The organism is Rhizobium sp. RU35A (assembly GCF_900156005.1).
GTDB classification, from domain to species: domain Bacteria; phylum Pseudomonadota; class Alphaproteobacteria; order Rhizobiales; family Rhizobiaceae; genus Neorhizobium; species Neorhizobium straminoryzae.
In genome coordinates this window covers 288,358-346,028 of sequence record NZ_FTMR01000002.1, presented here as the reverse complement: position 1 = coordinate 346,028, position 57,671 = coordinate 288,358, and the positions used below count along the sequence as shown (strand labels likewise).

At 63.4% G+C, this 57,671-nt stretch carries 45 protein-coding genes and 1 tRNA gene (2 of these 46 only partly in view); 29 read left to right on the top strand and 17 right to left on the bottom strand.

The genetic code is table 11. The features are described 5' to 3' along the window. The 4 genes from F3H95_RS06190 to hemH form a co-directional block, all read left to right on the top strand. Positions 1-1,133 carry the 3' portion of a homospermidine synthase gene (locus tag F3H95_RS06190; protein ID WP_143127724.1) on the top strand. It extends 313 nt beyond the left edge of the window, so 1,133 of the gene's 1,446 nt are visible here — the last part of the coding sequence; its start codon lies beyond the left edge, outside the window; its stop codon occupies positions 1,131-1,133. Positions 1,134-1,271: 138 nt separating this feature from the next. Further along, on the top strand, positions 1,272-1,634 hold the full coding sequence (gene omp10 / locus F3H95_RS06185) for an outer membrane lipoprotein Omp10 (RefSeq protein WP_143127723.1): 363 nt from the start codon (positions 1,272-1,274) through the stop codon (positions 1,632-1,634). 213 nt (positions 1,635-1,847) lie between these two features. Continuing rightward, positions 1,848-3,482: a bifunctional metallophosphatase/5'-nucleotidase gene (locus F3H95_RS06180; protein ID WP_149745297.1), complete on the top strand. Its 1,635-nt coding sequence runs from the start codon at positions 1,848-1,850 to the stop codon at positions 3,480-3,482. 128 nt (positions 3,483-3,610) lie between these two features. Beyond that, entirely contained in the window at positions 3,611-4,648 is a 1,038-nt protein-coding gene (hemH, locus tag F3H95_RS06175; RefSeq protein WP_149745296.1) for a ferrochelatase, read from the top strand. Positions 4,649-4,697: 49 nt separating this feature from the next. Here the strand turns inward: hemH and F3H95_RS06170 are convergent, their stop codons facing one another. The 5 genes from F3H95_RS06170 to queC all read right to left on the bottom strand — a co-directional run bounded on the left by F3H95_RS06170 (position 4,698) and on the right by queC (position 8,149). Then, the gene (locus tag F3H95_RS06170; protein WP_149745295.1) at positions 4,698-5,456 is read right to left on the bottom strand and encodes an MBL fold metallo-hydrolase; all 759 of its coding nucleotides are present in this window, start codon (positions 5,454-5,456) and stop codon (positions 4,698-4,700) included. After that, positions 5,453-6,262 carry a GNAT family N-acetyltransferase gene (locus F3H95_RS06165; protein ID WP_188134306.1) on the bottom strand — a complete coding sequence of 270 codons (810 nt, stop codon included), beginning with the start codon at positions 6,260-6,262 and terminating at the stop codon, positions 5,453-5,455. Before F3H95_RS06165 ends, F3H95_RS06170 begins: the two co-directional genes overlap by 4 nt. An 82-nt stretch (positions 6,263-6,344) precedes the next feature. After that, positions 6,345-7,100 (bottom strand): 7-carboxy-7-deazaguanine synthase QueE, encoded by a 756-nt coding sequence (gene queE / locus F3H95_RS06160; protein ID WP_244617933.1) that lies wholly within the window; start codon positions 7,098-7,100, stop codon positions 6,345-6,347. Beyond that, the gene (queD, locus tag F3H95_RS06155) at positions 7,079-7,435 is read right to left on the bottom strand and encodes a 6-carboxytetrahydropterin synthase QueD (RefSeq protein ID WP_143127718.1); all 357 of its coding nucleotides are present in this window, start codon (positions 7,433-7,435) and stop codon (positions 7,079-7,081) included. The genes queE and queD overlap by 22 nt, the downstream gene beginning before the upstream one ends. 6 nt (positions 7,436-7,441) lie before the next feature. Further along, complete coding sequence (gene queC / locus F3H95_RS06150) at positions 7,442-8,149, bottom strand: 7-cyano-7-deazaguanine synthase QueC (RefSeq protein WP_149745293.1); 708 nt, start codon at positions 8,147-8,149, stop codon at positions 7,442-7,444. 171 nt (positions 8,150-8,320) lie between these two features. Between queC and F3H95_RS06145 the strand changes: the two genes are divergently transcribed. Both F3H95_RS06145 and F3H95_RS06140 read left to right on the top strand, forming a co-directional pair. Further along, positions 8,321-9,337 carry an SPFH domain-containing protein gene (locus F3H95_RS06145; protein ID WP_149745292.1) on the top strand — a complete coding sequence of 339 codons (1,017 nt, stop codon included), beginning with the start codon at positions 8,321-8,323 and terminating at the stop codon, positions 9,335-9,337. A 3-nt stretch (positions 9,338-9,340) separates the two neighbouring features. After that, positions 9,341-9,805, top strand: a complete 465-nt coding sequence (locus F3H95_RS06140) for an NfeD family protein (protein ID WP_149745291.1) — start codon at positions 9,341-9,343, stop codon at positions 9,803-9,805. A gap of 24 nt (positions 9,806-9,829) precedes the next feature. Here the strand turns inward: F3H95_RS06140 and F3H95_RS06135 are convergent, their stop codons facing one another. After that, the gene (locus F3H95_RS06135; protein WP_149745607.1) at positions 9,830-10,825 is read right to left on the bottom strand and encodes a KpsF/GutQ family sugar-phosphate isomerase; all 996 of its coding nucleotides are present in this window, start codon (positions 10,823-10,825) and stop codon (positions 9,830-9,832) included. Between the two features lie 158 nt (positions 10,826-10,983). On the opposite strand from F3H95_RS06135, the gene F3H95_RS06130 reads away from it, so the two are divergent. Then, positions 10,984-12,432, top strand: a complete 1,449-nt coding sequence (locus F3H95_RS06130; RefSeq protein WP_188134305.1) for an outer membrane beta-barrel protein — start codon at positions 10,984-10,986, stop codon at positions 12,430-12,432. Positions 12,433-12,522: 90 nt separating this feature from the next. Here F3H95_RS06130 and galU read toward each other — a convergent pair whose 3' ends face one another. Then, complete coding sequence (gene galU / locus F3H95_RS06125) at positions 12,523-13,407, bottom strand: UTP--glucose-1-phosphate uridylyltransferase GalU (protein WP_143127713.1); 885 nt, start codon at positions 13,405-13,407, stop codon at positions 12,523-12,525. A 263-nt stretch (positions 13,408-13,670) separates the two neighbouring features. Between galU and F3H95_RS06120 the strand changes: the two genes are divergently transcribed. Together F3H95_RS06120 and F3H95_RS06115 are read left to right on the top strand one after the other, a co-directional pair. Then, entirely contained in the window at positions 13,671-14,837 is a 1,167-nt protein-coding gene (locus F3H95_RS06120) for a lytic murein transglycosylase (protein ID WP_244617932.1), read from the top strand. Between the two features lie 163 nt (positions 14,838-15,000). Then, a complete protein-coding gene (locus F3H95_RS06115; RefSeq protein WP_149745288.1) occupies positions 15,001-16,182 on the top strand; it encodes a DUF459 domain-containing protein in 1,182 nt (393 codons plus the stop codon). 46 nt (positions 16,183-16,228) lie between these two features. Here the strand turns inward: F3H95_RS06115 and F3H95_RS06110 are convergent, their stop codons facing one another. From F3H95_RS06110 to gltB, 3 genes are all read right to left on the bottom strand, one after another. Beyond that, on the bottom strand, positions 16,229-16,810 hold the full coding sequence (locus F3H95_RS06110; protein ID WP_143127710.1) for a nucleoside 2-deoxyribosyltransferase: 582 nt from the start codon (positions 16,808-16,810) through the stop codon (positions 16,229-16,231). 101 nt (positions 16,811-16,911) lie between these two features. Beyond that, positions 16,912-18,369 (bottom strand): glutamate synthase subunit beta, encoded by a 1,458-nt coding sequence (locus F3H95_RS06105; protein WP_143127709.1) that lies wholly within the window; start codon positions 18,367-18,369, stop codon positions 16,912-16,914. Between the two features lie 163 nt (positions 18,370-18,532). Further along, on the bottom strand, positions 18,533-23,248 hold the full coding sequence (gene gltB / locus F3H95_RS06100; protein WP_244617902.1) for a glutamate synthase large subunit: 4,716 nt from the start codon (positions 23,246-23,248) through the stop codon (positions 18,533-18,535). Between the two features lie 426 nt (positions 23,249-23,674). Between gltB and F3H95_RS06095 the strand changes: the two genes are divergently transcribed. Continuing rightward, positions 23,675-24,727, top strand: coding sequence for a low specificity L-threonine aldolase (locus tag F3H95_RS06095; protein WP_149745287.1), 1,053 nt, complete (start codon positions 23,675-23,677; stop codon positions 24,725-24,727). Positions 24,728-24,809: 82 nt separating this feature from the next. Here the strand turns inward: F3H95_RS06095 and F3H95_RS06090 are convergent, their stop codons facing one another. Further along, the gene (locus F3H95_RS06090; RefSeq protein WP_143127707.1) at positions 24,810-25,670 is read right to left on the bottom strand and encodes a LysR family transcriptional regulator; all 861 of its coding nucleotides are present in this window, start codon (positions 25,668-25,670) and stop codon (positions 24,810-24,812) included. A gap of 89 nt (positions 25,671-25,759) precedes the next feature. Between F3H95_RS06090 and F3H95_RS06085 the strand changes: the two genes are divergently transcribed. Further along, positions 25,760-26,752, top strand: coding sequence for a bile acid:sodium symporter family protein (locus F3H95_RS06085; RefSeq protein ID WP_143127706.1), 993 nt, complete (start codon positions 25,760-25,762; stop codon positions 26,750-26,752). A gap of 107 nt (positions 26,753-26,859) precedes the next feature. Here F3H95_RS06085 and F3H95_RS06080 read toward each other — a convergent pair whose 3' ends face one another. Next, entirely contained in the window at positions 26,860-27,342 is a 483-nt protein-coding gene (locus F3H95_RS06080; RefSeq protein ID WP_149745286.1) for an Hsp20 family protein, read from the bottom strand. Between the two features lie 404 nt (positions 27,343-27,746). On the opposite strand from F3H95_RS06080, the gene F3H95_RS06075 reads away from it, so the two are divergent. Beyond that, on the top strand, positions 27,747-28,715 hold the full coding sequence (locus tag F3H95_RS06075) for an alpha/beta hydrolase (protein WP_149745285.1): 969 nt from the start codon (positions 27,747-27,749) through the stop codon (positions 28,713-28,715). Between the two features lie 9 nt (positions 28,716-28,724). Here the strand turns inward: F3H95_RS06075 and hisN are convergent, their stop codons facing one another. Further along, positions 28,725-29,495 carry a histidinol-phosphatase gene (hisN, locus tag F3H95_RS06070; protein WP_149745284.1) on the bottom strand — a complete coding sequence of 257 codons (771 nt, stop codon included), beginning with the start codon at positions 29,493-29,495 and terminating at the stop codon, positions 28,725-28,727. Positions 29,496-29,867: 372 nt separating this feature from the next. Continuing rightward, complete coding sequence (locus tag F3H95_RS06065) at positions 29,868-30,752, bottom strand: N-formylglutamate amidohydrolase (RefSeq protein ID WP_149745283.1); 885 nt, start codon at positions 30,750-30,752, stop codon at positions 29,868-29,870. Positions 30,753-30,934: 182 nt separating this feature from the next. Between F3H95_RS06065 and cpdR1 the strand changes: the two genes are divergently transcribed. From cpdR1 to F3H95_RS06045, 4 genes are all read left to right on the top strand, one after another. After that, positions 30,935-31,294, top strand: coding sequence for a response regulator CpdR1 (gene cpdR1, locus F3H95_RS06060; protein ID WP_149745282.1), 360 nt, complete (start codon positions 30,935-30,937; stop codon positions 31,292-31,294). 106 nt (positions 31,295-31,400) lie between these two features. Beyond that, positions 31,401-31,475: transfer RNA gene (locus F3H95_RS06055), tRNA-Val, on the top strand. A gap of 244 nt (positions 31,476-31,719) precedes the next feature. Continuing rightward, on the top strand, positions 31,720-32,097 hold the full coding sequence (locus tag F3H95_RS06050; RefSeq protein ID WP_149745281.1) for a PH domain-containing protein: 378 nt from the start codon (positions 31,720-31,722) through the stop codon (positions 32,095-32,097). Between the two features lie 159 nt (positions 32,098-32,256). Next, the gene (locus F3H95_RS06045; RefSeq protein ID WP_149745280.1) at positions 32,257-32,895 is read left to right on the top strand and encodes a hypothetical protein; all 639 of its coding nucleotides are present in this window, start codon (positions 32,257-32,259) and stop codon (positions 32,893-32,895) included. Between the two features lie 105 nt (positions 32,896-33,000). On the opposite strand, the gene F3H95_RS06040 is transcribed toward F3H95_RS06045, so the two are convergent. Beyond that, positions 33,001-33,333 (bottom strand): hypothetical protein, encoded by a 333-nt coding sequence (locus F3H95_RS06040; protein ID WP_149745279.1) that lies wholly within the window; start codon positions 33,331-33,333, stop codon positions 33,001-33,003. Positions 33,334-33,683: 350 nt separating this feature from the next. Between F3H95_RS06040 and F3H95_RS06035 the strand changes: the two genes are divergently transcribed. After that, the gene (locus tag F3H95_RS06035) at positions 33,684-35,474 is read left to right on the top strand and encodes a chloride channel protein (protein WP_149745278.1); all 1,791 of its coding nucleotides are present in this window, start codon (positions 33,684-33,686) and stop codon (positions 35,472-35,474) included. Between the two features lie 112 nt (positions 35,475-35,586). On the opposite strand, the gene F3H95_RS06030 is transcribed toward F3H95_RS06035, so the two are convergent. Next, positions 35,587-36,621 carry a glutamine synthetase beta-grasp domain-containing protein gene (locus F3H95_RS06030; RefSeq protein WP_143127873.1) on the bottom strand — a complete coding sequence of 345 codons (1,035 nt, stop codon included), beginning with the start codon at positions 36,619-36,621 and terminating at the stop codon, positions 35,587-35,589. Positions 36,622-37,029: 408 nt separating this feature from the next. Here F3H95_RS06030 and F3H95_RS06025 point away from each other — a divergent pair, with 408 nt between their 5' ends. The 11 genes from F3H95_RS06025 to F3H95_RS05975 all read left to right on the top strand — a co-directional run bounded on the left by F3H95_RS06025 (position 37,030) and on the right by F3H95_RS05975 (position 55,065). After that, positions 37,030-37,233: a DUF2735 domain-containing protein gene (locus F3H95_RS06025; protein ID WP_149745277.1), complete on the top strand. Its 204-nt coding sequence runs from the start codon at positions 37,030-37,032 to the stop codon at positions 37,231-37,233. A 65-nt stretch (positions 37,234-37,298) separates the two neighbouring features. Beyond that, entirely contained in the window at positions 37,299-37,502 is a 204-nt protein-coding gene (locus F3H95_RS06020) for a hypothetical protein (protein WP_149745276.1), read from the top strand. Between the two features lie 94 nt (positions 37,503-37,596). After that, entirely contained in the window at positions 37,597-40,920 is a 3,324-nt protein-coding gene (locus F3H95_RS06015) for a transglutaminase family protein (RefSeq protein ID WP_149745275.1), read from the top strand. A 25-nt stretch (positions 40,921-40,945) separates the two neighbouring features. Beyond that, complete coding sequence (locus tag F3H95_RS06010; RefSeq protein WP_244617931.1) at positions 40,946-43,333, top strand: circularly permuted type 2 ATP-grasp protein; 2,388 nt, start codon at positions 40,946-40,948, stop codon at positions 43,331-43,333. Between the two features lie 3 nt (positions 43,334-43,336). Then, on the top strand, positions 43,337-44,218 hold the full coding sequence (locus F3H95_RS06005; protein ID WP_149745274.1) for a transglutaminase family protein: 882 nt from the start codon (positions 43,337-43,339) through the stop codon (positions 44,216-44,218). Between the two features lie 143 nt (positions 44,219-44,361). Next, positions 44,362-45,654 carry a pilus assembly protein gene (locus tag F3H95_RS06000; RefSeq protein WP_149745273.1) on the top strand — a complete coding sequence of 431 codons (1,293 nt, stop codon included), beginning with the start codon at positions 44,362-44,364 and terminating at the stop codon, positions 45,652-45,654. Between the two features lie 255 nt (positions 45,655-45,909). Continuing rightward, complete coding sequence (locus tag F3H95_RS05995) at positions 45,910-48,372, top strand: glycogen/starch/alpha-glucan phosphorylase (RefSeq protein WP_149745272.1); 2,463 nt, start codon at positions 45,910-45,912, stop codon at positions 48,370-48,372. Beyond that, positions 48,372-50,585, top strand: coding sequence for a 1,4-alpha-glucan branching protein GlgB (gene glgB, locus F3H95_RS05990; protein WP_149745271.1), 2,214 nt, complete (start codon positions 48,372-48,374; stop codon positions 50,583-50,585). The genes F3H95_RS05995 and glgB overlap by 1 nt, the downstream gene beginning before the upstream one ends. A 22-nt stretch (positions 50,586-50,607) precedes the next feature. Continuing rightward, entirely contained in the window at positions 50,608-51,870 is a 1,263-nt protein-coding gene (glgC, locus tag F3H95_RS05985) for a glucose-1-phosphate adenylyltransferase (RefSeq protein ID WP_149745270.1), read from the top strand. Between the two features lie 121 nt (positions 51,871-51,991). Further along, the gene (glgA, locus tag F3H95_RS05980) at positions 51,992-53,437 is read left to right on the top strand and encodes a glycogen synthase GlgA (RefSeq protein ID WP_149745269.1); all 1,446 of its coding nucleotides are present in this window, start codon (positions 51,992-51,994) and stop codon (positions 53,435-53,437) included. Between the two features lie 2 nt (positions 53,438-53,439). Next, complete coding sequence (locus F3H95_RS05975) at positions 53,440-55,065, top strand: alpha-D-glucose phosphate-specific phosphoglucomutase (protein WP_149745268.1); 1,626 nt, start codon at positions 53,440-53,442, stop codon at positions 55,063-55,065. A gap of 45 nt (positions 55,066-55,110) precedes the next feature. Here the strand turns inward: F3H95_RS05975 and F3H95_RS05970 are convergent, their stop codons facing one another. Continuing rightward, positions 55,111-55,551 carry an SRPBCC family protein gene (locus F3H95_RS05970; RefSeq protein ID WP_149745267.1) on the bottom strand — a complete coding sequence of 147 codons (441 nt, stop codon included), beginning with the start codon at positions 55,549-55,551 and terminating at the stop codon, positions 55,111-55,113. A 127-nt stretch (positions 55,552-55,678) separates the two neighbouring features. Between F3H95_RS05970 and glgX the strand changes: the two genes are divergently transcribed. Further along, positions 55,679-57,671 carry the 5' portion of a glycogen debranching protein GlgX gene (glgX, locus tag F3H95_RS05965; RefSeq protein ID WP_149745266.1) on the top strand. It continues 14 nt past the right edge of the window, so 1,993 of the gene's 2,007 nt are visible here — the first part of the coding sequence; its start codon is at positions 55,679-55,681; its stop codon lies off the right edge, out of view.

Below are 57,671 nucleotides of genomic sequence, written 5' to 3'. Positions count from 1 at the left end.
TCTGCCGCAAGCTGGACGTGCTCTATATCGACACCGTCGTGGAGCCCTGGCTCGGCTTCTACTTCGACAAGAGCATGAAGAATGCCGACCGCACCAATTATGCGCTGCGCGAAACCGTGCGCCAGGAAAAGAAGAAGAACCCGGGCGGCACGACGGCCGTTTCCTGCTGCGGCGCCAATCCGGGCATGGTCTCCTGGTTCGTCAAGCAGGCCCTGCTGAACGTCGCCAAGGATGTCGGCCTCGAGATCGAGGAGCCGGCCTTCGATGATCGCGAAGGCTGGGCCAAGCTGATGAAGAAGGTCGGCGTCAAGGGCATTCACATTGCCGAGCGCGACACCCAGCGCACCAAGAACCCGAAGCCGCTCAACGTGTTCTGGAACACGTGGTCGGTCGAAGGCTTCATCTCGGAAGGCCTGCAGCCCTCGGAACTCGGCTGGGGCACGCACGAAAAGTGGATGCCGAAGAACGCCAAAAAGCACAAGAAGGGCTGCAAGGCCGCCATCTATCTGGAGCAGCCCGGCGCCAATACCCGCGTACGCACCTGGTGCCCGACGCCCGGCCCGCAATACGGCTTCCTCGTGACCCATAACGAGTCGATCTCGATCGCCGACTTCTTCACCGTCGAGAAGGATGGCGAAGCCGTCTACCGCCCGACCTGCCATTATGCCTATCACCCGGCCAATGACGCGGTTCTGTCGCTGCACGAAATGTTCGGCAATGGCGGCAATGCACAGCCGGTGCTGCATGTTCTCGACGAGAACGAACTGGTCGATGGCGTCGACGAACTTGGCGTGCTGCTCTACGGCCACGACAAGAATGCCTACTGGTACGGCTCGCGCCTTTCTCTCGAAGAAACGCGCCGGATCGCCCCCTACCAGAACGCCACCGGTCTGCAGGTCACCTCTGCCGTGCTCGCCGGCATGGTCTGGGCGCTGGAAAACCCGCAGGCCGGCATCGTGGAAGCCGACGAGATGGATTACAAGCGCTGCCTCGAAGTGCAGTCGCCCTATCTTGGCCCGGTTGAGGGTCACTATACCGACTGGACACCGCTCGATGGCCGCCCGGGCCTCTTCCCCGAGGATCTGGACGAGAAGGATCCGTGGCAGTTCCGGAACATCCTGGTGCGGACGTAAGTCCTGCCTCCGGGATCGGGATACGGCCCTGAATGTCCGCGGGGCGGCCCCTGTCAAAGCGGCCGCCTTGCATTAGATTAGCGTTCGCGCCATCGTCGGGCCTGACGATACTGCGCTCGAATCGCGGGAGACGAAAGAATGAAGATCAAAGGGAGCCTCGCGCTCGTTGCTGCCGCCATGATGCTGTCGGCCTGTGTATCATCCCCGGAGCCGCGTCCGATGCCACCCGCGCAGCCGCAGGGTGTCGAGGGTGCCTGGGTCGATCCGAACGGCATCGTGTCCACGTTCCAGGGCGGCACGTTCAACACGCGCTCCACAGACAACAACGCCCTTCTCGCCTCGGGCACCTATATCAATACCTCGCCGACGCTGGTGGAAATCAACATGACGTCCATCGTGCGGCGTACCCAGTCGCGCGTCAATTGCGCTCTGGTCACCCCGACGCAGCTGAACTGCACCTCCGACACCGGCTCGCAGTTCTCGCTGACCCGCCGCGGCTGATCATCCACAATTCCCGCATGCCCGAAACCCCGCTCCGGCGGGGTTTCTGCTTTTGGTTGCACACCCACAAACACCTCACCACTGTCATATTTCGCTTGAAGTCGCGTGACCGCGATGAAAACATGCGTCATGGCATGCGTGTCACAAATCACAACTAAGAAGCAGGCGGAACGGGCGCATGGGACGTCGCCCAGGCAAAAGGAGAATATCGGGATGATCAAAAGAGTAGGTTTCAGTATCGTGGCCGCGGCGACCTTCGCCCTGTCCACCGGCGTGGCCTTTGCGGACTACCAGCTTGACATCCTCCACATCAACGACCTGCATTCACGCATCGAAGCGATCAACAAGTACGATTCAACCTGCACTGCAAAGGAGCAGGAGGCGAAGGAGTGCTTCGGCGGCATCGCCCGCGTGAAGAGCGCCATCGACGGCTTCCGCAAGGCCAAACCCGGCGCCAACGTGCTGGTTCTCGACGCCGGCGACCAGTTTCAGGGCTCGCTGTTCTACAGCACGTTCAAGAGCGCACCCGTTGCCGACTTCATGAACGGCATCGGTTTCGACGTGATGGCCATCGGCAACCACGAATTCGATGACGGTCCGCAGGAACTCAACAAGTTCATCGGTGCGCTGAAGTTCCCGATCATCTCCGGCAACACCGTGCCGGCCAAGGGCTCGCTTCTCGACGGCAAGTACAAGGGCTACGTGATCAAGGAGATCGGCGGCCAGAAGGTGGCTGTTGTCTCTGTTCTGGCAACCGACACCGCCGAGACCTCCTCGCCCGGTCCGGACATCAAGTTCGAGGACGAGGTCACCTATCTGAAGGCGGCGGTGAAGGAGATCCAGGCGCAGGGGGTCAACAAGATCATTGCGCTGACCCATGTCGGTTACAACAAGGATCAGGAGATCGCCGCAGCCGTGGACGGTATCGACGTCATCGTCGGCGGCCATAGCCACACCTATCTCTCCTCCACCGATTCCAAGTCTTCCGGCCCCTACCCGACCATGGTGAAGAACCCGTCGGGCGTCGAGGTTCCGGTCGTTACCGCCTATGCCTATTCCAAGTATCTCGGCGAGCTGACGGTGACCTTCGACGACAAGGGTGTGGTGAAGTCCGCGACCGGCGCACCGAAGCTGCTCGATGCCTCCGTGACACCTGACGAAGCCTACACCGCCAAGGTGAAGGAACTCGGCGCACCGCTCGAAGAGCTGAAGAAGAAGGTGGTCGGCGTTTCCGAGGCCACGATCGATGGCGACCGCAAGACCTGCCGCGCCGTGGAATGCACCATGGGCAATCTGGTTGCCGACGCCTCGCTTGACCGCGTCAAGAACCAGGGCATCACGATTGCCATCGTCAATGGCGGCGGTCTGCGTGCCTCCATCGACCAGGGCGACGTGACCATGGGCGAAGTGCTGACGGTACTTCCGTTCCAGAACACCATCGCCACCTTCCAGATCAAGGGCGCCGATATCCAGGCGGCGCTCGAGAACGGCGTCAGCCAGATCGAGGATGGCGCCGGTCGCTTTGCACAGGTCGGCGGGCTGAAATATACCTTCGACCGCTCCAAGCCGGTCGGCAGCCGCGTCAGCAACGTCCTGGTCAAGGAAGGCGATGCCTTTGTCGCGCTCGATCCGGCCAAGACCTATGGCGTCGTCACCAACAACTATGTCCGCAGCGGCGGCGATGGCTTCAAGATGTTCGCCACCAATGCCGTCAACCCCTACGACTTCGGACCGAATCTGGAGCAGACGGTGGCCGACTACCTGACGGCACACAACCCCTACAAGCCCTATACCGATGGCCGTATCACCGATGCGACGCCGGCCGGCTACGTGGCGCCGAAGAAGTAAGACCTTTTGTCACGAGGTTGCCGACGGCCCGGGGCTTCCCCGGGCCGTTTTTTATTCCTAGATAAAACCGTTCGCATCCGGATTGCGTATTCAGACCGGATACTCCCCTTGCGCCCAGGAAAACCGAAATGATCAATGCCTCCGCCGTCCACCTGCCCGCCGATCATCCTGAGGTCCGCTTCGGCAAGGTGGGCGTCCTGCTCGTCAATCTCGGCACGCCGGATGGCACGGACTACAAGTCCATGCGCCGCTATCTGGAGGAGTTCCTTACGGACCGCCGCGTGATCGAATGGTCGCGCCTGTTCTGGTATCCGATCCTCTACGGCATCGTCCTGAACAAGCGGCCGCAGAAGGTCGGCAAGGCCTATGAGTCGATCTGGAACAAGGAACTCGACGAGAGTTTTCTGCGCACCTACACCCGCAACCAGGCGGAAAAGCTCGCCGAACGCTTCAAGGACATGCCGCATGTGCATGTGGACTGGGCGATGCGCTACGGCCAGCCGGCGATCCAGGCCAAGATGAACGAGATGCAGAAGGCGGGCTGCGAGAAGATCCTGCTCTTCCCGCTCTATCCGCAATATGCCGCTGCCACGACCGCCACCGTCAATGACGAGGCCTTCAAGGCGCTTCTGAAGATGCGCTGGCAGCCGGCGCTGCGCACCGTGCCCCGCTATCACGACGACCCGGTCTATATCGATGCGCTGGCGACCTCGATCGAGAAGCATCTCGCCACGCTCGACTGGGAGCCCGAGATCGTGATCACCTCCTATCACGGCATCCCGATGTCCTATTTCAAGAAGGGCGATCCCTATCACTGCCAGTGCTACAAGACGACGCGCCTGCTGCGCGACCGGCTGGGCTGGTCGAAGGAGAAGCTGATGGTCACGTTCCAGTCCCGCTTCGGGCCGGAGGAATGGCTGCAGCCCTATACCGACAAGACCGTGGAAAAGCTGGCCAAGGACGGCGTCAAGCGTATCGCCATCCTCAATCCCGGCTTCGTCTCCGACTGCCTGGAAACGCTGGAGGAAATCGCCGAGGAAGCCGGCGAGGATTTCCTCCACAATGGCGGCGAAAAGTTTGCCCACATTCCCTGCCTCAACGACAGCCAGGAGGGCATGGCGGTGATCGAGCATGTGGTGCGCCGCGAACTGATGGGCTGGGTATAAGACCGGCATCCTGACCACCGCGCCGATTGACGAGGCGGCAGAGGATCCGTCACCGTGGTGCCGGAAACATGATCTCCTCTGCGTCCGCAGGAATGCGCAGGCGATGGTCTCCAAGGCCGTACGCCTTAGCGGCGGCGCGAAGATCGGCACGGCTCACCGTCGCATGATCGAGTGAATCCATGTGCGTGGCGACCACGGTGGCAAGCGGCGCCGCCTCGCACAGGGCGACGGTTTGCGCGGCGTCCATCACGATCAGGTCCTCGCCCCAGTATGCCCCGCAGGCATGGCTGACGATGACCTCTGGCGCGGTTTGCCGGATCGTGTCGAGTACCGGAGGATAGAGCACGGTGTCTCCCAGCCAGTAGAGGTGCGGCTCCCCTGCCGCCGTCAGGCTGAAGCCCATCACTGAGCCCATCTCTGCCAGCACAGCTCCAAGGCCATGGCTGCCATCCCGTCGGGTGATCGTGATGCCGTTCCAGTGAAGTGCCGTCGCAAGCGGAGTGACATCGACGAAGCCCGCCGATCGCAGCGTCTCCTCGTCCCCCGGCTGACACAGGATTGGCATGTCTTTCGGCAGACGTGCTCTGGCAACCGAATCGAAATGATCGGAATGCAGATGCGAGACGATGACCAGGTTGACATCCTGCAGGATCGCCTCGACCGGCATCGGCAGATCGACCAGTGGATTGTTCGATCTGCCCGCATAGGAGGGCAGGCTGTGTTTCGGCGCAAAATAGGGATCGATCAGGATGACACGACCGGCATAGGCAAGCCGGAGCGTTGCATTGCGGATCAGTTGCAGCTTCATGAAAGCATTCCGATGGCAGGATCGCCTGCGCAAGGCGCAGAGGCGAGAAAATGCGTGAGCGTCAGCACATGCTGCAGGCCGATCGCCTGGGCAAGCTGCACAGAGGGCCGGTTCGTTTCTTCCACCACATAACGCCCCTGGACACCGCGCCTTGCAAGTTCGGCGATCGCGGAGCCGACGACGCGTGCGGCATGGCCCTGACGCCGACGATCCGGCCGCGTCGAAAGCCCGCCGACTTCCCAGATATGACCGTGGTTCTGGAAGGCAAAGCAGACCGATGCGACATCATCGCCATGGCTATCTTCCACCACGAAGGCATGGCCCGATGCCAGCAGCGGCATAAGCCAGTCGCGCTGATAGCCCCGCGCCTCCAGCAGGGACCAGGCCTGCGGCAGCGGATCGTCCGTCATCGGCAGCCGTGGATCTGTCTGGAGAGATGGTGCGCCAAAGCTGCCGGTGAAGGACAGGAAGCTTGTCGTGCGTCTGAGATCAAACCCCTCTGCCACGACAGCGCGATCTGCCTCTGCTGCCAGCTTGAAGACGACGCTCACGCCGCATGGCACATGGTCGAGCAGCCGGCGCGTCAGATTGGGGCCGTCGCTCGCGATGAAACAGACGAATGCTGCGCCCGGATAGGTCTCGCGGTCATAGGGGCTGGCCGCAACCTGCAAAAGCACCAGCACGGCCTCCCCCTCCTCTCCGCGCACGTGAAAGCTCTCGGTATCCTGCGGATAGGACTGCAGATACTTCAGGAGCGAAATCGACGTGAACGGATCGCGGCTCAGATAGGTGTAAACGTCACACATCATGGGTTCCAGCACGGCTTTGGGGCAGACTGCGCCGGACGGCATTGATGGTCCAATCAAGAGATGGAATGCAAACGCCCGTTCAGACGCCGCGCCGGTTGCCCCACAGCACCACATGCAGTTGCGGCAGCACGGTCGCGGCAAACCAGCCCTCGGCCATCACCCGGTCCACCAGCCAGTGCATGCGCCCCATGATGCCATCGAGGTCGATCACCGCATCCTCGGCTTCCGGCGGCGGGGGCGTGTGGTTGCCGGGCTGCAGATAGACGGGCAGCGAGCGACAGAGCGCGGCGACCTCCCACGCAAAGGCGAAATCCGCCTCATCGAAGATGACGAATTTCAGCACCGTGCGCGGGCCGCCGGATGCCGCCTCGACAGAGGCCAGCAGAGCTTCCGGATCGAACGCCATGCCGCTGGAAGGCGGCTTTGGTGAGAGCACCAGCACGTCAAGATCGGCAAACCAGTCCCGAGCGATAGACCCCTGCGTTTCCAGCGCGAAGCGATAGCCGCGGGCATGACCATGGGCGATCAGGCCGCCGAGTGGCTGGATCGCCGGATTGCCACCGGACAGCGACACCATCAGCGGACGTCCCCCGGACAGCCTCTCGACCTCGCTCCAGATCGCCGCGACGCTCATCGACTGCCAGTCGGCGCGAAAGCGGCTTTCCACCGCATGCAGGCTGTCGCACCAGACACAGCGGAAATCGCAGCCGCCGGTGCGCACGAACACCGTCGGCTGGCCGATCAGCACGCCCTCGCCCTGGATGGTCGGCCCGAAAATCTCGCTGACGCGGATCAGCGATCCCTCGGCTTCCGTCACGGACGATACTCCGCCCAGGTCTTCGGCGTCTCGCTGACCTTGACCGCCGCCGTTTCCGGAAAGCGTGCCTTGCACCAGTCGTAGAAATGTCGGGCCAGGTTTTCCGCCGTGCTCATCGAGGAGCCCAGCACCTCGTTCAGATGCCGGTGATCGAAATGCTCGTCGATATAGGTCTTGAGCACCTTCAGCTCGTGATAGTCGCGCACGAAGCCGTCGGCATTCAGCGTCTCGCCGGCCAGCTCCACCACCACGATGTAATTGTGGCCGTGCAGGCGGGCGCACTGGTGATCGGCCGGAAGATGCGCCAGCTGGTGCGAGGCGGAAAAGTGAAATTCCTTGGTGATGCGGTACATGGGCGATCAGACCTCATCCGCGCGGAAGCCGGCGGTGGCCGCCTTCCAGAAATCCGGATCGTCATAGACGGTCGGGTCCTCGACGCCGGCCAGATGGAAGGCCTCGCGCCGCTCCACGCAGGTGCCGCAGCGGCCGCAATGCCGCTCGCCGCCCTTGTAACAGGACCAGGTTTCGGCAAAGGGCGTGCCGACGTGCGCGCCTTCGGTGACGATGTCCGCCTTGGAGCGCATCACGAAGGGCGCATGCAGCACCACATCGGCATAGCCTTCCAGCGCATGGTCCTGCATCACCTGGAAACTGTCGATGAAGCCTGGGCGGCAGTCGGGATAGATGAAGTGATCTCCGCCATGCACGGCAATCGCCACCGCCTCCGCCTGGCGCGCGGCGGCAAGGCCGAAGGCAATCGCCAGCATGATGGCATTGCGGTTCGGCACCACGGTGACCTTCATGGTTTCTTCGGCATAGTGCCCGTCCGGCACCGCCACATCATCGGTCAGCGCCGAGCCGGAGAGATGCCGGCCGATATTGGAAATGTCGATGATCTCATGCGGCACGCCGAGCCGTTTTGCCGCGAGAGCTGCGAATTCCAGTTCCTTGCGATGGCGCTGGCCGTAATCGAAGGAGATCAGGCCGATCAGGGTATGTTCAGCCGCCACCTTGTAGGCAAGCGACACGGAATCCAGTCCGCCGGAGCAGACGACGAGGGTTTTCATGGCAGGTATCCTTGTTTTGACCGGGTAGGCTGCGACCGGAGAGTAACCTTCGGGGCCTTAGCCGAATTCCGGTCCCCTTGCAAATCACGAGCGGAATTCGGGCCCGGTACTAGTCTCGCGCCACCGGAAACCATACATCCTGGTTAACCGCAGGAACGCTTGGAGGGATTTATGCCGCTGTCCGGCTTCGACATCGTCGTCATTGCGCTCGTGGTCTTCGTCATTCTCGTGCTGTTTGCGGGGATCAAGACGGTGCCGCAGGGCTATCGCTACACGGTGGAGCGTTTCGGCCGTTATACCCGCACGCTCGATCCGGGCCTCAACCTGATCCTGCCCTTCATCGACAAGCTCGGCGCCAAGATGAATGTGATGGAACAGGTGCTGACCGTGCCGACGCAGGAGGTGATCACCAAGGACAATGCCAGCGTCTCGGCCGATGCGGTGGCCTTCTATCAGGTGCTCAATCCGGCCCAGGCCGCCTACCAGATCGCCAATCTGGAAAACGCCATCCAGAACCTCACCATGACCAATATCCGCTCGGTGATGGGCTCGATGGATCTCGACGAACTCCTCTCCAACCGCGACCTCATCAACGAGCGCCTGCTGCGCGTGGTGGACGAGGCGGTCGGCCCCTGGGGCATCAAGGTGACCCGCGTCGAGATCAAGGATATCCAGCCGCCGCGCGATCTGGTGGAAGCCATGGCCCGCCAGATGAAGGCGGAGCGCGAGAAGCGCGCCCAGGTGCTGGAAGCGGAGGGCTCGCGCAATGCGCAGATCCTGCGCGCCGAGGGCGCCAAGCAGGCGGCCGTACTGAAAGCCGAAGGCGAGCGCGAGGCCGCCTTCCGAGAGGCCGAAGCCCGCGAACGTCTGGCCGAGGCAGAAGCCAAGGCAACGCTCGTGGTGTCTCAGGCGATTGCCGGCGGCGAGGTCAACGCCATCAACTACTTCGTCGCGCAGAAATATACCGAGGCGCTTGCCGCGATCGGCACCGCCTCGAATGCCAAGATCGTGCTGATGCCGATGGAGGCCTCCTCGCTGATCGGCTCGCTCGGCGGCATCGGCGCGATTGCCCGCGAGGTGTTTGGCGAGACCGCGCAGAACGGCCAGCCGGTGCCGCCGCGCACCGTGGCCGCCCCGCGCAGCACGCCGGCGGTCAATCCTTTCAACCGGCCGGGCAGCGAGGGTTAAGGCATGATCCCGCAAATGGTCGTGGCACTCGGCCCCTGGAGCTGGATTATCATCGGGCTGGTTCTGCTCGCGGCGGAACTTGCCGCGCCCGGCGTCTTCCTGATCTGGATCGGGCTTGCCGCCATGCTGGTGGGCGCGCTCTCCCTGCTTTTCTGGGAGCAGAGCCTGTGGAGCTGGCAGCTGCAGCTGGTGATCTTTGCCGCCCTTGCGGTCGCCATCACGCTCATCGGCCGCCGCCTGTTCGCCCATGCGCATGGCGAAAGCGACGAGCCGATGCTGAACCGGCGCGGCGATAGCCTCGTTGGCCGCACCGCAACGCTCGCCGAGCCGATCCGCGAGGGCCGCGGTCGCATCAAGCTGGATGACAGCTCGTGGTCGGTCTCCGGGCCGGACCTGCCGGCCGGCATGCGGGTGCGCGTCGCCGCCTGGACCGGCACGGAACTGATCGTGGAACCGGTCGTCGGCTGAGCGACGGGCGGCCAAAAGCCGTCGTCAGGCGACGCCGATGCGCAGAAGATCATGAAAATGCACGAGGCCGATCGGCTTGCGCGCCTCGTCTATGACAATCAACGCGCCGATATTGTGCTTGTTGATCAATCCAAGCGCTGCCGTCGCAAGCGTCGAGGCGACAATCGTCTTCGGCGTTACCGTCATCACGTCATCGACGCAGAGTTCGCCGAGATTGCGGTGCAGGTTGCGCGCCATATCGCCTTCCGTGACGATACCCGCCAGCGTGCCATCCTCATTGAGGACGATGACGCAGCCGAAATGCTTGTGGGACAGTGTGCGCACCGCGTCGGGCATCGGCGTTCCACGTGCCACCAGCGGCAGGCGCTCGCCGGTATGCATGATGTCGCCCACATGGGTGAGGCTCGCTCCCAGCTTGCCGCCGGGATGGAAGACGTGGAAATCGGTTGCGGTAAAGCCGCGCGCTTCCAGAAGCGCCACCGCAAGCGCATCCCCCAGCGCCAGTTGCATCAGCGTGGAGGTGGTCGGTGCCAGTCCGTGCGGGCAGGCCTCCTGCTCGGCCGGCACCAGCAGCACCACGTCGCTCTGGCGGGCCAGCGAGGCCTGCGGCGCGCAGGTGATCGACACCAGCGGAATGGAGAAACGGCGCGTATAGGCGATGATGCTTTTGAGCTCCGCGCTTTCGCCCCCCTTGGAAATGGCCAGCACCAGATCATTGCCGGCAATCATGCCGAGATCGCCGTGATTGGCCTCGGCTGCATGGACGAAAAAGGCCGGCGTGCCGGTGGAAGCGAAGGTTGCCGCAATCTTCGCGCCGATGTGGCCGCTCTTGCCGACCCCCGTGACGATCACGCGGCCGGAAATGCCGGCGATCATCGCGATCGTCTCACGCAGGGGTTCCGCGAGCCCGTTGCCGAGGGCCGCCTCGAGCGCGCTCAGCCCCTGCTTTTCGATGGATATGGTGCGCAGCGCCGAGGCAATCACATCGGCCTGATCGGGGAGAATGGCTTTGCTGTTCATGCCGCTGCCATAGCGCGGCGGACGGCGGAAGTCCATGCGGCACCCGGTCCCGGCGGTGCAAGGAACCACAAGCGGCCCGCAACCAAGGATTAACCCTGTTCCTTTAGCATTTGCTCACCATGGCGTCGCGCCACGACCCGCAGTGCATAAGGCTGTTCATGACCCGCATCCCTCTCCGTCACGGCAACCCGGCCCGGCATTTTCGGCCGGTGGCGCTGCTCGTGACGGCGGCGGTGCTGCTGGTGCCGGCGCTTGCGTCCGCGCAATCCCTCGTCACCGACGGCGGCGATGCGGGGACAACGGATGCGGCTTCCGCGGCCGGCAGCCCCCCGAACCCGCTCGGCGCAACAGTGCTGCGCATGGGGCTGCGGCAGGACGTGCCGCTGAGAAGCGACGGCACGGATGCCGATGACCTGAACACGCTGATCGAGGGGACGCAGAACCTGCCGGAACCGGCAATCGACGGCGACAATGCAGGTCGCACAGCGGATGACGGTACCGGTATCCGGCTCGGCAGCTTCATGCTGCGACCAACAATCAACGAGAGCATCAACGGCGAGCGCACCCGCAATGGCGGCAGCGAGACACGCCGCACCTATGCCGCCACCGCCGTCAACGGCACGCTGTCCTCCGACTGGTCGCGCCATGCCCTGACGGTGACGGCGGAAGGCACCCATGAGCGCAATCTGAGCGGCAATGCCAGCACGAAGCCGGAAGGACGCATCGACGCCGACCTGAGACTCGATCTGGCCGATCAAACCGTGGCGCATCTCACCGGCGGCTATGCCTTCCAGCGGGAATCGACCAGCGATCCGAACGCGGTGAGCGGCGCCACCACCCAGGCCGGCGTCAACCGCTATAGCACCGGCGCCTCCCTCTCGCGCGATTTCGGAATTCTGCGCGGTACGGCCAGTCTCGCGGCCGTGCGCTCCACCTATGGTTCGGCGCGCTTTGCCGATGGCAGCCGTCTTTCGCTTGGCGACCGGGACCGCTGGGCCGTCGAGGGCCGACTGCGGCTGGGTTACGAACTCTCCCCCGCCCTCATTCCCTTCATCGAGGCAAGCCTCGGCCGGGCGATCTACGACGATGCGCGCGATAGCTCCGGCTATGCCCGCTCCTCGCACAGCTATGGTGGCCGCGGCGGCCTGCAGTTCGATTTCGGCGAGAAGCTGCGCGGCGAATTCGGGATCGGCTACGCCACCGTCGATTACGAGGATGCCCGTCTCGCCTCGCTCGGCGCCGTCACTCTGGACGGCACGCTGTTCTGGTCGCCGCACCGGGGCACCGATGTCGATGTCGGCCTGCGCACCACCCTGCAGGATTCCACGGCCGCCGGCGTCAGTGGCTGGCGGGAATACCAGTGGACGGCCGGCCTCTCGCAACAGGTGCTCACCCGCCTGACCGCCCGCCTCACCGGCTCCGTCACGCAGCGCAACTTTTCCGCAAGCCCCGACGAGACTGACTGGCAGACCGGCTTCGGCCTGATCTGGAACCTCAACCGCTATTTCGATCTCACCGCCAATCTCGGCTACGAGCATACCGGCAATGCGAGTGGCCCGGACAGCAACTTGGTGCGCGCCGGCATCGGCGTCAGCCTGCGGCGATAGGGCGTCCCCTCTCTCGCGAAGAGATAAAATGGCAACAAAAAACCCCGCGGCGTCCGCCACGGGGTTCCTGGATTGCTCGTGCGGAGCGGATCATAGACCGGCGGTCAGCGCCTTCAGCGGGCCTTCGATCAGCGGGCGGATGTCGCCACGCTTCAGCGCGAAGGCGAGGTTCGCCAGGATGAAGCCGTCCTTGGCGCCGCAGTCATAGGTCTCGCCCTTGAAGTGGTAAGCGGCAAATTCCTGCGACTTGGCCAGCGTCAGCATGCCGTCGGTCAACTGGATTTCATTGCCGGCGCCGCGCTCCTGGGTTTCCAGGATCTTGAAGATCTCCGGCTGCAGGATGTAGCGGCCGTTGATGAAGAAGTTGGAGGGAGCAGTGCCCTTGGCCGGCTTTTCCACCATCTCGGTGATCTTGAAGCCTTCCTCGCCGACCTTGTCGCCCACGCCGACGATGCCGTACTTGTGGGCCAGTTCCGGTGCGCATTCCTCAACAGCGAGAACATTGCCGCCGGTCTTGTCGTAAAGCTCGACCATGCCCTTGAGGCAGCTCTTGTCCGACGACATGATCATGTCGGGCAGCAGAACCGCGAAGGGTTCGTCGCCCACGATATCACGGGCGCACCAGACGGCATGACCAAGACCCAGCGGAACCTGCTGGCGGGTGAAGCTTGCCGTGCCGGCCTTGGGAAGAAGATCCGCAAGCAAGGTCAGCTCGGCATTCTTGTTGCGCTCGCGCAGCATCTGTTCGAGTTCGAACTGAATGTCGAAATAATCTTCGATAACACCTTTGCCACGGCCGGTGACGAACACGAAATGCTCGATCCCTGCTTCCGCGGCTTCATCGACAACGTACTGGATGACCGGCTTGTCAACGACCGTCAGCATTTCCTTCGGAACAGCCTTCGTGGCTGGAAGGAAGCGGGTTCCCAGTCCTGCGACGGGAAATACGGCCTTACGGATTTTCTGTTGTCCCACTCATGCCTCCTAAAGCACTTACAATCATTGCGGTGCGGAATCGCACTTATCCGATAATCACCACATAATCACAAACAATGACAGATCAGTGTAGTGATGGTAAAGAATTTGTTGACACTGTCTGCCGTATCCTGCCGTGACAGCCAGGGCGTGGTTCCCGATCCTGGCGAATTTGAGACCGGAAAGCACAAGGAACACGACAGCCGATGAGATTTTTTACCCCACATCGTTTCGCCGGACTTGCCCTCTCCGTGATCGCGGCCATGATGCTGATCACCACTGCCATAGATGCCCAGGCCGAGCCTGGTTTCAAGGCGTGGGTGGCCAATTTCTACCGCACTGCAGCAGAAAACGGTATCACGCGTTCCACATACAACAAGGCCTTTGCCGGCGTCACGGGTCCCGACGAGGACGTGCTGCGCAAGGCGAACTATCAGCCGGAATTCAAGACCGAGATCTGGCAGTACCTGGATTCACGCGTCAATCCGTTTACCGTGCGCAACGGGCGCGAGATGCTGGCCAAGCACGGCAGGCTTCTCGATGCGCTCGAGCGCCGCTACGGGGTGGACAAGCACGTTCTGCTCGCCATCTGGTCCATGGAATCCAATTACGGCGCAGTGCTGTCCCAGCCGGAGCGGCTGCACAACATTCCGCAGGCGCTGGCAACGCTGGCCTGGGCGGATCCGAAGCGGGCAAAATTCGCCCGCACGCAGTTGATCGCAGCGCTCAAGATCCTGCAGAGCGGCGAAATCTCGCCAAGACACCTGACCGGCTCCTGGGCCGGGGCCATGGGCCATACCCAGTTCATCCCGACGAGCTATCTCCTCTATGCCGTCGATGCCGACGGCGATGGCCGCCGCGACATCTGGAGTTCCGTTCCGGACGCGCTCGCCACTGCCGCCAACCTGCTGGCGCAGAACGGCTGGGAGAATGGCCGGGCCTGGGGCTACGAGGCGCTTCTTCCGCCGACGGTGACCCGTTATGCCGGCCAGACGAAGACGCTTGCCCAATGGGCCGCCCTCGGTGTTATCCGCGCCAATGGAAAACCCTTCCCCCGTGGCAGCGATCGGGCGGAACTGAAACTTCTCGCTGGCGCCGAAGGCCCCGCATTCCTCATGCTGCGGAATTTCTTCGTGGTGAAGCGCTACAATGCCGCCGACAGCTATGCGCTGGCCGTCGGCCTTCTGGCGGACGAAATTGCCGGTTATGGCGGCATGGTTCAGCCCTGGCCGCGCCCGCACGGCACGCTGGACGTGAAGGAAAAATTCGAGCTGCAGCGTCGGCTGAAGGCTCTTGGCTATTATGATGGCGAGATCGACGGTAATTTCGGCTCGGGCTCGCGGGCGGCCATCAGTGCCATCCAGTCGCGCCTCGGCATGGAGGCGGATGGCGAGCCGTCGCAGACGCTGCTGAAGCGGCTGCGCAACTGATCGTCGTTCAGGGGCTGGAACGGCGGTCAGAGTCTGCCCGCGGTTGAGAAGGCGCCGATGCTCCATCCTTCGGATGGCCGGCGCCTTTGGCGTTGGAAAGGCTCCATCAGGGTCAAAAGCCGATCAGGTGAGTGTTCTGCCCCTGACGCGAAGGACGGATACGATGACGGAAGGCAATGGCAAGGGAAAACGGGCGGCGTTCGTAGCCTTGTGCGTCCTGCTGCTCGCTCCGCTCGACATTGCGCCCGCAGACGCGCAGGAGCGCCGCACCCTGATGGACATGCTGTTCGGTGATCGTCACCAGATTCAGGAGCGAGCTACCCCTTCTCCCGAAAGGCCGCGACGGCGCACACCGCCCCGGACGGCCGCGCCCGGCGAGAGCCGTCCGGCAACGTCGCAAACCGCGCGTCCGGACGAACCGGCGCCGGTGGAGAAGATGGAGGATGCCCGCAAGATCCTGGTGATCGGCGACTTCACGGCCATGAGCCTCGGCAAGGGCCTCACCGAAGCCTTTGCGCAGGATCCTTCCGTCGCAATTGTCGAACAGGGCTCCGGCTCGTCTGGCCTCGTGCGCGAAGATCACCTCAACTGGCCGCAGCAGTTGCAGCAATTGCTGGCGCAGGAAAAGCCGAAGCTGGTGGTGGTGATGATCGGCGCCAATGACCGGCAGGCCATGCAGGTTGACGCCACGCGCGAGCGCTTCCGCAGCGAAAAGTGGCTGGCCGCCTACGAGGCTCGCATCGCACGGCTGGCGAAGCTGGTGACCGATGCCGGTCTGCCGCTTCTCTGGGTGGGACTGCCAGCCTTCGAGTCGCCGTCCCTCACCACCGACGCCGTGACACTGAACGGCATCTACCGCCATCAGGTGGAGAAGATGGGCGGCGAATTCGTCGATATCTGGGATGGCTTCGTCAGCGAAAGCGGTGCCTTCATCGTGACAGGCTCCGACATCAACGGCCAGCCGGTGCGCCTGCGCAGCGCCGACGGCATCGGCTTTACCGATGCGGGCAAGCGCAAGCTCGCCTTCTACGTGGAAAAGCTGGCGCGACGCCATCTCGGCGATCTCAGCATCACCGACATCATCCGGGGCGATGCCGCCAATCTGCCGCAGCTTTCCAGCCTGCCGCCGGCAGCGGAACCCAGCGTCAAGACACAGCCGATCAGCCTGACCGATCCGGAACTGGACGGTGGCGGCGAACTTTTGGGCCAGAAGACATCTGAGGCGCCAAAACCGGCAGCGGGGGAGACACCGCGCGAGCTTCTGGTCAAGCGCGGCGAACTGCCGGAGGCACCGGCCGGCCGCGTCGATTATTACCGCACCGAGATTACCGGCTCGACCCGCTGAGCAAGACGCAGCCCGTCAACGTCGAGCCTGTGAACAACGGACGGCCTTACGCCGCCTGCTCGTCGCGTCGTTTTGCAAGCACCGAAAGGCATTCTTCAAAGGCCGTGAGATCCGTGTAGACGGCATCAGCCGCCGCGGCATGGATGGCAATATGGCCGCCGCGCCGTTCGATGCCACCATGCAGCATGAGGTTCTCGATCATGTCGAAATCCTCAAGCGAAATGCCGTCCGGCCCGCGCTTGCGGCCATCCGCCCCTTCCCGCACCTCACCGCCGTAATAGGCGCTGGTGCGGGCAAAGTGATTGGCCGCCACATTGGTATAGGCCGCCACCAGCTTGCCCTGGGCGCACATGTAACCCAGTTCGAAGGCCGTTCCGACATCGGCCGCGATGCCGCGGAACGGGGTCAGGTTGGCGATCACGCCGTCGGCGCGGTTCATCATGCCCTCGTCCACCGCGCTGATCTTGAGGCCGAATTCGTGGCGGGTCGGGGCGGGTTCGATGGAGATGTCGCCGGGGCAGATCGGCTCGAAGCCATAGGAACGCGCCATCGCCGCCTTGCGGTCGAGCATGTCACGGGCATTGGGCAGGAACACCTCCGGCCCGGCAAGATAGAGTTTCAGGGTCATGGGCCGGTCTTCCGGTAAATGCGCTGGCGATAAGGCGGCGGCAAAGGGATTGTGAAAAACAGATCGGCCCGGTTTCCCGAGCCGATCCTGATCTGTCGCTATCAGGCGGGCAGCACGGTGCTGCCCATCAGGGCCTCATCCACGGCGCGTGCCACCTGACGGCCCTCACGGATGGCCCAGACCACCAGCGACTGGCCGCGGCGCACGTCACCAGCCGTCCAGAGCTTGTCGACCGAGGTCTTGTAGTCGCGGTCATTGGCGACAACATTGGTCGAGCCGCGGCGGTCGACATTGAGCGCCAGCTTGTCGCCCAGATCCTTCAGAACGCTATCCTTCGCCGGACCCGAGAAGCCGATGGCGATGAAGGCGAGATCGGCCTTGATGATGAAATCCGTGCCGGCGATCGGCTTGCGGCGCTCATCCACCTGGCAGCAGCGAACGCCCGTCAGCTGGCCGTCCTCATCACCGACGAATTCCAGCGTTGCCACCTGGAACTCGCGCACGGCACCTTCGGCCTGCGAAGACGAGGTGCGCATCTTGGTGGCCCAGAACGGCCAGACAGCCAGCTTGTCTTCCTTTTCCGGCGGCATGGGACGAATGTCGAGCTGGGTCACCTTCACGGCACCCTGGCGGAAGGCCGTGCCGACGCAGTCCGAAGCCGTATCGCCGCCACCGACGACGACGACATGCTTGGCACCGGCGAGGATCGGCTCCGACGGCCAGCCGACGCTGTCGATGTTTTCGCGACCGACGCGACGGTTCTGCTGCACGAGATAGGGCATGGCATCATAGACGCCGTGCAGTTCCACGCCCGGAATGCCGGCCGGGCGCGGCGTTTCGGAGCCGCCGCAATAGATGACCGCATCATGCTCGGCCAGCAGCTTTTCCATCGGCAGATCGACGCCGATATTGACGCCGCAATGGAAGGTGACGCCCTCGCCCTTGATCTGCTCGACACGGCGGTCGATGAAGTTCTTCTCCATCTTGAAGTCCGGAATGCCATAGCGCAGCAGACCGCCGGGCTTGCTCTCCCGCTCGTAGACATGCACCTCGTGACCGGCACGGCCAAGCTGCTGGGCAGCCGCGAGACCGGCAGGACCGGAGCCGATGATGGCGACCTTCTTGCCGGTGTGGATGGTCGGCGGCTGCGGCGAGATGAAGCCCAGCTCATAGGCCTTGTCGGCAATCGCCTGCTCCACCGTCTTGATGGCGACGGGGGCATCTTCCAGGTTCAGCGTACAGGCTTCCTCGCAGGGCGCCGGGCAGACGCGACCGGTGAATTCCGGGAAGTTGTTGGTGGAATGGAGGTTGCGGATCGCCTCTTCCCACTTGTTGTTATAGACGAGGTCGTTCCAGTCCGGGATCTGGTTGTGAACCGGACAGCCGGTCGGGCCATGGCAATAGGGAATGCCACAGTCCATGCAGCGGGCTGCCTGTTTCGTCACCTCGGCATCCGACATCGGAATGGTGAACTCGCGGAAGTGGCGAATACGGTCCGACGCAGGCTGGTATTTTGCCACCTGCCGGTCGATTTCCATGAAACCCGTAACCTTGCCCATGTTTCATCCCTCACTTCAGACTGGGAACCTTCAGGCTCCCTGTATCGACCGTCGCCATTTGCGCCCTCGCCGATACGATGAAATTCCCTTCGATCTTTCCGTTCGCAAAGGCCAGCGTGGCATTCGCGAACGGCTTGATCAGTGAATGATCGGTTGCGGCGACTTACTCCGCCGCAACGCCCATGCGCATGCGTTCCATTTCCTCCAGAGCACGGCGGTATTCGACCGGCATGACCTTGCGGAACTTCGGACGATACTCGGTCCAGCGATCCAGGATCTCCTTGGCGCGGGTGGAGCCCGTGTAGTGGAGATGGTTGGAGATCATCTGGTAGAGGCGCTCCTCGTCGTGGCGCGTCATGTCCTCGGACACATCCACGCGTCCCTTGTGCATGAGGTCGCCACCGTGATGGTGGAGCTTCTCCAGCATGTCGTCTTCTTCCGGCACCGGCTCCAGCTCGACCATGGCCATGTTGCAGCGCTTGGCGAAATCGCCGCTCTCATCGAGAACGTAAGCCACGCCGCCGGACATGCCGGCTGCGAAGTTGCGGCCCGTTTCGCCGAGAACCACCACGATGCCGCCCGTCATGTATTCGCAGCCGTGATCGCCCACGCCTTCGACGACGGCAATCGCACCGGAGTTGCGCACCGCAAAGCGCTCGCCTGCCACACCGCGGAAGTAGCATTCGCCGGTGATCGCGCCGTAAAGCACCGTGTTGCCGACGATGATCGACTGTTCAGCGGCAAGCTTCGAGTTTTCCGGCGGGCGCACGATGATGCGGCCACCCGAGAGCCCCTTGCCGACATAGTCGTTGCCGTCACCCACCAGATCGAACGTGATGCCGCGGGCAAGGAAGGCGCCGAAGGACTGGCCGGCCGTGCCACGCAGGGTGACATGGATGGTGTCGTCCTTGAGACCCTTGTGACCCCAGCGCTTGGCAAGCGCGCCCGAGAGCATGGCGCCAGCCGAGCGGTCGACGTTCTTGATCGGCACCTCGAAGACCACCGATTCCTTGCTTTCCAGCGCCGGCAGCGACTTTTCGATCAGCTTGCGATCGAGAATCTCGTCGATCGGATGCTTCTGGCGCTCGGTCCAGTAGGTCGCCTCCTTCGGAGCCTCCACCTTGTGGAAGATGCGGCTGAAATCGAGCCCCTTGGCCTTCCAGTGCGCCAGCATCTCATCCTTCTCCAGAAGTTCGGAAGCGCCGATGATTTCGTCCAGCCGGGTAAAGCCCAGCGAAGCGAGGATTTCGCGCACTTCTTCGGCCACGAAGAAGAAGTAGTTGATGACGTGTTCGGGCGTACCCTTGAAGCGCTTGCGCAGAACCGGATCCTGCGTGGCAACGCCGACGGGGCAGGTGTTCAGATGGCACTTGCGCATCATGATGCAGCCGGCGGCGATCAGCGGCGCGGTCGCGAAACCGAACTCGTCGGCGCCCAGCAGCGCACCCACAATCACGTCACGACCCGTCTTCAGGCCGCCATCGACCTGCAGCGCGATGCGCGAGCGAAGACCGTTCAGCACCAGCGTCTGCTGGGTTTCGGCAAGGCCGATTTCCCAGGGGCTACCGGCATGCTTCAGCGAGGTGAGCGGCGAAGCGCCCGTGCCGCCATCGAAGCCGGCGACCGTGATATGATCGGCGCGCGCCTTGGCAACGCCGGCGGCAACCGTGCCGACGCCCACTTCCGACACCAGCTTGACCGAGATATCGGCCGCCGGGTTGACGTTCTTCAGGTCGTAGATCAGCTGCGCCAGATCTTCGATCGAATAGATGTCGTGGTGCGGCGGCGGCGAGATGAGGCCGACGCCCGGCGTGGAATGGCGGGTCTTGGCCACCGTCGCATCCACCTTGTGGCCGGGCAGCTGGCCGCCTTCGCCGGGCTTGGCACCCTGCGCCACCTTGATCTGCAGCATGTCGGCATTGACGAGATATTCCGTCGTCACACCGAAGCGGCCGGAGGCGATCTGCTTGATGGCCGAACGCTCGGGGTTCTGCGACCCGTCCGCCAGCGGCATGTAACGATCGCTCTCTTCGCCGCCCTCACCCGTGTTCGACTTGCCGCCGATGCGGTTCATGGCAATCGCGAGCGTGGTGTGCGCCTCGCGGCTGATCGAGCCGAAGGACATGGCACCGGTCGAGAAGCGCTTGACGATATCCACCGCCGGCTCGACCGCATCGATAGACACCGGCTTGCGGCCGATCGCCTCTGCCGACTTGATCTTGAACAGGCCGCGAATGGTGTTCATGCGCAGCGAGGTCTCGTTCACCATGGCTGCGAATTCGCGATAGCGGTCCTGGCTGTTGCCGCGCACTGCATGCTGCAGCGAGGCCACCGCATCCGGCGTCCAGGCATGGCTTTCGCCGCGCATGCGGTAAGCATATTCGCCACCGATATCGAGCGTGGAGGCCAGAACCGGGTCCTTGCCGAAGGCAGCCTTGTGGCGGGCCACGGTTTCCTCGGCAATTTCCGCCAGACCAACGCCTTCGATGGTGGTGGCGGTGCCGAAGAAGTACTTGTTGACCAGTTCCGAAGCGAGGCCGATGGCATCGAAGATCTGCGCGCCGCAATAGGACTGGTAGGTCGAGATGCCCATCTTGGACATGACCTTCAGGATGCCCTTACCCACGGCCTTGATGTAGCGATAGACCACTTCGCTCGCATCGACTTCCTTGGGGAATTCGCCGCGGGCATGCATGTCCGTCAGCGTATCGAAGGCGAGATAGGGGTTGATCGCCTCGGCGCCGAAGCCGGCGAGGCAGCAGAAATGATGGATCTCGCGCGGCTCGCCCGATTCCACGACGAGACCGACGGAGGTGCGCAGCCCCTTGCGGATCAGGTGATGGTGCACGGCAGCCGTCGCCAACAGCGCCGGGATGGCGATGCGGTCCGGGCCGATCTGGCGGTCGGAGAGAACGATGATGTTATAACCGCCCTTGACCGCCGCTTCCGCACGCTCGCAGAGACGGTCGAGCATTTCCGGCATGCCTTCGGCGCCCCGCTCCACATCATAGGTGAAGTCGAGCGTCTTGGTGTCGAAGTGATCTTCCATGTGGCCGATGGAACGGATCTTTTCGAGATCGCCATTGGTCAGGATCGGCTGGCGCACTTCCATGCGCTTGGCCTTGGCCATGCCCTCATGGTCGAGAATGTTCGGGCGCGGGCCGATGAAGGAGACGAGGCTCATCACCAGCTCTTCGCGGATCGGGTCGATCGGCGGGTTCGTCACCTGCGCGAAGTTCTGCTTGAAATAGGTGTAAAGCAGCTTCGACTTCGACGACATGGCCGAGATCGGCGTGTCGGTGCCCATGGAGCCGACGGCTTCCTGGCCGGTGGTCGCCATCGGCGACATCAGGATCTTGGTGTCTTCCGAGGTGTAGCCGAAAGCCTGCTGGCGGTCGAGCAGCGACACGTCGCGGCGCAGCGCGCGCGGCTCCACGGGCTTCAGGTCTTCCAGAATGATCTGGGTGCGGTCCAGCCAGTTGCGGTAGGGATGCTTGGTGGCAAGCTCGTTCTTCACTTCCTCGTCGGAAACGATGCGGCCCTTCTCCATGTCGATCAGCAGCATCTTGCCGGGCTGCAGGCGCCACTTCTTGACGATGGTTTCTTCCGGAACCGGCAGCACGCCGGCTTCGGAGGCCATGATCACGCGGTCGTCGGAGGTGACGACATAGCGGGCCGGACGCAGGCCGTTGCGGTCGAGCGTCGCGCCGATCTGCTTGCCATCGGTGAAGGCAACCGCTGCCGGACCATCCCACGGCTCCATCAGCGCGGCATGGTATTCGTAGAAGGCCTTGCGCTCCGGGCTCATGGACTGGTTGCCCGCCCAGGCTTCCGGGATCAGCATCATCACCGCATGGGCCATGGAATAGCCGCCGCGCACGAGGAATTCGAGCGCGTTGTCGAAGCAGGCGGTGTCCGACTGGCCCTCGTAGGAGATCGGCCAGAGCTTGGAGATATCGTCGCCGAAGAAGGGCGAGGAGACGGACGCCTGACGCGCCGCCATCCAGTTGACGTTGCCGCGCAGCGTGTTGATTTCGCCGTTATGGGCCACCATGCGGTACGGGTGCGCCAGCTTCCACGACGGGAAGGTGTTGGTCGAGAAACGCTGGTGCACGAGGGCAACCGCGGATTCGAAGCGCGGATCGGACAGGTCCTTGTAATAGGCACCCACCTGATAAGCCAGGAACATGCCCTTGTAGACGATGGTCGAGGACGACAGCGACACCGGATAGAAGCCGGTCTCCTGACCGCCGAACTGGTCGTAGATGCGGTTGGAGATCACCTTGCGCAGCAGGAAGAGCTTGCGCTCGAAGTCATGGTTCGTCGCCGCATCGCGGCCGGCGCCGATGAAGACCTGACAGTGATAGGGTTCGGTTGCAGCGATATCCGGCGCCTTGGAGAGCGAAGAATTATCGACCGGCACATCGCGGAAGCCGAGGAACTGCTGACCTTCTTCGGCGATAACGTCGATCATCACCTTCTTGAAGTGGGCGATCTGTTCCGGGTCGCGCGGCATGAAGATATGGCCGACGGCATATTCGCCAGCCTTCGGCAGCGTCACACCCTGCTTGGCCATTTCCTCGCGGAAGAAACGGTCGGGGATCTGCACGAGAATGCCCGCGCCATCGCCCATCAGCGGATCGGCGCCAACAGCGCCGCGATGGGTGAGGTTTTCCAGGATGAACAGGCCGTCCTTGACGATCTGGTGCGACTTCTGGCCCTTCATGTGGGCGATGAAGCCGACGCCGCAGGCGTCGTGCTCGTTGCGCGGATCGTAGAGACCCTGCGCCATGGGCAGACCGGGGAAGGACGGACGAGCCGGAATGACGGCTTTCACGGTCTCGCCTTCGGCGCCATGGGGTCTTTCAGCCTCGGTCATCATTCGTCCTCCTTATCGGCCGCCGGAGCGGGCAAGGGTTGATCTCATAAGGCGCACAAGGCGCCACACAGACTTACACAGCGCAGGTGAACCGCAGACGACAAGACCTCCCGGACGGGAGGTTAACGCTTCGTTACGGCCTTTCGCGGCGAATTAGGACAGAATGACTGTCCTAGTTTTCATTTTCTATGACAGAAATCAGGGTCCCGCGCAAGGGCGCGGCAGGGAAAAAGAGCACCCCTCACAGCTGGAAAATTGCCGTTCCGCCCCACATTCACGCAAGAAAATTATCGAAAGCGAAGCTCTTCTTTCCACTTCATGCCCCAAAATCGGGTCCGCCGGCGCCAACCCCATAATGCTATTGATCCGCAGGACGAACGGCCGCATCTTTCCGCGCATCCTGACCCCTCTTGCGAGAAATGCCTCATGTTCTTTGCCTCGGACAACTGGGCTGGCGCTCACCCCGCCATCAACGAACGCCTGCTGAAAGAATCGACGCGCTTTGCCGCAGCCTATGGCACGAGCGAACTGGACCGCGCCATCGAACAGCGCTTCAACGAGATTTTCGAGCGCGAGGTCGCCGTCTTCTTCGTGGCGACCGGCACGGCCGCCAATTCGCTGGCGCTGGCGAGCCTCGCCAAGCCGGGCGGCGTCACCTTCGCCCATTCCGAAGCGCATGTAATCGAGGACGAATGCGGCGCGCCGGACTTCTTCAGCGGCATGCGCATGTCGCCCGTGCCCGGGGCGCTTGGCAAGATGGACCCGAAACAGCTGCGCAGCCGCATCGCGCGCTATCCGCAGGATGCCGTCCACCACGGCCGCGCCACCGCCATCACCATGACGCAGGCCACTGAAGTCGGCAGCATCTACAGCCTCACCGAGATCGAGGAGATTGCCGGGATCGCGAAAGAGCATGGCCTGCCGCTGCACATGGATGGCGCCCGCTTTGCCAATGCGCTCGTGCAGCTGGGCGCGACACCCGCCGAGATGACCTGGAAGCGCGGCGTCGACGTGCTTTCCTTCGGCGGCACCAAGAATGGCTGCTGGTGCGCGGAAGCGATCGTCTTCTTCGATCCGGAGATGGCGCGGGAACTGCCCTTCATCCGCAAGCGCTCCGCCCAGCTGTTCTCCAAGTCGCGCTTCATCGCCGCGCAGTTCGAGGCCTATCTGCAGGACAATCTCTGGCTGGACCTCGCCCGTCACGCCAATGCCATGGCGGATCGTCTGCGCGCCGGGCTCGAGGCCTCCAACAGCGCAAGGCTGGCCTGGCCGACAGCCTCCAACGAAGTCTTTGCCGTCATTCCGAAATCCACCGCCCAGGCGGCCGAGGCCAGGGGCGCCAAGTTCTATGACTGGCTGGAGCCGCACGACATGCCGGAACCGGTTGCCGAGCACGACCTGCTGATCCGTCTCGTGACAAGCTTTGCGACCGAGCCCCAGGATGTGGATGCGTTTCTCGACGTGATCGCCGCCGGCTGAAGGATCCGCCACAAGGAGCGCCGGCTGGCAGGTCCGGCGCCTGTCTCAACCGAACGATATCATGAGGCGCATGGCGTGCCGCTCAGGGCGCACCATGCGGCCGGATGCGCTGGACGATCAGGCTCGACAAGGCCTCCGTCAGCGCCGTATCTGCGCCGCGGCGCGCAACCAGCACGAATTCCACATCCTCCAGAACCGGCAGGCGATCGCCTGCCACCTCCCTCAGACCATCCGGCGCCATGCTGCGGGGCTGCACGAGAACGCCCATGCCGGCCCGCGCAGCGGCTGTGAGGCCGGCGAGACTGCCGCAGGTGCAGACAATGCGCCAGGGCAGACCTGCCCTGTCGAGCACCTCCTGCGCCACGCGACGTGTGATGCTGGGCGTCGGAAAGGCAATCAGCGGCACGGGATGGCCCGGCTCGACCTGCAGGAGATCCGGGTCGCGCGCCAGCCAGACGAGCGGCTCGCGATAGAGCAGACGTCCGTGGGTTTCGCCGATGTGGCGCTTGGCCAGCACCAGATCCAGATCGCCCACATCCTGCATCTGGTAGAGGGAGGCGCTGAGCGCCACCGTCAACTCCAGATCGACCAGAGGATAGAGGCGGATGAAATCCTCCAGAATGCCGGTCAGCCGGTTGGCCACCACGTCTTCGGAGACTCCGAGCCGCAGGCGTCCCCGCAGCCGGCTCTCCCCGAACATCGACATCACCTTGCCGTTCAGGTCCAGCATGCCGCGCGCGTAGCTGAGAAGCGCCTCCCCTTCCGTCGTCAGCTTGACGCGATGCGTGGTGCGATCGATCAACTGCCGCCCAAGGCTCTGCTCCAGCCGCTGGATATGGTGCGTGACTGTGGACTGGCCGACGCCCAGCTGCTCGGCCGCCAGCGTGAAGCTGCCGGTTTCATGCAGGCGGACGAAACTGGCCAGATGGACGAGATTCAGCATTTTATCATGAACCACAATAACTGTTAGTCTTTGCATTCTGTTTCATGATAGCGCATGCGTAAAGGCCAGATCAGCTGACAGGAACGACCATGCGCCGGTTTTTGCCCGATACCTTCACCCTGATGCTGGTGACGACGGTCATCATCGCATCCTTCCTGCCCGCCAAGGGCGCGTTTGCCACGTATTTCGGCTATGCGACAGACTGCGCCATTGCGCTTCTCTTCTTTCTGCATGGCGCAAGACTGTCGCGGGATGTGGTCATTGCCGGCATCCTGCACTGGCGCCTGCACCTGACGATCCTTGCCGTCACCTATGCGATCTTCCCCCTTCTCGGCCTCGGGGCGGGCTTCATCCCGTCGACGATCCTGAAGCCGGAACTGTATGTCGGCCTCCTTTATCTCTGCGTGCTGCCGTCGACCGTGCAGTCCTCGATCGCGTTCACCTCGATTGCCGGCGGCAATGTGCCGGCGGCCATCTGCTCGGCCTCGGCTTCCAACCTGTTCGGCATGTTCCTGACGCCGCTCCTCGTCGGCCTTTTGATGACGACGAGTGGTACCTCCGGCTTCTCGCTTGATGCCTTGGAGACGATCCTGCTGCAGCTGCTTGCCCCCTTCATCCTTGGCCAGTTGCTGGAACCCTGGATCGGCGGCTGGGTGCGCGCCCGCAAGAAGCTGCTGATGCCGGTCGATCGGGGTTCGATCCTGATGGTCGTTTATCTCGCCTTCTCCGAATCGGTGAACGAGGGCCTGTGGCACACCTTCTCGATCACCGATATCGGCGTCGTCATCGTCATGGATGCACTGCTGCTGGCGCTGGTACTGTGCATCACCATGTTCGGCAGCCGCCTGCTCGGCTTCAACAAGGAAGACGAGATCACCATCACCTTCTGCGGTTCGAAGAAGAGCCTGGCGTCCGGCGTGCCCATGGCAGGCGCCATCTTTGCCGGCCAGAGCATCGGCGCCATCGTTCTGCCGCTGATGCTGTTCCACCAGATCCAGCTGATGACCTGCGCGGTTCTTGCCCAGAAATATGCCGCGAAGCGCGCAGCGCGCCAGGCTGCCGCCGTGACGGCCGCAGCCTGACGGACCCGTCGACGGCCAAACGAAAGCCCCCTCCCGAGACGCTCGGGAGGGGGCTTTTGCGTCAGCAGACAATGTCGGGCAGGCAATGACGCCGCGCCGAGATCCGGTCAGTTGACCTTCTGCGGATCCGGCTGGGCCTCGATCGTCTTCGGCGTGCTGACGACATCGGCAGCGATCGCGATGCGGCGCGGCTTCAGCGTTTCCGGAATGTTGCGCAGGAGATCGATGTGCAGCAGACCGTTCTTCAGCGAGGCGGCACGCACTTCCATGTGATCGGCCAGCTGGAAGCGGCGCTCGAAGGCGCGCTTGGCAATGCCGCGATAAAGATACTCGCTCTTGTCCGATGTTTCTTCCTCGGACTTCTCGCCCTTGACGGTCAGCACATGGGCATGTGCCTCGATGCTCAGTTCCTTTTCATCGAAGCCGGCGACCGCCATGGTGATGCGGTAGGTGTTTTCGCCGGTGCGCTCGATATTGTAGGGCGGGTAGGTCTGGGCCTGCTCGGGCTGGCCGACACCGTCCAGCATGGAAAAGAGGCGGTCGAAGCCGACGGTCGAGCGATAGAGCGGCGAAAAATCGATGTGACGCATGGTGTCCTCCTGTGAAGCGACGTTTGCGGTTTTTTCAATCTCGGAACGGCGCCCCATCTGGCGGCGCCGGCCCCTGGTGCGGACCCTTGCGGCGTCCGTGACCCTGAGATGGGAGCGGCAAAAATCGGCTTCAAGAGCCGTGACGTCGAAAAATGACGCCCGCTCAACACGCCGGACGTCCCATGGCTGAACCCTGGCTGAAGGGGTGGTTCGACTGCCGTTCAGGCGCTTCCGGTCAAAGCGGACATTGCCGGCCCGCCCTCATGCATGCCGACGGCTGACGTCCGTCCCGTCTCGCCAGCCCTGCTGCCGGTACCGGAAAACAATCTCCGGTTCCGGCTTTTTTCTTTGACGAGAGCGGATGCAGATCCTATCCGTGGACAGGCATAGCAGGTGGCGAGCCGATGGACGACATTCTCTTCCCCACGCCGGACAATCCGCTGCCGGAGGATTTTACGGCAGGCTTCCTGACGGCCCATGACGGCGTGCGGCTGCGCTATAGTCTGTTCCGTTCCGCCGTGTCGCCGGCGCGCGGCACCGTGGTGCTGCTGCAGGGTCGCAACGAATTCATCGAGAAATATGCCGAGACCATCCGCGATCTCAATGCCATGGGGTTGTGGGTCGCGACCTTCGACCTGCGCGGCCAGGGCGGATCGGGGCGGCTGCTGAAAGATCATCGAAAGGGCCATGTGCGTCGCTTTGCCGATTACGAGCGCGATCTCGACCTGTTTCTGCAAAAGGTGGTGCTGCCGGATGCCCGCCTGCCCTTCTTTCTGCTCGCCCATTCCACCGGCGCGCTGATTGCGCTGTCGGCGGCGCCGCGGCTTGCCAACCGCATCGAGCGCATGGCGCTGCTGGCGCCTTACGTGGCGCTTGCCAACCAGCAATTGCCGGAGCCGTGGATCCGCCGCCTGGCGGCCGGTTTCTCGGCGCTCGGTTTCGGGCGAAAGTCCATGGGCCAGGATCGCAGCCAGCGTCCCTTCGCCGACAATCCGCTGACGGGGGACGCCACCCGCTTTGCCCGCAACGCAGCCTTCATCGCCGCGCATCCGCAGCTGACGGTCGGCGCTCCAACGGCGCGCTGGCTGCACGAGACGCTGACAGCGGCAAGCCGCGTCAGCCAGCAGGCACATCTGACGCGCATCACCATTCCAACACTGCTGATCGCGCCGATGCGCGATGGCGTGGTGCCCTATCTGGCGCAGGAAAACCTGTCGCGCAATTTTCGCGCGGCACAGCTGATCCCGGTCACCGGTGCCCGCCACGAGATTTTGCAGGAACGCGACATCTACCGCGCGCAGGCACTCGCCGCTATCCAAGCCTTCATGCCGGGCAGCGAGACCATGCCACCGCTGTCCGACGCAGTGGCCTGAGCAAAGCCATCAGGCGAGCAGCGCGCGCGCCTCTTCATAGACAGCGCGGCTGCCGGCGGCGATGATGTCGCCGCCCTGTTCAGGCCGGCCGCCATCCCAGGTGGTGATGATGCCACCCGCCTGCTCGATGAGCGGGATCAGCGCGCCGACATCATAGGGCTTCAGGCTGTTTTCAATCACGAGATCCACATGGCCTGCCGCCAGCAGGGCATAGGCATAGCAATCCACGCCGTAGCGGAACAGTCGCACCTTCTCTTCCACGGCCCGGTAGCGGGCGAGCGCTTCGGCTTCGAAAATATGCGGCGAGGTGGTGAACAGGATGGCATCGGAAAGGCTGCCGCAATCGCGGGTGCGGATCTGCCGCTCGCCATCCGGCCCGCGATACCAGGAACGCTCGCCATCGGCAAAATAGCGCTCACCGGTAAAGGGCTGGTCGACCATGCCCATATGCGCGCGGCCATTGGTATAGAAGCCGATCAGCGTGCCCCAGACGGGAACGCCGGAGATGAAGGCGCGCGTGCCGTCGATCGGATCGATCACCCAGACATGATCGCGATCAAGCCCGAAGCTTTCATGCTCCTCGCCCAGCATGCCGTGCTCGGGAAAACGGCGGGCCACCTCGGCGCGGATCGCCAGTTCCGCGGCTCGATCGGCCTCGGTCACCGGATCGAAGCCGGAGGCGAGCTTGTTGGTGACGGAGGTGCCGGCGCGAAAACGCGGCAGGGTCTCCTGGCTGGCGGCGTCGGCAAGAACATCGAAGAAGGCGCGATCAGGCAGCATGAACAATCCCGCAGGCGTTGAAACACTGCTTTCCTTCTAGAGTCTGTCGTCACAAAGGGAAACCCGGTTTTCCGGAAAAGAGAAAGGGATCGCCGGGGCCATTGCCGCCGTGTGGCAGGGGTCGCGCCAGCTGACAGGCCGGTGCGGTCCACGCGACCGCAGTGCAACATGCCTTTTGAATAGTCAGCGCGATTCATTGCTTGACAATTGGGCAATTCGATTTTAACAATTTGGTTACAGTCGTTTGACTGTAAATACCCTCCTTGGGTGTTTCCTCCCTAGACTTAGCCGCGCCCACAGGCGCGGTTTTTTTTGGCCGGCACATCGGATGCGCGGCGAAAGTCCAAGGAAAACAAAGGAAAAGGGCGCGATTTATTCGGCCGCCAGGGCCGAATCCACGCTGAAGCCGATGGAGAAATCCACCATCTGGCGGACGAAGGTGGACAGCGCGGCGGCGATCAGATCGAATTCCGGCTTCTTGTCCAGCGTCATCTCGTCCACGTAGAGCGCGCGGTTCACCTCGATCTGCAGCGCATGCAGACCCCGCACCGGGCGGCCGTAATGCTCGGTAATGAAGCCACCGGCATAAGGCTTGTTGCGCACGGCGTTGAAGCCCATGTCCTGCAGGATGTGCAGCGCCGCGCGGGAAAGCTCGGCCGATGCGCTGGTGCCGTAGCGGTCGCCGATGATGAAATCGGGCCGCACATCCGAGCCGGAGAGGCGAATTGTGCCGGGCATGGAATGGCAGTCGATCAGGATCGCCAGCCCGAAACGGGCATGCGTGCGGGCAATCAGCCGGCGCAGGCATGCGTGATAGGGCTTGTAGATGCCTTCGACGCGGGCCAGCGCCTCCTCCACCGGCAGGCGGCGCGCATAGATTTCCATGTTTTCCGCCACGATGCGCGGCACGGTGCCAAGACCACCCGCCACCCGCATGGAGCCGATATTCGCATAGGAGGGAAGCGGCCCCTCGAACATGCGCGGATCAAGCTCATAAGGCTCGCGATTGACATCGAGATAGGCACGGGGAAAATGGGCCAGCAAAAACGGCGCGCCAAAGGACGGCGCATCGCCGAAGAGTTCATCCACGTAATGGTCTTCGGAACGGCGGATCGCCAGCGCATCGAGACGGGACGCCGCAAGAAAGGTCGACGGATAGAGACGCCCGCTATGCGGCGAATTGAAGACGAAGGGGATGGACTGGGTTTCAGGCTCCCGCACCTCAAAGGGGTCAAAATCGCCCGTCACCCAATCCATGCGGCCTTTACCATGTCGTGAACTTGTCGTAACGCCATGTTGCCAGTTGCAGACTGCGAAGTCCATACTATCTGAAAGCCCCATTCCGCATTGCTGGCGGCCCGCCATTCACCTGTTTTTTACGGCAAATGGGCTAGGGCTCGACCAGGCGTAAACCCGAGAACCCACAAACGGTCCTGACGATGCACAAAATCCTTCTTGCCGAAGATGACAATGACATGCGCCGCTTCCTCGTGAAGGCGCTCGAAAAGGCCGGCTACAAGGTGGCGTCCTTCGACAATGGCGCAAGCGCCTATGACCGCCTGCGCGAAGAGCCCTTCGCCCTGCTGCTGACCGATATCGTGATGCCGGAAATGGATGGCATCGAACTGGCGCGCCGCGCCACCGAACTCGACCCGGACCTCAAGGTGATGTTCATCACAGGCTTCGCCGCCGTGGCGCTGAATTCCGATTCGAAGGCGCCGAAGGATGCCAAGGTGCTCTCCAAGCCCTTCCACCTGCGCGACCTCGTGGACGAGGTGAACAAGCTTCTTGCCGCCTGAGCCCGGATTTCCGGGCTTCCGGAGGTGACTGTCAAAAAACAGTCATGACCGGTGAAAAAAGCGGTTGACGGGCCGAGCCTGTTATGGTCTATGCCGCGTCACGGAAGGGCGTGTAGCTCAGCGGGAGAGCACTACGTTGACATCGTAGGGGTCACAGGTTCAATCCCTGTCACGCCCACCATTCCATTCAAAACGTTGAGAAATCCGCTTCGGCGGATTTCTCCGTTTATGGGCTTTCCCAATCTTTTCAGCTCCTGTTTCTGCCTTGCGGCGATCGCCGAATCACACCCCGCAGCGGCTTTGTTGTTCTGCCCGATCTGCACCCCGGTTTCAGGCGCTGACGGCCACGCAAGCTGCACCGGGCCTTCATTTTTGCCAGCCCCTCCCTACATCTCATCGCAAAAAGCGAAAAGGGAGAGAGCACCATGGGACTGTTCGACGGCTTGCTGGGGCACGGCTCCAGCGTGGACCCTGCCGATCTGGGGAGACGCCTGCAGGACGTGCTGATCGACGGCGAGGAGGCGCGGATGGCCTTCCGGATCGTGCGGGACTTTTTCGTGTTTACCCAGTATCGCCTGATTCTCGTCGACATCCAGGGCGTCACCGGCAGCAAGGTCGAATATACCACCATCCCCTATCGCGCGATCACCCGCTTTTGCGTGGAAACGGCAGGCACTTTCGATCTCGATTCGGAATTGAAGATCTGGGTGTCGGGCAGCAGCACGCCCATCCAGCGCACGCTCGGCAAGGGGAGCGATGTGCGCGGCATCCAGAGGGCGCTCGCTTCCGGCATCTGCCGCTGACGACAGCACCGCCCCGCATTGCCGAGGGCTCGAACTTGGCGAAAAAACGCAGCATCGCCGGACTCATCACGTTTCCGTGACCCTGCCTCCACAACCGAAACAAGAACAACAGGCACGACGTTTCAATCGTGCTCACGTTTTTGCAAGATGGAGGAGACCATGCATAAGTCCTTGAGCATTCTGATGATCAGTGCTGCAGCGGTGGTGCCCGTTCCGGGCGCCTTTGCCCAGTCGCCGGATATCGGCGTCTCCGTTGGCGGCGTCAGTGCGGGCGTCAGCGTCGATGCCCGTGACGGGGTGGGCGTCGGCGCGGATGTGTCGGTGGGAGGCGACAACGGGGTGAACGCGGGCGCAGAGGCCGCTGTCGGTCGCGGCAGTGTGGCGGACACCGATGTCAGCGCATCGCTCGGCGGAGACCGCGGCGTCAACGCCGATGTGAATGCCAGCGTGGACGGCGGCAACGGCATTGATGCTGGCGCAACCGCCTCGATCGGCGGCAGCCGCGGCATCAACGCGGATGTGGGGGCAGGACTTGGCGGCGGACGCGGTGTCGATGTGGATGCCAATCTGGGCATTGGCGGCGGCACAGGCCCGGCAGGGCCGGGAACCGGGAGCAATCCGGGCGCCGGCTCCGGGAGCGGCACCAGCCTGACACCGGCCCAGCGACAGGCGCTGCGTTCCATGTCCGAGCGGGAACGCGAGGAAATGCTGATCCGCTGTCGCTCGGTCAATGCGGCAAGCTATGATCCGGGGCTGGTCAATCTGTGCCGCCTGCTGCGTCAGACCGCCTCGCGCTGAGAAGCACCGCCTTCGCCGCTGCGAATCGCACTGCCCCACGGAGGGATCTTCAGGAAGGTGGCGCCGGACCGCGCCACCTTTATGTATTCTGACCGGACGAGACAACTACCAGCGCGGACCGTCCCAGTGCGCCCGAGGCGGCGGACCCCAGCCCCAGGCCGGCGGCGGGGGTGGCCGGTGCCAGTGGCGCGGCGGCGGTCCCCAACCCCATTCGGGCGGCGGGGGCGGGCGATAGTAACGTGGCGGCGGGGGCGGCCGGCGCGGCACGCAGTCGCCCCAGCGGGTGAGCCTCCACCCCGGACCACAGGCATAATCGACCTGCTGCACGAGGCCAGGCGCGGCCTGTGATGCGGCAATGGCAGGCGGCGCAACGGGTCCGGCAAGTGCCGCGCCGGCACCGGCAAGCGACAGGACAATGGCAGACACGAACATCTTCATGGCATGTACCTCAATTCCGAGATGGCGAGGGCAAGAATTCGCCCGGCCGCCTGAACAGCGGCTGAACCGGCCATTCATCAGATTGCAGCCATTGTTGCCGTATAAGGACAGGGCCAAAGCCGGGTCTGCACGGTGCGCACGCGTACTGTCGCACGGCCGGCCGGAGATCCGAACGGCCGGTTCCGGTCTCCATAAACCTGCTTGAAACGACGACACCCTTCATGCTTTTACCTGCCGAGGATACAGAGGGCGCGCTGCCCCCGAAGACCACCGCAGCCCCGGCCGGCGCGGACGGGCCCGCGTGGCGGGCAGAGGCGGGCCGGAACCAGAGCAGGAGGGTGGACCGCCCGATGAAGACCCTCTCCAACATCCCGCTGCTGCGCCTTGGCCATGCCTGGGGCAAGCTGATCAAGAAGAAGGCCTTTGCCCGCGGCAGCGAGCTCGGACTGATCTTCTCGGCCATGCTGATCGGTCTCGCGGCCGGCGCCGCCGTCAGCGGCATGAGCTGGATCTCGCGCAGCCTGCACAGCCTGATCTTCGGCATCGGCAGGCTGGACTGGCTGAGCGCCTCGATCATCGACAACAAGCTGATCGTCCTGACCGCCCCCATCATCGGCGGCATGCTGCTGGGTGTCGTTCTCTTCATCCTGTCACGGCGGCGCAGGCGCGCCATCGTCGACCCCATCGAGGCCAATGCGCTCTATGGCGGGCGCATCTCGCTGACCGACAGCTTCATCGTGGCCGGCCAGAACCTGATCTCCAACGGCTTTGGCGCATCGGTGGGCCTGGAAGCCGGCTATACGCAGCTGTCTGCCGGCCTTGCCTCCAAGCTCGGCAGCAAGCTGAACCTGCGCCGCGAGGACATGCGCATTCTCGTCGGCTGCGGCGCAGCCGGTGCGATTGCCGCCGCCTTCAACGCGCCGCTGACCGGCGCCTTCTATGCGTTCGAACTGATCATCGGCACCTACAGCATGGTGGCGCTGGCGCCGGTGGTGATCTCCGCCATCATCGCCACCTTCGTGGCGCGGGCGCTCTCCGGCGACAGCTTTCTCATCGAAGTCGGTGAAATCGGCACCATCACGCCGGCGGATTATGTGCCGGCCATCCTGCTCGGCGCCATCTGCGCCGGCGTCGGCATCGTCATCATGCAGGGCGTCGCGTTCATCGAGGAACTGGCCCGCAAGAGTTCCATCCCGCCCTATGTGCGCCCGGCGCTTGGCGGCATCGTCGTCGGCCTGCTCGGCATGGTCACGCCGCAGGTACTGTCGGCCGGCCACGGCGCGCTGCATCTCAACCTGGACAGCGATGCGCCGGTGAAAATCCTGATCGGCATCTTCCTGCTGAAATCGCTCGCTTCGGCCGTCTCCATCGGCTCCGGCTTCCGTGGTGGCCTGTTCTTCGCCTCGCTGTTCATGGGCTCGCTGATCGGCAAGATCTTCGGCATGCCGGCGGACATGATCACCACCGGTTCGCTGACACCGACGGTGCTGGCCGTGGTCGGCATGAGTGCGCTTGCGGTTGCCATCATCGGCGGCCCGCTGACCATGACCTTCCTGGCGCTGGAAATCACCGCCGATTTCCCGATCACCGCGCTGGTGCTGGCCGCCGTCATCACCTCCTCTCTCGTGGTGCGCACCACCTTCGGCTATTCCTTCGCCACCTGGCGCTTTCACCTGCGCGGCGAAAGCATCCGCAGCGCCCACGATGTCGGATGGATCCGCAACCTGACCGTCGAGAAGCTGATGCGCTCCGACGTGAAATGCGCAAGGCTCGGCGTCTCGCTGGAGGAATTCCGGGAAACCTTCCCGCTTGGCGCAGCCAAGCGCGTGATCCTGCTCGATACGTCGGATCGCTATGCCGGCGTCGTTTCGCTGCCTGAACTCTATGCCGAGGAAGCCGATACGGCGCGGCCGCGCACGCGGCTTGAGGACTTCCTCACCCACCATAACGATTTCCTGCTGCCGCAGATGAATGCCAAGCAGGCGGTGGAAATCTTTGACCAGTCGCGTGCCGAAGCGCTGCCTGTCATCAACAACCTGATCGACCGCCGCGTCATCGGCCAGTTGAGCGAAGCGCATACGCTGCGCCGCTACAGCGAAGAACTGGACCGCCGCCGCCGCGAGGCCGTCGGCGAAGCCTGACCCTGCCTTTTGCCGCACGCCCGGCCAGCAGCCGTCCGCCCCGCAGGATCCTCATAAGCAAAACGGCACCGGATCGCTCCGGTGCCGTTCGTCATGTCGGTGATGCCAGGTCTCAGGCAGCTGCGGAAGCAGCCGTCGGGACTTCGGCGATCGTGGCAAGAACGCGCGAGGCAATCGCGTAGGGGTCGCCCTGGGAGTTCGGACGACGATCTTCCAGATAGCCCTTGTAGCCGTTGTTGACGAAGGAGTGCGGAACGCGGATCGAGGCACCACGGTCAGCCACGCCGTAGGAGAACTTGTTCCACGGAGCGGTTTCGTGCTTGCCGGTCAGACGCAGGTGGTTGTCCGGACCGTAGACGTCGATGTGCTCTTTCCAGTTCTTGGCAAAGGCAGCCATGAGGGCTTCGAAATATTCCTTACCGCCCACTTCGCGCATGTAGGTGGTGGAGAAGTTGCAGTGCATGCCCGAGCCGTTCCAGTCGGTATCGCCGAGCGGCTTGCAGTGGAATTCGACGTCGATGCCGTACTTTTCGCAGAGACGGAGCAGCAGGTAGCGTGCCATCCAGATCTGGTCGGCGGCCTTCTTGGAGCCCTTGCCGAAAATCTGGAATTCCCACTGGCCCTTGGCCACTTCGGCATTGATGCCTTCGTGGTTGATGCCGGCGGCGAGGCAGAGGTCCAGGTGCTCTTCAACGATTTCGCGGGCAACCGAACCGACGTTCTTGAAGCCGACGCCCGTGTAGTACGGACCCTGCGGAGCCGGGTAGCCCTGTTCCGGGAAGCCGAGCGGACGGCCGTTTTCGTAGAAGAAGTATTCCTGTTCGAAACCGAACCAGGCGCCTTCGTCATCGAGAATGGTGGCGCGGCTGTTGGACGGATGCGGCGTGACGCCATCGGGCATCATGACTTCGCACATGACCAGCGCACCATTGGTGCGGGCCGGATCCGGATAGATGGCGACCGGCTTCAGAACGCAGTCGGAGCTATGACCTTCGGCCTGCATCGTGGAGGAACCGTCGAAGCCCCACAGCGGCAGCTGCTCCAGCGTCGGGAAAGCGTCGAATTCCTTGATCTGGGTCTTACCGCGAAGATTCGGCACCGGCTTGTAGCCGTCGAGCCAAATGTACTCGAGCTTGTATTTCGTCATAGTCATCTCTCGTTTCTACACTGCGAGGTTTTTGCAGATCCAGGTACGCGCCGCTTCGTCATGAAGGTCGCCTCCGGGACTGCCAGATGAAATGCATTTTGCGTGCCAGATGCACGCGCGCCCGGAAAAACATCGACCCTTGCCGGCCAACGGCAAGGACCGCACCGCGATTCAGGGAGACGTCGTGCCGGAACCGATCGGGCAGCCGAGTGTTGAGAGGATGCGGCAGGGCCGTAACAACAGAACAGCCCTCATTCCTCAATCCTCAGTTATCGCAGTTGCAGAATGTCTAGATTCTAGGCATAATGCACACACAGTAACCAGACGATAAGATGCAAATGAATGCATCAAGCGTAAAATATAGGCAAATTAGCGCCTGGAATGGAAGAATGCACAAAGGATAAGGCCATGACCCCAGCAACCGAACGACCCACAGCCCAGATCATTCCCTTCCCCGTCGGCGGCATCCGTCGCCTGCGCGAGCGCGCGGACAGACAGGAGGCGAAACGCCCGGAGGAAGCGGCGCGCTACTCCGACCTGGCCTTTGGCGGATGCTGGTATCATGAGGAAGCGCTTACGCCGCCACCCCAGCCGAACGGCAAGATCAGCTGAACCTTCTGCACAGCACGCAGGCATTGACGCACAAATATTAGGCGAAAGCCTCAGCAGTAAGCAGCATGGACGGCGCCCTGTCGGGCGTCGCCTTTTTACGGGCGATTGCCAGCCTGTTTATGGGGCAGCACGAAGCAATATCAGGCAGTCACACCACTTCGACAAGGATTGGCCCCGCCGGTCGAAATGCAGCCCGCGCTGCTGCACGCCGCATTGCTGCCTTTCCGTTCGCCATTGCTTTATCAGCATTTTCCAGCGTCGCGGGATAAGCGCGAAACCGCCTTGCTTTATTGTCGTGCATTGCACAAACTCCGGGCCTTCGTGCGCGCCGGGCCCATGAGAGCGGGTCCGACTAGGAGTTCCATGTCGATCAAGGCCAGTATCTATCACCTGACGCATTACAAATATGACAGGCCGGTCCGCCTTGGGCCCCAGATCATCCGGCTGAAGCCTGCCGCCCATTCCAGAACCCGCGTCATCAGCCACGCGTTGAAGGTCTCCCCGGCCAATCACTTCGTCAATCTTCAGCAGGATCCCTACGGCAACTACCTTGCCCGCTATGTCTTTCCCGACCCGGTGACGGAACTGAAGATCGAGGTCGATCTCGTCGCCGACATGACGGTCTATAACCCGTTCGACTTCTTCGTTGAGGAAGAAGCCACCAAATGGCCCTTTGATTATCCGGTAACGCTTGCCGAGGATCTGTCGATCTACCGCACGCCGGAACCGGCCGGCGAGAGGCTGGCAGCCTTCCTCGCAACGCTGGACAAGAGCCCGGACCAGCCGACCGTCGATATGATCGTCGGCCTCAATGCCCGCCTGCAGCGCGAGATCGGCTATGTCATCCGCATGGAGCCCGGTGTGCAGACGCCGGAAGAAACGCTGGAAACGGCCCGGGGCTCCTGCCGCGATACCAGCTGGCTGCTGGTGCAGGTGCTCAGGCACCTGGGGTTTGCTGCCCGGTTCGTCTCCGGCTATCTCATCCAGCTGACGCCGGACCTGAAGGCGCTCGACGGCCCCTCCGGCACGGAGGTGGATTTCACCGACCTGCATGCCTGGGCGGAAGTCTATCTGCCCGGCGCCGGCTGGATCGGGCTTGACCCGACCTCCGGCCTTCTGACCGGTGAAAGCCATATTCCTCTGGCGGCCACGCCGCATTTCCGCAACGCAGCGCCGATCTCCGGCGGCTATTACGGCGAGGCGGAAACCGAATTCGCCTTTGACATGCGAGTGGAGCGGGTTGCCGAACATCCGCGCATCACCAGGCCGTTCTCCGATGACAGCTGGCAGGCGCTGAATGCGCTCGGCGAGCGTGTCGACGATGTGTTGACGGCACAGGATGTCCGCCTGACCATGGGCGGCGAGCCGACCTTCGTCTCCATCGACGATTTTCAGTCGGACGAATGGAACACGGCGGCCGTCGGCCCCACCAAGCGCGACCGTGCCGACGTGCTGATCCGCCGGCTGCGCGAGCGCTTTGCGCCGGGCGGCTTCCTGCATTATGGCCAGGGCAAGTGGTATCCGGGCGAAAGCCTGCCGCGCTGGACCTTCTCGCTCTACTGGCGCAAGGACGGCCTGCCGATCTGGAGCGATCCGTCGCTGATCGCCGTCGAAGGCCGCCGCTACGACGTGACGGAGGACGATGCCGGCCGCCTGCTGACCGCGATTGCGGGCGAACTGGACATCACGCCCGACATGGTGGTGCCGGCCTTCGAGGATCCGGGCGAATGGATTTTGCGCGAGGCAAACCTTCCAGACAATGTCGATCCGGCGAACTCCAAGCTGAAAGACCCGGAAGAGCGCAATCGCCTGGCCCGCGTCTTCGAACGCGGCCTGACCCGGCCGTCCGGCTATGTCATGCCGGTGCAGGCCTGGAACAGCCGGGCAAGCGGCCGTCGCTGGATCAGCGAGAAGTGGCGCACGCGCCGCGGCCGCATTTTTCTTGTGCCCGGCGACAGCCCTGTCGGCTACCGCCTGCCGCTGAACGCGCTGCCATACATTCCGCCCTCGCAATACCCCTATATCAACCCGATGGATCCCAGCATCCCGCGCGCGCCCCTGCCGAATTTCCAGGAGGATGCCGGACGCCCGCTGCAGGCCGCGCATTTCGAGCCTTTCGCACCCGATCACACGCCGCAGCCGCGCAGCACGGAAGAGATCGGCGGTTACGTGCGTACCGCCATGTCGGTGGAACCGCGCGATGGCCGGCTCTGCGTCTTCATGCCGCCGACCGTCTCGATCGAGGATTATCTCGATCTCGTCGCTTCCGCCGAACGCGCTGCCGCGCAGCTCGGCCTGCCGGTCCATATCGAAGGCTATGCGCCGCCGCATGACGAGCGCATCAACGTGATCCGCGTGGCGCCCGATCCCGGCGTCATCGAGGTCAACATCCATCCGGCCTCCAGTTGGAAGGATTGCGTCGACATCACCACCGCGATCTACGAGGAGGCGCGCCAGAGCCGTCTTGGCGCCGACAAGTTCATGATCGACGGGCGCCATACCGGCACCGGCGGCGGCAACCATGTGGTGGTCGGCGGCGCCAATCCGAACGACAGCCCCTTCCTGCGTAGGCCCGACCTTTTGAAGAGCCTGGTGCTGCACTGGCAGCGGCATCCCTCGCTCTCCTATCTGTTCTCGGGCCTGTTCATCGGCCCGACCAGCCAGGCGCCGCGCATCGACGAGGCGCGGCATGACAGTCTCTACGAGCTGGAGATCGCGCTCTCCCAGGTTCCGGCGCCCGGCGAAGGCCTCCCGCCCCTGCCCTGGCTGGTGGACCGCCTGTTCCGCAACCTTCTGACGGACGTCACCGGCAATACCCACCGCTCCGAAATCTGCATCGACAAGCTGTTTTCGCCGGACGGGCCGACGGGTCGCCTGGGACTTGTGGAATTCCGCGGCTTCGAGATGCCGCCGAATGCCCGCATGTCACTCGCCCAGCAGCTTCTGGTGCGCGCGCTGATCGCGCGTTTCTGGAAGAACCCGGCCAAGGGCTCCTTCGTGCGCTGGGGCACGGCGCTCGCCGACCGCTTCATGCTGCCGCATTATGTCTGGGCCGATTTCCTCGACGTTCTGCGCGACCTGCGTGAAAACGGCTTCGACTTCCGCCCGGAATGGTTTGCCGCCCAGCTGGAATTCCGCTTCCCCTTCTTCGGCGAGGTGGAATACGAGGGGGCAAAGCTGGAGCTGCGGCAGGCGCTGGAACCGTGGCACGTGATGGGCGAGCAGGGCGCCATCGGCGGCACGGTGCGCTATGTCGATTCCTCCGTCGAACGCCTGCAGGTGAAGCTGGAAACCGGCAATCCGGAGCGCTACCGGGTGGCCTGCAATGGCCGCGCGGTGCCGCTGGCGGCCATCGGTGCTTCCGGCACGGCGGTGGCGGGCGTGCGCTTCAAGGCCTGGCAGCCGGCCTCCGGCCTGCATCCGGTGTTGCCCGTTAATTCGCCGCTCACCTTCGACATCTATGATGTGTGGTCGCAGCGCTCCATCGGCGGGTGCGTCTACCATGTGGCCCATCCCGGCGGGCGCAATTACGAGACTTTCCCCGTCAATGGCAACGAAGCGGAAGCCCGCAGGCTTGCGCGTTTCGAACCGTGGGGGCATAGCGCAGGCCGATATGCATTGATGCCGGAACAGGTCTCGCCGGAATTCCCCCTGACGCTCGACCTGCGCCGGCCAATAGGAGTCTGATGTGGCAGTGATCCCGGCACCTGATATCCGCGAGGAAGACGAGGCCATCGGCGACGACCCGATCCTCGGCTACCGCGCCCTGCCGGGCATATCCGACGAGATGCTGGACCGCGACGGGCAGATCCGGCCGGTCTGGCAGCACCTGATCGATTCGCTCGGCCACATGTCGGAAGCGGAACTGCACGAGCGATTTGCCCGTGCGGACCGCTATCTGCGCGATGCCGGCGTCTTCTATCGCAGCTATGGCGGCCAGGGCAGCAGCGAGCGCAACTGGCCGATCTCCCACATTCCCGTCCTCATCGACGGCAAGGAATGGGAAAAGGTTTCCGCCGGCCTCGTGCAGCGCGCCGAACTGATGGAAAAGATCGTCGCCGACATCTATGGCGACAACATGCTGGTGCGCGAGGGCATCGTGCCGCCGGCGCTGATTGCCTCCAATCCAGAATTCCTGCGCCCGCTGGTCGGCGTGAACCCCGCCAACGGCCATTACCTGCATTTCTGCTCCTTCGAGATCGGTCGCGGGCCGGATGGCAACTGGTGGGTGCTGGCCGACCGCACGCAGGCGCCGTCGGGCGCCGGCTTCGCGCTGGAAAACCGCGTGGCGACCACCCGCGCCTTTTCCGACATCTATGCCGAAAGCCACGTGCACCGGCTCGCCTCCTTTTTCGGTGCCTTCCGCAACGCGCTGCAGGCTCACAAGAAGAGCCCGGACGACCGCATCGCGGTTCTGACCCCCGGCCCTGCCAACGAGACCTATTTCGAGCACGCCTATATCGCCCGCTATCTTGGCTTCATGCTGCTGGAGGGTGAAGACCTGACGGTGGTGAACGACAAGGTGATGGTGCGCACCGTGGCAGGCCTGAAGCCGCTCGGCGTTCTCTGGCGCCGTCTCGATGCCTCCTATGCCGACCCGCTGGAACTGAACCAGAATTCGCATATCGGCACGCCCGGCATGGTGCAGGCGCTGCGCGCCGGCTCCGTCACCATCGTCAATGCACTGGGCTCCGGCGTGCTGGAAACGCGCGCGCTGCTCGCCTTCACCCCCACGATCTGTCGCCGGCTGCTGGGCGAAGACCTGAAGCTTCCCTCGATCGCCACCTGGTGGTGCGGCCAGAAGACGGAACGCCAGCACGTCGCCGACAATTTCGAGCGCATGGTGATCGGCCCCGCCTATTCCTGCGCGCCCTTCTTCGACGACAACGGCCAGTCGGTGCTGGGCGTGCGCCGCAAGGGCACCAAGGCCAGCATCGAGGAATGGCTGGCGAGCGAGGGCAACCGCCTCGTCGGCCAGGAGGTGGTGACGCTCTCGACCACCCCGGCTTACGTGGACGGCAAGCTGCGGCCCCGGCCGATGTCGCTACGTGTGTTTGCCGCCCGCACTGAAAAGGGCTGGCAGATCATGCCGGGCGGCTTTGCCCGCATCGGCTCGGGCGACGACGTGGCGGCGATTGCCATGCAGGCCGGCGGTTCTGCCGCTGACGTCTGGATCGTCTCCGACAAGCCTGTGGAGCGCCAGACGCTGCTGCCGCCGGAGGAAAGCTTCTCCCGCAACATGCCGGGCAGCCTGCCAAGCCGCGCGGCCGACAATCTCTACTGGCTCGGCCGCTATATCGAGCGGGCGGAAGGGGCGCTGCGTATCCTGCGCTCCTGGAACATGCGCTATGCCGAGAGCGCCGATCCCGACCAGCCGCTGCTGGCCGACGTGACGCGCTACCTGAAGAGCATCGACATGGACATGGCCAAAGCCGTGCCCGAACCGCTGATCCGCAACATCGACAGCGCCATCTATTCCGCCAGCAATATCCGCGACCGCTTCTCGCCGGATGGATGGCTGGCATTGAACGATCTCGCCAAGACCGCCAAGCGTTTCCATGAGGCGGTGCAGGCGGGTGACGATGCCGCGCATGCCATGACCGTCCTGTTGCGGAAGCTCGCGGGCTTTGCCGGTCTCGTGCACGAAAACATGTATCGCTTCACCGGCTGGCGCTTTCTCTCGATCGGCCGCTATCTGGAACGCGGCCTGCACATGACACGCCTGCTCGGCCACATGTCCGGCCCGGATGCCCCGGACGGCGCGCTCGACATGCTGCTGGAGATCGGCGACAGCGTGATGACCCATCGCCGCCGCTACAACGTCAACACCGCGCGGCTGACGGTCACCGATCTTCTGGCGCTCGATCCGCTCAACCCGCGTTCGGTTCTCTTCCAGCTGAACGAGATCCGCACCGAGGTCGAGCAGCTGCCGCATCCTTATGGAACCGGGCAGATGTCGGCGCTCGACCGCGAGGCCATGCGCCTGCATTCCGGCCTTGCCGTGATGACGCCGGAAGCGATGAACGAAGAGATTTACCGCAAGCTGGAGACGGAGATGGAAAAGCTCTCCGACCTCATCGGCCAGACCTATTTCGGATAGCCCATGCTTTACGATCTCTCGCTGCACATGGGCTATCATTACGAGGTGCCGGCATCGGGCGCGCGCCATCTTCTGCGCGTGATGCCGCTGTCGCTGACCGATCGCCAGCGGCTGATCGCCGGTTCGCTCAGCGTCTCGCCGACCGCCGACGAGCGCGGCACCTTCACCGATTTCTTCGGCCAGCAGACGACCTCCATCCTGTTTCGCGGCCCGCATGCAGCGCTCGACATCCGCATGCAGGCGCGCGTGCAGGTGGAGGCCACGCCGCTGACGGCCGATCTCTCGCCTGAACTGCCGAAGCTCAGGCAGGAACTGGCCGATCTCTGGTCGATCGATGCGGATTCGCCGCATCACCTGGCGGGACCGAGCCCCCGCCTTGCGAACAATGCCGACATCGCCGCCTATGCAAGGGACTGCGCCAGGCCCGGCCAGACGGTGCGCGAGATCGCGATCGCGCTTTGCACCCGCATCCACAAGGACTTCAAATACGATCCGGAGGCGACGACCGTCGATACCAGTCCGCGCGAAGCCTTCCAGCTGAAGCGCGGGGTGTGCCAGGATTTCAGCCATGTGATGATCATCGCGCTGCGCAGCCTCGGCATTCCCGCCGGCTATGTCAGCGGTTTCCTGCGCACCATTCCGCCGCCCGGCAAGGAGCGGCTGGAAGGGGCAGATGCCATGCATGCCTGGGTGCGCATCTGGTGCGGCAAGGCGGCCGGCTATATCGAACTCGACCCCACCAACAATATCCCGGCAAGCGCCGATCACATCGTCGTCGGCTATGGCCGTGACTATTCCGACGTGGCACCCGTCATCGGCGTTCTCAAAAGCTATGGCAGCCACCGTACCGTGCAGGCCGTGGACGTGATCCCCGTCAAGGGCTGACAGGCAGCCCGGCGTACCGGCGGCGGCTCGACCCGCTTTCGGCCGCTTCGTTCAAATGCCACCGATTTTCGTGAGGCTTCGTCAAGGGATCCCCGCTTATCCAGAACCTGACATCCTGATGCGAGGAAACGGGTTCCACGACGATGACCGGCTTTTCCCTGGCCCGGCTGCTCGGCGATCGCGGCGGCAATTTCGGCATGATGACCGCGATCCTGTTGCCGGCCCTGATCGGAGGCGCGGGCATGGCGGTCGATCTCACCAACGTTCTGCAAAAGAAGGCGGCGCTGCAGGCGGTTGCCGATTCCGCCACGCTGGCGGCTGCGGCGAAGATGTCGAACGACGACATCAGCGAGGCGGATGCCATGGCGATGGCACGCAGTTTCCTCGTCGGACAGTATATAGAGGATCTGCGCCGCCGGGGCGCCGGTCAGGCGGAGATCGACGCCGCAAAGGCGGCGCTGGAGGCGAGCAGCAAGGCGATTGCCACCACCAGCGCCGGCACTGGCGCGTCCAAGGCCTTCCAGGTAACACTCGACACATCGGCACCAGTGGAACTGAGTGCGCTGTCCCGGCTGCTCGGCTTCGACAGCGTGTCGGTCAGCGTCCACAGCGTCGCCCAGAGCGCGCGCGAGGGCCATGCCCTGTCGATGTATCTCGTTCTCGACGAATCCGGTTCCATGGGCGAGGACACCACCACCGTCGATCCGGTCAATCCGACCAGGACCACCACCCAGGCGGTGCTCGGCTATTATGATTGCGGTCGCCGCCGGCAGTGTTACGGCTGGTACAACCAGACAGTGACCGTCGCCAACTACGTGACCAAGATCGCCGCCCTGAAATCGGCGGCAGCGGTCATGTTTGCCGAACTGAAGAAGGCAGCCGCCCCGAGCGGCGCGTCCACTTCCGTTCAGGAAACCGCAGCACGCGACCTTATCCGCATCGGAGCCATTTCCTACACGCATGAGACAAAGACGGCACAACACCCGGCCTGGGGCACGAGCACCGCCGCAACCTATGTGACCGCCCTGCCCGCCATCCCCTCCGGCGGCACCGATGCACGTGGCGCCATGGGCATTGCCTATGCGGATCTCGTTTCGACCAATCCTGCCGAGGCGCAGGCGCACAAGACGAAGGGCAACCTGAACTTCGCGCGCTTCGTCGTGCTGATGACGGATGGGGAGATGACCGGCTACAGCAACAGCTGGAACAAGTCGATCGATGATGCCGTGCGGTTGGCCTGCGCACAGGCAAGGAAAGACGGCATCACCATCTTCACCGTCGCCTTCATGGCGCCGGATCGCGGCAAGGCGCTGCTGCAGGCCTGTGCGAGCAACGCCGACAACTATTATGAATCCGACGACATGACGGATCTGGTCACAGCCTTCGGCGAAATCGGTCGCAAGGCCGCCAGGAGCGCCGTTCGCCTGACAAACTGACGCAAGACGCGTTTTGCTCACCGGCCGGAAATGGCCAGCCTTGCCTGCTGCCCATGCTTTGATCACGGGCGGATTTTGCCTTTTTCTCCAGCGGCTTGCAGACCAGCCATGCGCTGGACGCAGGAAGTCGGCAAACTATTGCACAGGATGATTGCATGTGTCTGTGAACGATGCATAAACTGTAATCCGACAGAGTGCCGCATCGTTTTCAAAGACCATTCCCTTCTCGTTCAAGACAGCAAAGTGGGCGACCTCATGAACAACACTCTTTCTCCGGTCGATATTCCGCAGCCGGCCCCGCGCAGTTCCAATCCACGGATCATGGCGGAAGAGATCATCGAACGGCTGACCTACCGGATCGGCAAGGATGCCAAGGTTGCCAAGCCCCATGACTGGCTCACCGCCACCATTCTGGTGGTGCGCGACCGCATCATCGATCGCTGGATGGAGTCCACCCGCAAGGTCTACCGGACGGGCGACAAGCGCGTCTATTATCTCTCGCTGGAATTCCTGATCGGCCGCCTGATGCGTGACGCCGTCAGCAATCTCGGTCTGCTGCAGGAAATCCGCGATGCCCTTTCCTCGCTTGGTGTGGACATCGAGGTGATTGCCGGGCTGGAGCCGGATGCGGCCCTCGGCAATGGCGGTCTCGGCCGTCTCGCAGCCTGTTTCATGGAAAGCATGGCGACCGTCGATATTCCTGCCTATGGCTACGGCATCCGCTACGTACACGGCCTGTTCCGCCAGCAGATGGCCGACGGCTGGCAGGTGGAACTGCCGGAGACCTGGCTCGCCCACGGCAATCCCTGGGAATTCGAGCGCCGCGAAAGCTCCTACGAAATCGGCTTCGGCGGTTCGGTGGAAAGCGTCGGTGCCTATGACGAGCCGCCGCGCTACGTGTGGAAGCCGGCCGAGCGCATGATCGCCATGGCCTATGATACGCCGATCGTCGGCTGGCGGGGCGCGCGCGTCAACACGCTGCGCCTGTGGTCCGCCCAGCCGATCGACCCGATCCTGCTCGACGCCTTCAATGCCGGCGACCATATCGGCGCGCTGCGCGAGAGCAACAAGGCCGAGACGCTGACCCGCGTTCTTTATCCGGCCGATGCCAATCCGGCCGGCCAGGAACTGCGCCTCCGGCAGGAATATTTCTTCTCGTCGGCCTCGCTGCAGGACATCCTGCGCCGCCATCTGCAGCAGTATCCCGACTTCACCAACCTCCATGAGAAAGTCGCGATCCAGCTGAACGACACGCATCCGGCGGTGTCCATCGCCGAAATGATGCGCCTGCTGTCCGATGTGCACGGCATGGATTTCGACGAGGCCTGGGACATTACCCGCCAGACCTTCTCCTACACCAACCACACGCTTCTGCCGGAAGCGCTGGAAAGCTGGCCGGTGCCGCTGTTCGAGCGGCTGCTGCCACGCCACATGCAGATCATCTACACGATCAACACCAAGATCCTTCTGGACGCGCGCAAGGAGAAGAAGTTCGGCGACGGCCAGATCCGCGCGATCTCGCTGATCGACGAAAATGGCGACCGCCGCGTGCGCATGGGCAACCTGGCCTTCGTCGGCTCCCATTCGATCAATGGCGTCTCCGCCCTCCACACGGAACTGATGAAGGAAACCGTGTTCGCCAACCTGCATGCGCTCTACCCCACGCGCATCAACAACAAGACGAACGGCATCACGCCCCGCCGCTGGCTGATGCAGTGTAATCCCGGCCTCACCGATCTCATCCGCGAGGCGATCGGCGACGCGTTCGAAGATGACACCGAGAAGCTGACGGCGCTGGATGCCTTTGCCACCGACAAGGCGTTCCAGGAAAAGTTCGCCGCCGTGAAGCGCGCCAACAAGGTGAAGCTTGCCAACCTGGTCGGCAGCCGCATGGGCATCCGGCTCGACCCTTCGGCCATGTTCGACATCCAGATCAAGCGCATCCACGAATACAAGCGGCAGCTGCTCAACATCATCGAGGCGGTGGCGCTCTACGACCAGATCCGTTCGCACCCCGAACTGGACTGGGTGCCGCGCGTCAAATTCTTCGCCGGCAAGGCAGCGCCGAGCTATCATAACGCCAAGCTGATCATCAAGCTTGCCAATGACGTGGCGCGCGTGATCAACAACGATCCGGCCGTGCGCGGCCTGCTGAAGGTCGTCTTCGTGCCGAACTACAACGTGACGCTGGCCGAAACCATGGTGCCGGCCGCCGACCTTTCCGAGCAGATCTCGACGGCCGGCATGGAAGCCTCCGGCACCGGCAATATGAAATTCGGCCTGAACGGCGCGTTGACCATCGGCACGCTGGATGGTGCCAATGTCGAGATGCGCGACCATGTCGGCGCCGACAACATTGTCATCTTCGGCATGACGGCGGACGATGTGGCAAAGGCGCGCGCCGACGGCCACAATCCGCGCGCCATCATCGAGGGGTCGCGCGAACTGTCGCAGGCACTGTCGGCAATCGCCTCCGGCGTGTTCTCGCCCGACGACCGCTCTCGCTTCGCCGAACTGATCGACGGGCTCTACAATCACGACTGGTTCATGGTGGCCGGCGATTTCGATTCCTATGCCAAGGCGCAGCGGGACGTGGACCAGATCTGGTCCGATCCGGTGCTGTGGTACGAAAAGACCATTCGCAACACCGCACGCATGGGCTGGTTCTCTTCCGACCGCACCATTCGCCAGTATGCCTCGGAGATCTGGAGAGCCTGATGAATCAGACGCCCAAGGAACTCGGCACGGACGGACAGAACAGCCTGGAACTTCCGCTTGCCGAGATCGAGGCGATCATCGGTGGTTCCCACGGCAATCCCTTTGCGGTCCTCGGCCCCCACAAGATCGGCGGCGGCACCATTGCCCGCTGCTTCATTCCCGGCGCAGACGGCGTCACCGCCCTTGCGCTGGACGGTTCGGAAATCGGCGAGCTGATGCTGCGCCACGAGGCAGGCTTCTTCGAAGGTGTCGTGTCTCTCGCCCAGCCGAAACCCATCCGCTACCGCGCCCGTCGCGGTGATGTGGAATGGGCGCTGACCGACCCCTACAGTTTCGGCCCGGTTCTCGGGCCGATGGATGACTACTTCGTCCGTGAAGGCTCGCATCTGAGGCTTTTCGACAAGATGGGCGCCCACCCGATGAAGCATGAGGGTGTCGAGGGCTTCCACTTCGCGGTCTGGGCCCCCAATGCGGCGCGCGTTTCAGTGGTGGGCGATTTCAACGGCTGGGATGGCCGCAGGCATGTGATGCGGCTGCGCGTCGATACCGGCATCTGGGAGATTTTTGCCCCGGATGTGCGGGCGGGCGCCACCTACAAGTTCGAAATCATCGCCGCATCGGGCGCCATGCTGCCGCTGAAGGCAGACCCCTATGCCCGCCGCGCCGAGCTTCGCCCCGCCACCGCCTCCGTCGCCGCACCCGACCTCACGCAGAAATGGGAAGACACGGCCCATCGGGAGTTCTGGGCCAAGGCAGACCACCGTCGCCAGCCAATCGCCATCTACGAGGTGCATGCCGGCTCCTGGCGCCGGCGTGACGACGGCACCTTCCTGAGCTGGGACGAGCTTGCCTCCGAGCTGATCCCCTACGTGGTCGACATGGGCTTCACCCATATCGAGTTCCTTCCCGTCACCGAACACCCCTACGACCCCTCCTGGGGCTACCAGACGACCGGGCTTTATGCGCCCACCGCCCGCTTCGGCGAACCGGAAGGCTTTGCCCGCTTCGTCAACGGCTGTCACAAGGTCGGCATCGGCGTGATCCTCGACTGGGTGCCGGCCCACTTCCCGACCGACGCGCATGGCCTGAAGGAATTCGACGGCACCGCGCTTTACGAACATGCCGACCCGCGCCAGGGCTTTCATCCGGACTGGAACACGGCGATCTACAATTTCGGTCGCATCGAGGTTCTCTCCTACCTCATCAACAACGCGCTCTACTGGGCCGAGAAATTCCATCTCGACGGCCTGCGCGTCGATGCCGTCGCCTCCATGCTCTATCTCGACTATTCCCGCCGCGACGGCGAATGGGTGCCGAACGAATATGGCGGACGCGAAAACCTGGAGGCTGTGCGCTTCCTGCAAAAGCTGAACACCGTCAACTACGCCACCCATCCTGGCGTGATGACCATTGCCGAGGAATCGACCTCCTGGCCCAAAGTCTCCCAACCGGTGCATGAAGGCGGGCTCGGCTTCGGCTTCAAGTGGAACATGGGCTTCATGCACGACACGCTGAGCTATCTGAAACGCGAGCCCATTCACCGCAAGCACCACCATAACGAGCTGACCTTCGGCCTGCTCTATGCCTATTCGGAGAACTTCGTGCTGCCGCTCTCCCATGACGAGGTGGTGCACGGCAAGGGATCGCTGATTGCCAAGATGGCCGGCGACGACTGGCAGAAGTTTGCCAACCTGCGCGCCTATTATGGCTTCATGTGGGGCTATCCCGGCAAGAAGCTGCTGTTCATGGGCCAGGAATTCGCACAGTGGAGCGAGTGGAGCGAGGCGCGCGGCCTCGACTGGAACCTGCTGCACTACCACCCGCACGAAGGCATGCGCCGCCTGGTGCGCGATCTCAACTTCACCTACCGGTCGAAGAAGGCGCTGCACCAACGCGACTGCGAACCGGAAGGCTTCGAATGGCTGATTGCCGATGACGCGGAGAACTCCGTCTATGCCTGGCTGCGAAGGGCGCCCGGCGAAAAGCCGGTGGCTGTCATCACCAACTTCACACCTGTTCTCAGGGAAAGCTACCGCGTGCCGCTGCCTTCGGCGGGACGCTGGCGCGAGGTGCTGAACACGGATGCGGAAATCTATGGCGGCAGCGGCAAGGGCAATGGCGGCCGGGTGCAGGCGGTTTCGGCCGGCGGCAGCGTGCATGCCGAGGTGACACTGCCGCCGCTGGCGACAATTATGCTTGAACCGGAAACTTAATGGCATACAGGGAGGATATTCCATGACGACAAAGAGAGTTCAGCCGCTGGCGCGTGACGCCATGGCCTATGTGCTGGCCGGCGGTCGCGGCAGCCGCCTCAAGGAACTGACGGACCGGCGCGCCAAGCCCGCCGTCTATTTCGGCGGCAAGGCCCGCATCATCGATTTTGCCCTCTCCAATGCCCTCAATTCCGGTATCCGCCGCATCGGCGTCGCCACCCAGTACAAGGCCCATTCGCTGATCCGCCACCTGCAGCGCGGCTGGGACTTCTTCCGCCCGGAGCGAAACGAGAGCTTCGACATCCTGCCGGCTTCGCAGCGCGTTTCCGAAACGCAGTGGTATGAAGGCACCGCCGATGCCGTGTACCAGAACATCGACATCATCGAGCCCTACAATCCGGAATACATGGTCATCCTCGCCGGCGACCATATCTACAAGATGGACTACGAGCTGATGCTGCAGCAGCACGTGGATTCCGGCGCTGATGTCACGATCGGCTGCCTGGAAGTGCCGCGCATGGAAGCGACCGGCTTTGGCGTCATGCACGTGGACGGGACCGACCGCATCATCGACTTCGTGGAAAAGCCGTCCGATCCGCCGGGCATGCCGGACAAGCCGGATTTCGCGCTGGCTTCCATGGGCATCTATGTCTTCCACACCAAGTTCCTGATGGAATGCCTGCGCCGTGACGCGGCCGACCCGAATTCCAGCCGCGACTTCGGCAAGGACATCATTCCGTGGATCGTCGCGAACGGGAAAGCCGTGGCGCATCGCTTCACGCAGTCCTGCGTGCGCTCGGACTTCGAGAAGGAAGCCTACTGGCGCGACGTCGGCACCATCGACGCCTACTGGCAGGCCAATATCGACCTGACGGCGATCGTTCCGGAACTCGACATCTACGACAAGTCCTGGCCGATCTGGACCTATGCCGAGATCACCCCGCCGGCAAAGTTCGTGCATGACGACGAGGATCGCCGCGGGTCCGCCGTGTCGTCCGTGGTCTCGGGCGACTGCATCATCTCCGGCTCCTCGCTCTACAACAGCCTGCTGTTTACCGGCGTGCGCGCCAATTCCTATTCGCGCCTCGAAGGGGCGGTCATCCTGCCCAATGTGCGCATCGGCCGGCGCGCCCAGCTTCGCAATGTCGTCATCGATGCCGGTGTAACCATTCCGGAAGGACTGGTGGTGGGCGAGGATCCGGAGCTTGATGCCAAGCGCTTCCGGCGCAGCGAAAACGGCATCTGCCTGATCACCCAGCAGATGATCGACAAACTGGACCTCTAGGTTTTTTCGGGGAAAACTGGAGACCGGTTTTCCCGAGCAGACAACCCAAGACACAAGGAAACCAGAGTCTGTCCGGTTCAGATCGAACCCGACAGACTCGAGGACGGGCAGCAGACACACGATGAAGGTTCTCTCGGTCGCCTCCGAAATCTATCCCCTCATCAAGACCGGAGGGCTCGCCGATGTGGCGGGCGCTCTGCCGCTGGCCCTGTCGGGCCGGGGAGTGGCCATGCGAACCCTCATCCCCGGCTATCCGGCCGTCAAGGCAGCCCTCGGCACCACCCGGCATCTCCTGCATTTCGAGGACCTGATTGGCGTACCGGCCGATGTGCTGGAAGCGAAGGTGGCGGGGCTCGATCTTCTTGTTCTCGATGCCCCGGCCCTGTTCGAACGGGCCGGCGGACCCTATCTCGACACCGATGGCAAGGATTACAGCGACAACTGGCGGCGCTTTGCAGCGCTGTCGCGGGCCGGCGCGGAGATCGCCTGGGGGGCGCTCGGCGACTGGCAGCCCGATCTCGTGCATGTGCATGACTGGCAGACAGGCCTCGTACCCGCCTATCTCCGCTATGGCGAGCGCCCGGCGGTGCCAAGCGTGATGACCATCCACAACATCGCCTTCCAGGGCAATTTTTCCGCAGCCGTCTTTCCGGCACTCGGGCTGCCGCCGCATGCCTTTGCCATGGAGGGCGTGGAATATTATGGGCAGGTCGGCTATCTCAAGGCTGGCGTACAGACCGCCTGGGCGGTCAGCACCGTCAGCCCGTCCTATGCCGAGGAGATCCTGACGCCGGAATTCGGCATGGGCCTGGAAGGCTTGCTGAACCGCCGCGCCTTCGATCTGCACGGCATCGTCAACGGCATCGACGTGGATGTCTGGAACCCGGCCACGGACAGCCTGATCGCGACCAATTACAAGCTGACCGATCTCCGGAACCGCAAGGCCAACAAGCGCGCGGTGGAACGGCATTTCGGCCTCGTGGAGGATGACGGGCCGCTGTTTTGCGTGATCTCCAGGCTCACCTGGCAGAAGGGCATGGATCTGGTGGCCGCCGCCGCCGACGATATCGTGGCGCAGGGCGGCAAGCTTGCGGTGCTTGGGTCCGGCGATGCGGAACTGGTGGCCGCCCTCCAGACGGCAGCGGCGCGCCATCCCGGCCGTGTGGCGATCACCGTCAGCTATAACGAACCGCTCTCGCACCTGATGCAGGCGGGTTCGGACGCCATCCTCATTCCCTCGCGCTTCGAACCCTGCGGGCTGACGCAGCTTTACGGCCTGCGCTATGGGTGCGTACCGGTCGTCTCCCGCACCGGCGGGCTGAATGACACGGTGATCGACGCCAACCCGGCCGCACTTGCCGCAGGATCCGCCACAGGCGTGTCCTTCGGACCGGTCACGCTCGACAATCTGAGACGCGCGATCCGGCGCACAATTCGCCTGTATGGGGATCCCAAAATCTGGACGGAGATCCAGAAAAAGGGCATGAAGTCCGATGTATCCTGGGACAAAAGTGCCGCCCTTTACGCAGACTTGTATTCCAGCCTTCTACCGAAAGGTGAGTATTGACCATGAAGACCGTTTCCACCACGCCGTATAACGACCAGAAGCCGGGCACGTCTGGCCTGCGCAAGAAGGTTCCGGTGTTCCAGCAGCCGAACTATGCAGAAAACTTCATCCAGTCTATTTTCGATAGTCTGGAAGGCTATGAAGGCAAGACGCTGGTGATCGGCGGCGACGGCCGTTACTACAACCGCGAGGTCATCCAGAAGGCACTGAAGATGGCCGCGGCCAGCGGCTTCGGCAAGGTGATGGTCGGCAAGGGCGGTATCCTGTCGACGCCGGCGGCCTCGCATGTGATCCGCAAGTATGGCGCCTTCGGCGGCATCGTGCTTTCCGCCAGCCACAACCCCGGCGGCCCCACCGAAGATTTCGGCATCAAGTACAATATCGGCAATGGCGGCCCGGCCCCGGAAAAGATCACCGATGCGATCTTTGCCCGCACGAAGGTAATCGACAGCTACAAGATCGTGGACGCCGATGATGTCGATCTCGATACCGTGGGCAGCGTCGATCTCGCCGGCATGACGGTCGAGATCATCGATCCGGTCGCCGACTATGCCGATCTCATGGAAACCCTGTTCGATTTTTCCGCGATCCGCGCCCTGATCGGCTCCGGCTTCCGCGTGGTGATCGACAGCATGAGTGCGGTCACCGGCCCCTATGCCGTGGAAATTCTCGAAAAGCGTCTCGGCGCGCCGCAAGGTTCGGTGCGCAATGCCGAGCCGCTGCCGGATTTCGGCCACCATCATCCGGACCCGAACCTGGTGCATGCCAAGGAACTTTATGACGACGTAATGAGCGCCGACGGTCCGGATTTCGGCGCCGCCTCCGATGGCGACGGCGACCGCAACATGGTGGTCGGCAAGGGCATGTTCGTCACGCCCTCCGACAGCCTTGCCGTCATTGCCGCCAATGCGACGCTGGCGCCCGGCTATGCCGGCGGCATTGCCGGGATCGCCCGCTCGATGCCGACCAGCGCCGCTGCCGACCGCGTGGCTGAAAAGCTCGGCATCGGCATCTACGAGACGCCGACCGGCTGGAAGTTCTTCGGCAACCTGCTCGATGCCGGCAAGGCCACCGTCTGCGGCGAGGAAAGCTTCGGCACCGGCTCGAACCACGTGCGCGAGAAGGACGGCCTGTGGGCCGTGCTGTTCTGGCTGAACATCATCGCCGCCCGCAAGGAAGGCGTGAAGGACATCATCACCAAGCATTGGGCGGAATTCGGCCGCAACTACTATTCCCGCCACGATTACGAGGAAGTGGATACGGATGCCGCCAATGGCCTGATGGCCAATCTGCGCGACAAGCTGGCCACCCTGCCGGGCCAGAGCTTCGGTGCATTGACCGTCTCGACCGCCGACGACTTTGCCTATAACGACCCGGTCGATGGGTCCGTCTCGAAGAACCAGGGCATCCGCGTTCTGTTCGAGGGCGGCAGCCGCGTCGTGTTCCGTCTTTCCGGCACCGGCACCTCGGGCGCGACGCTGCGCGTCTATGTCGAGCGCTACGAGCCGGATGCCGCTCGCCACGGCATCGAGACGCAGGAGGCGCTGGCCGACCTGATCGCGGTGGCCGACGAGATCGCCGAGATCAAGGCCCGCACCGGCCGCGACGCACCGACGGTCATTACCTGATCGCGTCGGAGGGGAGTTCTTGAGACCTCCCCTCCTTTCACCGGCTTACCGGATCTCCGGCTCCACCAGCAGGGCCAGCAGGCCAAGCGACTCCTGCCAGCCGAGATAGCAGGCGGCTTCGGGGATGACGTCCGGAATGCCGTCCTGGGTGACGGTCAGTTCCGTGCCGACGGAGACCTCGCGAAAGGTGATGGTGGAGACCATTTCGCCGGGAAGGGCCGGATCATCGAAGCGGTCGGTGTAGCGGATCGTCTGGTCCGGCACGATCTCAAGATAGCGGCCGCCGAAGGAATGGGTTTCCTGCGTGGTGAAATTGGTGAAGGACATGCGGAATTCCCCGCCCTTCACCGGATCGAAGGCATGCATGCGGGCGGTAAACCCATGCGGCGGGTTCCATTTCACCATGGCATCCGGATCCATGAAGGCGCGGAACACCCGGTCGACCGGGGCCTTCAGCACCCGATGCAGACGAACAGTGAAGGGCACGGCTTTTCCTCCTCGTTAAGCGCGTCACTCTATCGTCGCCAGATAGGGCGGTTGCGGCGGAAGTCCCTGCCCCGAAGAGAGAAAGTAAAGCCGCGGCCCGCCCGCCCGACCGATTGCCGGAGTGTTCATGACCGACCAGAGACAGGACGCCATACCGGAGGCGATTCCGGGAGCCGTGCCCCACACACGGGGCGTGCGCTTTGCCGTATACTCGGCCCATGCAGAGGCGATCGATCTTTGCCTGTTCGACGGCGAGAACGAGACCCGGTTGTCGCTGAACAGGACCGCCACCGATCTCTTCGCGCTCGACGTGGCAGGGCTCAAGAGCGGCGCCCGCTACGGTTTTCGTGCGCAGGGCGTTTACGATCCGGATAGGGGACTCTGGTTCGATCCCTCGAAGCTTCTGGTCGATCCCTATGCCCGCGAACTGGATCGCCCCTTCCGGCACGATGCCCGGCTTTCAACCTTCGGCGTGGACACCGCATCACTGGTGCCGAAGGCGATCGTGACGGAAAGCCGGCCGGTTGCACCGGCGGCACCCCGCCTGCCGAAAGGCGGCCTGATCTACGAAGTCGCCGTGCGGCCCTTCACGCTGCTGCATCCGGACGTGCCCGCGGCGCTGCGCGGCACGGTGGCGGCGCTCGCCCATCCCGCCGTGATCGCCCATCTGAAGCGGATCGGTGTGGATGCCGTCGAGCTTCTGCCGATCACCGCCTGGATCGACGAACGGCACCTGCCGCCGCTCGGGCTCAGCAATGGCTGGGGCTACAACCCGGTCGCGATGATGGCGCTCGATCCGCGCCTCGTGCCGGGTGGCATGGCGGAACTGGCGGCCACCGTTGCGACGCTGCATGAAAACGGCATCGGCGTCATTCTCGATCTCGTCTTCAACCACAGCGGCGAAAGCGACCGTCATGGCGCGACGCTCTCCATGCGCGGGCTGGACAACCTCACCTATTATCGCCATGTGCCGGACGCGCCGGGGCTGCTGGTCAACGACACGGGCACCGGCAATACGCTCGCCTGCGACCACCCGGTGGTGCGCCGGCTGATCCTCGATACGCTCCGCCACTTCGTGCGGCAGGCCGGCATCGATGGGTTCCGCTTCGATCTCGGCACCATTCTCGGCCGCAGTGCGCAAGGCTTTTCGCGCGAGAGCGAGACGTTGCGAGCGATCCTCTCCGACGCGCTGCTGGCTGACCGGGTGATGATTGCCGAGCCCTGGGATATCGGGCCCGGCGGCTATCAGCTCGGCCAGTTTCCCCCGCCCTTCCTCGAATGGAACGACCGCGCCCGCGACGATATCAGGCTCTACTGGCGCGGCGACAGCTGGAGGACCGGGCGGCTGGCCCATGCGCTGGCCGGCTCCTCGGAGATCTTTTCCGCGCACGGGCTCGGCGAAACGCGCAGCGTCAATTTCCTCGCCGCCCATGACGGCTTCACGCTGATGGACCTCGTCTCCTACTCCCACAAGCACAACGAGGCGAATGGCGAGGACAACCGCGACGGCCACAACGACAATCATTCCTGGAACAACGGCGTGGAGGGCGAGACACGCGATCCCGCCATCCGCGACAGCCGGCGCCGCGATGTCCAGGCGTTGCTCGGTACGCTGTTTGCCACGCGCGGCACGCTGATGCTGACGGCCGGCGACGAAGGCGGCCGCAGCCAGCAGGGCAACAACAATGCCTATGCGCAGGACAATGCGCTCACCTGGCTCGACTGGACCACGCTCGATGATGACCTCGTGACGCACACCGCCCGGCTTGCCCGTTTGCGCCGCCGCTTCGATGTGTTTTCCGAGAGCGCGTTTTTCACGGGGCAGGATGGCGATGTGCTCTGGCTGAACGAACAGGGCAAGCCGATGACGACGGCGGACTGGGAGCAGCCGGACCGGCAGCAGCTGACCATGCTGCTGAAAACCCGCGACCGCGAGGAGGATCGCGCCACCCGCCTCGCGGCGGTCTTCAACCGCAGCCACGATGCCCTTGCGGTGCATCTGCCGGGCGGTCCATGGCAGGATCTGTTCACCAAGGACCACGTCTTTTCGCCGGTGTTGCCCCCGCGCACCGTCATCTGGTTGAGAGAGCTTGCCGATCCGTCCGCACGTGATAAGGAAG

Bases quoted from the DNA above. Each gene is read 5' to 3' on its own strand.
- omp10 (WP_143127723.1), top strand. From the start codon at position 1,272: ATGAAGATCAAAGGGAGCCTCGCGCTCGTTGCTGCCGCCATGATGCTG.
- F3H95_RS06180 (WP_149745297.1), top strand. From the start codon at position 1,848: ATGATCAAAAGAGTAGGTTTCAGTATCGTGGCCGCGGCGACCTTCGCC.
- hemH (WP_149745296.1), top strand. From the start codon at position 3,611: ATGATCAATGCCTCCGCCGTCCACCTGCCCGCCGATCATCCTGAGGTC.
- F3H95_RS06170 (WP_149745295.1), bottom strand. From the start codon at position 5,456: ATGAAGCTGCAACTGATCCGCAATGCAACGCTCCGGCTTGCCTATGCC.
- F3H95_RS06165 (WP_188134306.1), bottom strand. From the start codon at position 6,262: ATGTGTGACGTTTACACCTATCTGAGCCGCGATCCGTTCACGTCGATT.
- queD (WP_143127718.1), bottom strand. From the start codon at position 7,435: ATGTACCGCATCACCAAGGAATTTCACTTTTCCGCCTCGCACCAGCTG.
- queC (WP_149745293.1), bottom strand. From the start codon at position 8,149: ATGAAAACCCTCGTCGTCTGCTCCGGCGGACTGGATTCCGTGTCGCTT.
- F3H95_RS06145 (WP_149745292.1), top strand. From the start codon at position 8,321: ATGCCGCTGTCCGGCTTCGACATCGTCGTCATTGCGCTCGTGGTCTTC.
- F3H95_RS06140 (WP_149745291.1), top strand. From the start codon at position 9,341: ATGATCCCGCAAATGGTCGTGGCACTCGGCCCCTGGAGCTGGATTATC.
- F3H95_RS06135 (WP_149745607.1), bottom strand. From the start codon at position 10,825: ATGAACAGCAAAGCCATTCTCCCCGATCAGGCCGATGTGATTGCCTCG.
- F3H95_RS06130 (WP_188134305.1), top strand. From the start codon at position 10,984: ATGACCCGCATCCCTCTCCGTCACGGCAACCCGGCCCGGCATTTTCGG.
- F3H95_RS06120 (WP_244617932.1), top strand. From the start codon at position 13,671: ATGATGCTGATCACCACTGCCATAGATGCCCAGGCCGAGCCTGGTTTC.
- F3H95_RS06115 (WP_149745288.1), top strand. From the start codon at position 15,001: ATGACGGAAGGCAATGGCAAGGGAAAACGGGCGGCGTTCGTAGCCTTG.
- F3H95_RS06110 (WP_143127710.1), bottom strand. From the start codon at position 16,810: ATGACCCTGAAACTCTATCTTGCCGGGCCGGAGGTGTTCCTGCCCAAT.
- F3H95_RS06105 (WP_143127709.1), bottom strand. From the start codon at position 18,369: ATGGGCAAGGTTACGGGTTTCATGGAAATCGACCGGCAGGTGGCAAAA.
- gltB (WP_244617902.1), bottom strand. From the start codon at position 23,248: ATGACCGAGGCTGAAAGACCCCATGGCGCCGAAGGCGAGACCGTGAAA.
- F3H95_RS06095 (WP_149745287.1), top strand. From the start codon at position 23,675: ATGTTCTTTGCCTCGGACAACTGGGCTGGCGCTCACCCCGCCATCAAC.
- F3H95_RS06090 (WP_143127707.1), bottom strand. From the start codon at position 25,670: ATGCTGAATCTCGTCCATCTGGCCAGTTTCGTCCGCCTGCATGAAACC.
- F3H95_RS06085 (WP_143127706.1), top strand. From the start codon at position 25,760: ATGCGCCGGTTTTTGCCCGATACCTTCACCCTGATGCTGGTGACGACG.
- F3H95_RS06080 (WP_149745286.1), bottom strand. From the start codon at position 27,342: ATGCGTCACATCGATTTTTCGCCGCTCTATCGCTCGACCGTCGGCTTC.
- F3H95_RS06075 (WP_149745285.1), top strand. From the start codon at position 27,747: ATGGACGACATTCTCTTCCCCACGCCGGACAATCCGCTGCCGGAGGAT.
- hisN (WP_149745284.1), bottom strand. From the start codon at position 29,495: ATGCTGCCTGATCGCGCCTTCTTCGATGTTCTTGCCGACGCCGCCAGC.
- F3H95_RS06065 (WP_149745283.1), bottom strand. From the start codon at position 30,752: ATGGATTGGGTGACGGGCGATTTTGACCCCTTTGAGGTGCGGGAGCCT.
- cpdR1 (WP_149745282.1), top strand. From the start codon at position 30,935: ATGCACAAAATCCTTCTTGCCGAAGATGACAATGACATGCGCCGCTTC.
- F3H95_RS06050 (WP_149745281.1), top strand. From the start codon at position 31,720: ATGGGACTGTTCGACGGCTTGCTGGGGCACGGCTCCAGCGTGGACCCT.
- F3H95_RS06045 (WP_149745280.1), top strand. From the start codon at position 32,257: ATGCATAAGTCCTTGAGCATTCTGATGATCAGTGCTGCAGCGGTGGTG.
- F3H95_RS06040 (WP_149745279.1), bottom strand. From the start codon at position 33,333: ATGAAGATGTTCGTGTCTGCCATTGTCCTGTCGCTTGCCGGTGCCGGC.
- F3H95_RS06035 (WP_149745278.1), top strand. From the start codon at position 33,684: ATGAAGACCCTCTCCAACATCCCGCTGCTGCGCCTTGGCCATGCCTGG.
- F3H95_RS06030 (WP_143127873.1), bottom strand. From the start codon at position 36,621: ATGACGAAATACAAGCTCGAGTACATTTGGCTCGACGGCTACAAGCCG.
- F3H95_RS06025 (WP_149745277.1), top strand. From the start codon at position 37,030: ATGACCCCAGCAACCGAACGACCCACAGCCCAGATCATTCCCTTCCCC.
- F3H95_RS06020 (WP_149745276.1), top strand. From the start codon at position 37,299: ATGGACGGCGCCCTGTCGGGCGTCGCCTTTTTACGGGCGATTGCCAGC.
- F3H95_RS06015 (WP_149745275.1), top strand. From the start codon at position 37,597: ATGTCGATCAAGGCCAGTATCTATCACCTGACGCATTACAAATATGAC.
- F3H95_RS06005 (WP_149745274.1), top strand. From the start codon at position 43,337: ATGCTTTACGATCTCTCGCTGCACATGGGCTATCATTACGAGGTGCCG.
- F3H95_RS06000 (WP_149745273.1), top strand. From the start codon at position 44,362: ATGACCGGCTTTTCCCTGGCCCGGCTGCTCGGCGATCGCGGCGGCAAT.
- F3H95_RS05995 (WP_149745272.1), top strand. From the start codon at position 45,910: ATGAACAACACTCTTTCTCCGGTCGATATTCCGCAGCCGGCCCCGCGC.
- glgB (WP_149745271.1), top strand. From the start codon at position 48,372: ATGAATCAGACGCCCAAGGAACTCGGCACGGACGGACAGAACAGCCTG.
- glgC (WP_149745270.1), top strand. From the start codon at position 50,608: ATGACGACAAAGAGAGTTCAGCCGCTGGCGCGTGACGCCATGGCCTAT.
- glgA (WP_149745269.1), top strand. From the start codon at position 51,992: ATGAAGGTTCTCTCGGTCGCCTCCGAAATCTATCCCCTCATCAAGACC.
- F3H95_RS05975 (WP_149745268.1), top strand. From the start codon at position 53,440: ATGAAGACCGTTTCCACCACGCCGTATAACGACCAGAAGCCGGGCACG.